55 protein-coding genes, 1 tRNA gene and 1 pseudogene (1 of these 57 only partly in view) are annotated in these 50,416 nt (G+C 68.9%); 24 read left to right on the forward strand and 33 right to left on the reverse strand.

Annotated features, from left to right (window positions below):
- From C0481_RS16755 to C0481_RS16775, 5 genes are all read left to right on the forward strand, one after another.
- Positions 1-33, forward strand: the end of a protein-coding gene (locus tag C0481_RS16755; RefSeq protein WP_293405881.1) for a hypothetical protein. 528 nt of this gene lie to the left of the window's left edge; the window shows 33 of its 561 coding nt (coding positions 529-561); its start codon lies beyond the left edge, outside the window; its stop codon occupies positions 31-33.
- The gene (locus tag C0481_RS16760) at positions 33-665 is read left to right on the forward strand and encodes a GNAT family N-acetyltransferase (protein ID WP_293405882.1); all 633 of its coding nucleotides are present in this window, start codon (positions 33-35) and stop codon (positions 663-665) included. Before C0481_RS16755 ends, C0481_RS16760 begins: the two co-directional genes overlap by 1 nt.
- Positions 662-1,198: an isochorismatase family protein gene (locus C0481_RS16765; RefSeq protein WP_293405883.1), complete on the forward strand. Its 537-nt coding sequence runs from the start codon at positions 662-664 to the stop codon at positions 1,196-1,198. The genes C0481_RS16760 and C0481_RS16765 overlap by 4 nt, the downstream gene beginning before the upstream one ends.
- Positions 1,195-1,452, forward strand: coding sequence for a hypothetical protein (locus tag C0481_RS16770; protein WP_293405884.1), 258 nt, complete (start codon positions 1,195-1,197; stop codon positions 1,450-1,452). The genes C0481_RS16765 and C0481_RS16770 overlap by 4 nt, the downstream gene beginning before the upstream one ends.
- Positions 1,453-1,614: 162 nt before the next feature.
- Positions 1,615-2,028 (forward strand): helix-turn-helix domain-containing protein, encoded by a 414-nt coding sequence (locus tag C0481_RS16775; protein WP_293405885.1) that lies wholly within the window; start codon positions 1,615-1,617, stop codon positions 2,026-2,028.
- On the opposite strand, the gene C0481_RS16780 is transcribed toward C0481_RS16775, so the two are convergent.
- From C0481_RS16780 to C0481_RS16790, 3 genes are all read right to left on the reverse strand, one after another.
- Positions 2,025-2,765 carry an RNA methyltransferase gene (locus C0481_RS16780; RefSeq protein ID WP_293405886.1) on the reverse strand — a complete coding sequence of 247 codons (741 nt, stop codon included), beginning with the start codon at positions 2,763-2,765 and terminating at the stop codon, positions 2,025-2,027. The genes C0481_RS16775 and C0481_RS16780 overlap by 4 nt on opposite strands.
- A 74-nt stretch (positions 2,766-2,839) precedes the next feature.
- Positions 2,840-4,942, reverse strand: a complete 2,103-nt coding sequence (locus C0481_RS16785) for a M13 family metallopeptidase (protein ID WP_293405887.1) — start codon at positions 4,940-4,942, stop codon at positions 2,840-2,842.
- Between the two features lie 116 nt (positions 4,943-5,058).
- Positions 5,059-6,408, reverse strand: a complete 1,350-nt coding sequence (locus C0481_RS16790) for an FAD-dependent oxidoreductase (protein ID WP_293405888.1) — start codon at positions 6,406-6,408, stop codon at positions 5,059-5,061.
- Positions 6,409-6,592: 184 nt separating this feature from the next.
- On the opposite strand from C0481_RS16790, the gene C0481_RS16795 reads away from it, so the two are divergent.
- From C0481_RS16795 to C0481_RS16805, 3 genes are read left to right on the forward strand one after another with little or no spacing between them, the layout of a single operon-like run.
- Positions 6,593-7,849 (forward strand): cytochrome P450, encoded by a 1,257-nt coding sequence (locus tag C0481_RS16795; RefSeq protein ID WP_293405889.1) that lies wholly within the window; start codon positions 6,593-6,595, stop codon positions 7,847-7,849.
- 57 nt (positions 7,850-7,906) lie between these two features.
- Complete coding sequence (locus C0481_RS16800) at positions 7,907-8,356, forward strand: nuclear transport factor 2 family protein (RefSeq protein ID WP_293405891.1); 450 nt, start codon at positions 7,907-7,909, stop codon at positions 8,354-8,356.
- Positions 8,357-8,384: 28 nt separating this feature from the next.
- A complete protein-coding gene (locus C0481_RS16805) occupies positions 8,385-9,200 on the forward strand; it encodes a phytanoyl-CoA dioxygenase family protein (protein WP_293405893.1) in 816 nt (271 codons plus the stop codon).
- Positions 9,201-9,310: 110 nt separating this feature from the next.
- Here the strand turns inward: C0481_RS16805 and C0481_RS16810 are convergent, their stop codons facing one another.
- Genes C0481_RS16810 through C0481_RS16820 form a run of 3 tightly spaced genes read right to left on the reverse strand, consistent with a single transcriptional unit; the run spans position 9,311 to position 11,398 of the window.
- Entirely contained in the window at positions 9,311-10,045 is a 735-nt protein-coding gene (locus C0481_RS16810; protein WP_293405895.1) for a dienelactone hydrolase family protein, read from the reverse strand.
- A complete protein-coding gene (locus C0481_RS16815) occupies positions 10,042-10,617 on the reverse strand; it encodes a hypothetical protein (RefSeq protein ID WP_293405897.1) in 576 nt (191 codons plus the stop codon). The genes C0481_RS16810 and C0481_RS16815 overlap by 4 nt, the downstream gene beginning before the upstream one ends.
- Before the next feature lie 10 nt (positions 10,618-10,627).
- On the reverse strand, positions 10,628-11,398 hold the full coding sequence (locus C0481_RS16820) for an SDR family oxidoreductase (RefSeq protein ID WP_293405899.1): 771 nt from the start codon (positions 11,396-11,398) through the stop codon (positions 10,628-10,630).
- Between the two features lie 95 nt (positions 11,399-11,493).
- Here C0481_RS16820 and C0481_RS16825 point away from each other — a divergent pair, with 95 nt between their 5' ends.
- Entirely contained in the window at positions 11,494-12,063 is a 570-nt protein-coding gene (locus C0481_RS16825; RefSeq protein ID WP_293405901.1) for a TetR/AcrR family transcriptional regulator, read from the forward strand.
- Here the strand turns inward: C0481_RS16825 and C0481_RS16830 are convergent.
- Positions 12,060-13,064 (reverse strand): transporter, encoded by a 1,005-nt coding sequence (locus C0481_RS16830; protein WP_293405903.1) that lies wholly within the window; start codon positions 13,062-13,064, stop codon positions 12,060-12,062. The two genes, C0481_RS16825 and C0481_RS16830, sit on opposite strands and share 4 nt — an antisense overlap.
- A 127-nt stretch (positions 13,065-13,191) precedes the next feature.
- On the reverse strand, positions 13,192-13,716 hold the full coding sequence (locus C0481_RS16835) for a GNAT family N-acetyltransferase (protein WP_293405905.1): 525 nt from the start codon (positions 13,714-13,716) through the stop codon (positions 13,192-13,194).
- A gap of 156 nt (positions 13,717-13,872) precedes the next feature.
- Here C0481_RS16835 and C0481_RS16840 point away from each other — a divergent pair, with 156 nt between their 5' ends.
- Complete coding sequence (locus C0481_RS16840) at positions 13,873-14,862, forward strand: aldo/keto reductase (RefSeq protein WP_293405907.1); 990 nt, start codon at positions 13,873-13,875, stop codon at positions 14,860-14,862.
- Positions 14,863-14,902: 40 nt separating this feature from the next.
- Here C0481_RS16840 and C0481_RS16845 read toward each other — a convergent pair whose 3' ends face one another.
- Positions 14,903-16,156: an MFS transporter gene (locus tag C0481_RS16845; protein ID WP_293405909.1), complete on the reverse strand. Its 1,254-nt coding sequence runs from the start codon at positions 16,154-16,156 to the stop codon at positions 14,903-14,905.
- Positions 16,157-16,248: 92 nt separating this feature from the next.
- On the opposite strand from C0481_RS16845, the gene C0481_RS16850 reads away from it, so the two are divergent.
- Complete coding sequence (locus tag C0481_RS16850; RefSeq protein ID WP_293405911.1) at positions 16,249-17,016, forward strand: helix-turn-helix transcriptional regulator; 768 nt, start codon at positions 16,249-16,251, stop codon at positions 17,014-17,016.
- 137 nt (positions 17,017-17,153) lie between these two features.
- Here the strand turns inward: C0481_RS16850 and C0481_RS16855 are convergent, their stop codons facing one another.
- From C0481_RS16855 to C0481_RS16865, 3 genes are all read right to left on the reverse strand, one after another.
- Entirely contained in the window at positions 17,154-17,987 is an 834-nt protein-coding gene (locus C0481_RS16855; RefSeq protein ID WP_293405913.1) for an alpha/beta hydrolase, read from the reverse strand.
- Between the two features lie 78 nt (positions 17,988-18,065).
- A complete protein-coding gene (locus C0481_RS16860) occupies positions 18,066-19,466 on the reverse strand; it encodes an AMP-binding protein (protein WP_293405915.1) in 1,401 nt (466 codons plus the stop codon).
- A 214-nt stretch (positions 19,467-19,680) separates the two neighbouring features.
- On the reverse strand, positions 19,681-20,145 hold the full coding sequence (locus tag C0481_RS16865; protein ID WP_293405917.1) for an Lrp/AsnC family transcriptional regulator: 465 nt from the start codon (positions 20,143-20,145) through the stop codon (positions 19,681-19,683).
- A gap of 115 nt (positions 20,146-20,260) precedes the next feature.
- Here C0481_RS16865 and C0481_RS16870 point away from each other — a divergent pair, with 115 nt between their 5' ends.
- Together C0481_RS16870 and C0481_RS16875 are read left to right on the forward strand one after the other, a co-directional pair.
- Positions 20,261-20,497: a DUF6356 family protein gene (locus C0481_RS16870; RefSeq protein ID WP_293405919.1), complete on the forward strand. Its 237-nt coding sequence runs from the start codon at positions 20,261-20,263 to the stop codon at positions 20,495-20,497.
- Positions 20,494-21,492 carry a putative sulfate exporter family transporter gene (locus C0481_RS16875; protein ID WP_293405921.1) on the forward strand — a complete coding sequence of 333 codons (999 nt, stop codon included), beginning with the start codon at positions 20,494-20,496 and terminating at the stop codon, positions 21,490-21,492. The genes C0481_RS16870 and C0481_RS16875 overlap by 4 nt, the downstream gene beginning before the upstream one ends.
- Positions 21,493-21,582: 90 nt before the next feature.
- Here the strand turns inward: C0481_RS16875 and C0481_RS16880 are convergent, their stop codons facing one another.
- From C0481_RS16880 to C0481_RS16890, 3 genes are read right to left on the reverse strand one after another with little or no spacing between them, the layout of a single operon-like run.
- Positions 21,583-22,857 (reverse strand): N-succinylarginine dihydrolase, encoded by a 1,275-nt coding sequence (locus C0481_RS16880; RefSeq protein ID WP_293405923.1) that lies wholly within the window; start codon positions 22,855-22,857, stop codon positions 21,583-21,585.
- Complete coding sequence (astD, locus tag C0481_RS16885) at positions 22,854-24,263, reverse strand: succinylglutamate-semialdehyde dehydrogenase (protein WP_293405925.1); 1,410 nt, start codon at positions 24,261-24,263, stop codon at positions 22,854-22,856. Before astD ends, C0481_RS16880 begins: the two co-directional genes overlap by 4 nt.
- The gene (locus C0481_RS16890) at positions 24,250-25,275 is read right to left on the reverse strand and encodes an arginine N-succinyltransferase (protein ID WP_293405927.1); all 1,026 of its coding nucleotides are present in this window, start codon (positions 25,273-25,275) and stop codon (positions 24,250-24,252) included. Before C0481_RS16890 ends, astD begins: the two co-directional genes overlap by 14 nt.
- Positions 25,276-25,389: 114 nt before the next feature.
- Between C0481_RS16890 and C0481_RS16895 the strand changes: the two genes are divergently transcribed.
- The 4 genes from C0481_RS16895 (at position 25,390) to C0481_RS16910 (ending at position 28,138) form a co-directional block, all read left to right on the forward strand.
- Positions 25,390-25,875, forward strand: coding sequence for an Lrp/AsnC family transcriptional regulator (locus tag C0481_RS16895; RefSeq protein WP_293405929.1), 486 nt, complete (start codon positions 25,390-25,392; stop codon positions 25,873-25,875).
- 32 nt (positions 25,876-25,907) lie between these two features.
- On the forward strand, positions 25,908-27,212 hold the full coding sequence (locus tag C0481_RS16900) for a tetratricopeptide repeat protein (protein WP_293405931.1): 1,305 nt from the start codon (positions 25,908-25,910) through the stop codon (positions 27,210-27,212).
- 14 nt (positions 27,213-27,226) lie between these two features.
- Positions 27,227-27,670: a hypothetical protein gene (locus tag C0481_RS16905; RefSeq protein WP_293405933.1), complete on the forward strand. Its 444-nt coding sequence runs from the start codon at positions 27,227-27,229 to the stop codon at positions 27,668-27,670.
- A 63-nt stretch (positions 27,671-27,733) separates the two neighbouring features.
- Positions 27,734-28,138: a GFA family protein gene (locus C0481_RS16910; RefSeq protein ID WP_293405935.1), complete on the forward strand. Its 405-nt coding sequence runs from the start codon at positions 27,734-27,736 to the stop codon at positions 28,136-28,138.
- A 6-nt stretch (positions 28,139-28,144) separates the two neighbouring features.
- Here C0481_RS16910 and C0481_RS16915 read toward each other — a convergent pair whose 3' ends face one another.
- Genes C0481_RS16915 through C0481_RS16925 form a run of 3 tightly spaced genes read right to left on the reverse strand, consistent with a single transcriptional unit; the run spans position 28,145 to position 29,805 of the window.
- Positions 28,145-28,660, reverse strand: coding sequence for a hypothetical protein (locus tag C0481_RS16915; protein WP_293405937.1), 516 nt, complete (start codon positions 28,658-28,660; stop codon positions 28,145-28,147).
- Between the two features lie 23 nt (positions 28,661-28,683).
- Positions 28,684-29,445 carry a GNAT family N-acetyltransferase gene (locus C0481_RS16920; RefSeq protein ID WP_293405940.1) on the reverse strand — a complete coding sequence of 254 codons (762 nt, stop codon included), beginning with the start codon at positions 29,443-29,445 and terminating at the stop codon, positions 28,684-28,686.
- Between the two features lie 18 nt (positions 29,446-29,463).
- Positions 29,464-29,805: a DUF2200 domain-containing protein gene (locus C0481_RS16925; protein ID WP_293405942.1), complete on the reverse strand. Its 342-nt coding sequence runs from the start codon at positions 29,803-29,805 to the stop codon at positions 29,464-29,466.
- A 110-nt stretch (positions 29,806-29,915) separates the two neighbouring features.
- On the opposite strand from C0481_RS16925, the gene C0481_RS16930 reads away from it, so the two are divergent.
- The gene (locus C0481_RS16930; RefSeq protein WP_293405945.1) at positions 29,916-30,803 is read left to right on the forward strand and encodes a DMT family transporter; all 888 of its coding nucleotides are present in this window, start codon (positions 29,916-29,918) and stop codon (positions 30,801-30,803) included.
- On the opposite strand, the gene C0481_RS16935 is transcribed toward C0481_RS16930, so the two are convergent.
- Both C0481_RS16935 and C0481_RS16940 read right to left on the reverse strand, forming a co-directional pair.
- Entirely contained in the window at positions 30,800-31,732 is a 933-nt protein-coding gene (locus C0481_RS16935; RefSeq protein WP_293405947.1) for an aminoglycoside phosphotransferase family protein, read from the reverse strand. The genes C0481_RS16930 and C0481_RS16935 overlap by 4 nt on opposite strands.
- Before the next feature lie 50 nt (positions 31,733-31,782).
- Complete coding sequence (locus C0481_RS16940; protein WP_293405949.1) at positions 31,783-32,577, reverse strand: TSUP family transporter; 795 nt, start codon at positions 32,575-32,577, stop codon at positions 31,783-31,785.
- 136 nt (positions 32,578-32,713) lie between these two features.
- On the opposite strand from C0481_RS16940, the gene C0481_RS16945 reads away from it, so the two are divergent.
- Positions 32,714-33,301 carry a DUF805 domain-containing protein gene (locus tag C0481_RS16945; RefSeq protein ID WP_293405951.1) on the forward strand — a complete coding sequence of 196 codons (588 nt, stop codon included), beginning with the start codon at positions 32,714-32,716 and terminating at the stop codon, positions 33,299-33,301.
- Position 33,302: 1 nt separating this feature from the next.
- On the opposite strand, the gene C0481_RS16950 is transcribed toward C0481_RS16945, so the two are convergent.
- The 3 genes from C0481_RS16950 to C0481_RS16960 form a co-directional block, all read right to left on the reverse strand.
- Positions 33,303-33,677, reverse strand: a complete 375-nt coding sequence (locus C0481_RS16950; RefSeq protein WP_293405953.1) for a VOC family protein — start codon at positions 33,675-33,677, stop codon at positions 33,303-33,305.
- An 83-nt stretch (positions 33,678-33,760) separates the two neighbouring features.
- Complete coding sequence (locus C0481_RS16955) at positions 33,761-34,420, reverse strand: peroxiredoxin (RefSeq protein WP_293405955.1); 660 nt, start codon at positions 34,418-34,420, stop codon at positions 33,761-33,763.
- Positions 34,421-34,567: 147 nt separating this feature from the next.
- Entirely contained in the window at positions 34,568-35,221 is a 654-nt protein-coding gene (locus C0481_RS16960) for a Crp/Fnr family transcriptional regulator (protein ID WP_293405957.1), read from the reverse strand.
- Positions 35,222-35,320: 99 nt separating this feature from the next.
- Here C0481_RS16960 and C0481_RS16965 point away from each other — a divergent pair, with 99 nt between their 5' ends.
- On the forward strand, positions 35,321-36,109 hold the full coding sequence (locus C0481_RS16965; protein ID WP_293405959.1) for a class II aldolase/adducin family protein: 789 nt from the start codon (positions 35,321-35,323) through the stop codon (positions 36,107-36,109).
- A 175-nt stretch (positions 36,110-36,284) separates the two neighbouring features.
- Here C0481_RS16965 and C0481_RS16970 read toward each other — a convergent pair whose 3' ends face one another.
- The gene (locus C0481_RS16970) at positions 36,285-37,607 is read right to left on the reverse strand and encodes an MFS transporter (protein WP_293405961.1); all 1,323 of its coding nucleotides are present in this window, start codon (positions 37,605-37,607) and stop codon (positions 36,285-36,287) included.
- A 168-nt stretch (positions 37,608-37,775) separates the two neighbouring features.
- On the opposite strand from C0481_RS16970, the gene C0481_RS16975 reads away from it, so the two are divergent.
- Positions 37,776-38,777, forward strand: coding sequence for a helix-turn-helix domain-containing protein (locus C0481_RS16975; protein ID WP_293405963.1), 1,002 nt, complete (start codon positions 37,776-37,778; stop codon positions 38,775-38,777).
- 58 nt (positions 38,778-38,835) lie between these two features.
- Positions 38,836-39,474, forward strand: a complete 639-nt coding sequence (locus C0481_RS16980; RefSeq protein ID WP_293405965.1) for a PEPxxWA-CTERM sorting domain-containing protein — start codon at positions 38,836-38,838, stop codon at positions 39,472-39,474.
- On the opposite strand, the gene C0481_RS16985 is transcribed toward C0481_RS16980, so the two are convergent.
- From C0481_RS16985 to C0481_RS17000, 4 genes are all read right to left on the reverse strand, one after another.
- The gene (locus C0481_RS16985) at positions 39,471-39,836 is read right to left on the reverse strand and encodes a hypothetical protein (protein ID WP_293405967.1); all 366 of its coding nucleotides are present in this window, start codon (positions 39,834-39,836) and stop codon (positions 39,471-39,473) included. The two genes, C0481_RS16980 and C0481_RS16985, sit on opposite strands and share 4 nt — an antisense overlap.
- Before the next feature lie 117 nt (positions 39,837-39,953).
- Positions 39,954-42,026, reverse strand: a complete 2,073-nt coding sequence (locus tag C0481_RS16990; RefSeq protein WP_293405969.1) for a response regulator — start codon at positions 42,024-42,026, stop codon at positions 39,954-39,956.
- 174 nt (positions 42,027-42,200) lie between these two features.
- Positions 42,201-42,683, reverse strand: coding sequence for a hypothetical protein (locus C0481_RS16995; protein WP_293405971.1), 483 nt, complete (start codon positions 42,681-42,683; stop codon positions 42,201-42,203).
- 124 nt (positions 42,684-42,807) lie between these two features.
- Positions 42,808-44,049 carry a hydrolase gene (locus C0481_RS17000; protein ID WP_293405973.1) on the reverse strand — a complete coding sequence of 414 codons (1,242 nt, stop codon included), beginning with the start codon at positions 44,047-44,049 and terminating at the stop codon, positions 42,808-42,810.
- 65 nt (positions 44,050-44,114) lie between these two features.
- Between C0481_RS17000 and C0481_RS17005 the strand changes: the two genes are divergently transcribed.
- Entirely contained in the window at positions 44,115-44,999 is an 885-nt protein-coding gene (locus C0481_RS17005; RefSeq protein WP_293405975.1) for a glyoxylate/hydroxypyruvate reductase A, read from the forward strand.
- Positions 45,000-45,153: 154 nt separating this feature from the next.
- On the opposite strand, the gene C0481_RS17010 is transcribed toward C0481_RS17005, so the two are convergent.
- Positions 45,154-45,615 carry an Lrp/AsnC ligand binding domain-containing protein gene (locus tag C0481_RS17010; protein WP_293405988.1) on the reverse strand — a complete coding sequence of 154 codons (462 nt, stop codon included), beginning with the start codon at positions 45,613-45,615 and terminating at the stop codon, positions 45,154-45,156.
- A gap of 122 nt (positions 45,616-45,737) precedes the next feature.
- On the opposite strand from C0481_RS17010, the gene putA reads away from it, so the two are divergent.
- A complete protein-coding gene (gene putA / locus C0481_RS17015; protein ID WP_293405977.1) occupies positions 45,738-48,815 on the forward strand; it encodes a bifunctional proline dehydrogenase/L-glutamate gamma-semialdehyde dehydrogenase PutA in 3,078 nt (1,025 codons plus the stop codon).
- Between the two features lie 67 nt (positions 48,816-48,882).
- Here the strand turns inward: putA and C0481_RS17020 are convergent.
- The 4 genes and pseudogenes from C0481_RS17020 to C0481_RS17035 form a co-directional block, all read right to left on the reverse strand.
- A tRNA-His gene (locus C0481_RS17020) sits at positions 48,883-48,959 on the reverse strand.
- Positions 48,960-49,121: 162 nt separating this feature from the next.
- The gene (locus C0481_RS17025) at positions 49,122-49,826 is read right to left on the reverse strand and encodes an energy transducer TonB (protein ID WP_293405980.1); all 705 of its coding nucleotides are present in this window, start codon (positions 49,824-49,826) and stop codon (positions 49,122-49,124) included.
- Between the two features lie 13 nt (positions 49,827-49,839).
- Positions 49,840-50,271 (reverse strand): biopolymer transporter ExbD, encoded by a 432-nt coding sequence (locus tag C0481_RS17030; RefSeq protein ID WP_293405982.1) that lies wholly within the window; start codon positions 50,269-50,271, stop codon positions 49,840-49,842.
- Positions 50,272-50,276: 5 nt separating this feature from the next.
- A pseudogene (locus C0481_RS17035) lies at positions 50,277-50,416 on the reverse strand (flagellar motor protein MotA); the annotation flags it as partial.

The raw sequence follows: 50,416 nt of genomic DNA on the forward strand, positions 1-50,416 counted from the left end.
GACGCCTGGGCCCGCATCGGGAGGGCCGCCTGATGAACGCCAACGTCCGCATGCCGATGGACGCGCGCGCCGCCGCCGACGTCGACGAGGCCGAGCTCGAGGTCGTCATCTGCCGCACCCTGCCCGAAATCATGCAGGCCATGGCGGTCCGCACGCTGGTCTATATCGGCGAGCAGGCCTGCCCGTATGACGAAGAGTACGACGGCAACGACTTCGCCGGGACCACGCATCTGATCCTGCGTCGAAACGGCGAACCGGTCGGGACGCTGCGCGTGCGGTGGTTCGCCGACTTCGCCAAGGTCGAACGGGTCGCCGTGCGACGCGAGCACCGCGGCGGGCGCGCGACCCTGATGCTGATCCTCGCCGCCAAACGCCTGGCCGAAAAGAAGAACTACCGCCAGATTCTCGGCTACGGCCAGGTCCGCCTGATCCCCTTCTGGGAACAGTACTTCAACGCCCGCGTCCGCCCGGGCCGCGAGGGCTTCGCGTTCTCCGACCACGACTATGTCGAGATGGTCGTCGAGGGCGCGCCGCCGCCCGACGCCCTGACGCTAGAGAGCGATCCCATGGTGCTGCTGCGCCCCGAAGGCGCCTGGGACGAGGCGGGCGTTCTCGACCGCTCCGCCGCCCGGCCCGCCACCAATCTCGGCGCGCACGACCGATGAGCTCTCCGCCACCTGCGGCCCTGGTCTGCCTCGACCTGCAGCGCGCCCGCGTGTCCGGGTCACCGGCCGCCGCCGCGCGCGTGACTGCGGCCTGCCGCCGGGTGCTGGAACAGGCGCGCGCCCGCGCCTGGCCAGTGCTGCATGTTCATCGCCGCGAGGCGACGCCCGAGGGCGCCCGTCCAATCGCGGGGCTGGAGCCGCTGGCCTCCGAGCCGGTCTACCTGCGCCCAGGCCCCTCGGCCTTTTCGCACCCGGCCTTCGCCCGTCGCGCCCAGAGCCTGGGCGGGCCGCTGGCCCTGATCGGATTTTCGATGGCCGATGCGGTGCTCGCGACCGCCTTCGCCGCAGCCGACCTGCGGCTGCCCATCGAGGTGCTGACCGACGCCGTCGCCACCGGCGAGCGCGACGACGCCGATCTGCGCCGGGCGCTGACCACGCCGCTGGCTTCACTGTTCCCCCTATGTCGGCTCATCCAGGCCGATGACCTGTTGCAAGAGGAGGCCGCGGGGTTCACCGCGGCCAATGCGCCATGAGCGAGATCAAGATCACCGCAAGCGACGCTGAGGCCGCCAGCTTCAGGCGCTTCCTCGAAAGCGACCTGCGGATGGATCCCGATACGCTCCAGCTTCTGCAGATGGCGACGCTGCTAGGCCCTCGCGACCGCCAGGCGCTCAGCCACATCATTCGACGCGCCGGCGAGATCTGCGACCAGCAGGGCGAGGATGTCGCCCTCGCCGTCCTCGACCAGATCGAGGCGATCCTGCAGGGCCGCAAGGCCGACGCTTGAAGCTTCACGCGAGCTGACGCCGCTGGCGCGCTCGCCACAGGCGAAGATTAACTTTCTGTTGCAGTGCAGCGTCCGTTTCACGATATAGGTGTGGTGGCGCGCGATACGCCTTTGGCAGATAATCAGCCACGCGCTTTGGTACGTGATTAGGGACGTTTTTCAGTGAACGAGAACTCCGAGGATCAAGGACCGGACCCGATCGACGTTGCGGTGGGACACCGCATTCGTGTGCGTCGCAAGTGGCTCGGCATTTCCCAATCGACGCTGGCCGACCACCTGGGGGTGAGCTTCCAGCAGGTGCAGAAGTATGAGCGCGGCGCCAACCGCGTCTCGGCCTCGATGCTCGTCCGCATCGCCCAGAAGCTCGACACCACCGTCGGCGAGCTGGTTGGCGAGACCCCGACTCCGATGAGCGATGAGAGCCTGTTCGAAAAGCTCGCCGTGCCCGGCGCGGTGCAGCTGCTTGAAGCCTTCGCCAGCGTCCAGCAGCCGTCAATGCGCACGGCGATCCTGAACCTGACCCGCTCTCTGATCGAAGAGTCGGAAGAGCAGGTCAGCGTCCGCCGCGCCCGTTAATCGGGTGCGGGCCTCGCCGCAAAGGCGAGGTGATGCAGAACCACCCCGGCGGTCACCGCCACGTTCAGCGAGTCGAAACCGTCCGCCATCGGAATGCGGACGGTTTTCGCACGCTCCAACAGGGCCTTCGACAGGCCCGGTCCCTCGGAGCCCAGCACCACCGCAGTGCGCGGCGCGCGCTGCGTCTGCGCCAGGGTCGTCTCGCCGGCCGGGCTCAGGGCCAACGGCTGGAAGCCGCGGCGCTCAAGTACATCGAGCAGATCCTCGCCCTCGCCGAGCCAGGCAAACGGCTTAAGCAGCGCGGCCCCGACCGAGACGCGAATGGCCTTGCGATACAGCGGATCGCAGCAGGTCGGGTCCAGGATCACAGCGTCAGCTCCGAACGCCGCGGCGTTGCGGAACAGCCCGCCCATATTGTCGTGGTTGGCGATGCCGCTCAGCACCAGCACCAGCGCCTCGCCCGGCAATCCGGCCAGCAGGGTGTCGACGTCCGGCTCGGCGGCGCGCCGGCCCAGCGCCAGGATGCCTCTGTGGATCGGAAACCCGACCACCGCGTCCATCACCGCTTGGCTGGCGGCGTAGATCGGCACGTCGCCCGGCAGCGCCGCGATCACGTCGGCCATCGCCGCCACGCGCTTTTGCGCCAGCAGCAGCGATTGCGGGCGGACCAGCGGCGAGCGCGCCAACACCCGCACGACGACCTCGCCCTCCGCGACGAACAGGCCCTGACGGCCCACGAGGTCGCGCTCGCGCACATCACGATAGGCCGCGATGCGCGCGTCGTCCGGATCCTCGATCGTGGCGACCTGCGCTACCAGATCTTCACCCGCTGCTCGGGCGCCAGGTACAGGCCCTGCCCCGGCTTCACCTCGAACGCCGGATACCACGGATCGAGGTTGCGAACCGTCTGGGCGCGATACTCGCCAGGAGAATGCACGCCCGACAGCACGTTGCGGCGCAGCGAGGCCTCGCGGAACTTGCTGCGGTAGTTCTGCGCCCAGCCGAAGTAGAACCGCTGGTCGGCCGTGAACCCGTCGATCACCGGCGCGGCCTGTCCCTTCAGCGACAGATGATAGGCGTCATAGGCGCTGGCGAGCCCGGCCAGGTCGGCGATGTTCTCGCCCAGGACCTGATTGCCGTTCAGGTGCAGACCGGGCAGCGGCTCATAGGCGCTGTACTGCGCCGCCAGCGCCTGGCCGCGGGCCTTGAACTGGGCCATGTCGGCTGGGGTCCACCAGTTCTTCAGATCGCCCTTCACGTCGAACAGCGCCCCGGTGTCATCGAAGCCGTGCACGATCTCGTGGCCGATCACCCCGCCGATGGCGCCGTAGTTCACCGCCGCGTCCGCGTTCGGATCGAAGAAGGTCGGCTCCAGGATCGCGGCCGGGAACACGATCATGTTCTGCATCGGCAGGTTCAAGGCGTTGACCGTCTGCGGCGTCATCCACCACTCGTCGTGATCGACCGGCCCCTTCAGCTTGGCCACGTTGCGGCGATAGTCGAACAGGTCGGCCCGCTGCCAATTGCCGTAAGCGTCGCCGCGGACGATCTGTAGACCCGAATAGTCGCGCCACTTGTCGGGATAGCCGACGCCGACGCGGAACACGGCCAGCTTCTCCTTGGCCTTGGCCTTGGTTTCAGCGCTCATCCAGTCCAGCCGCTCGATACGGGCGTTGAAGGCGGCCAGGATGTTCGCCACCATCTCCTGCATCTGCGCCTTGGCCTGCGGGCTGAAGTGGCGCTGGACATAGATCTGGCCCACCGCATCGCCCAGGGCCGCATTGGTGTTGTCCACCCCACGCTTCCAGCGGTCGCGCTGCTGCGGGGTCCCGGCCAGGGCCGTGCCGTTGAAGGCGAAGTGTTCGTCGGCGAACGCCTTGGAGAGGTAGGGCGCGCCGCGCTCGATGGCGTGGAACGCCAGATAGTCCTTCCAGGTCTCGATCGGCTGACCGCCGACCAGCTTGGCGATGCCGGCGATGGCGCTGGGTTGCCAGGCGCCGAAGGTCGGCTGCTCGCTCATTCCAGCGCCCTGCAGCCAGGCGCTCCAGTCGATGCCCGGCGCGTTCTTCTGCAGGTCGGCGCGGGTCCAGACGTTGTTGGCCTTGGCCACATCGCCGGTCTCGTCGACAGTCAGATGCGCCTGCGCGATGGCGGTTTCCAACGCCACGATCTTCGCCGCCCGGGCGTCTGCATTCGCGTAGCCGCCCAAGGTCAGCATGGCGGCGATATGCGCCTGGTACTTGGCTCGTAAGTCCTGCGAGCGCGCGCTGTCGTCGAGGTAATAGGCGCGGTCCGGCAGCCCCAGCCCGCCCTGCATCAGATAGGGCCGGTACTTGGACGTGTCGTTCATGTCCTCGGCGACCCACAGGCCGAACAGCCGGTCGGTCACGTAGTCGGTCATGTTCAGGGCGTCGACGTCGGCCCGCAGGGTCGCGCCTAGCTCGCGCGACAGGTCGGCCCGCGTTTTGATCGCTGCGATCGCCGCCAGTTCAGGCTTCAACGGCGCGGCGCCGGCCGCTTCGATCGCCGCCTCGTCCATGAAGCTGGCGTAGTAGTCGCCGATCTTCCGGGCGTTGGAGCCGTCCGCCCCCGGGGTCTTGGCCGCATCCTCCAAGATCGCGCGGGTCCGCTCCGCCGCTAGGTCGCTCAGCATGCCGAAGGTGGCGTAGCTCCCGCGGTCAGACGGGATCTCGGTCACCTTCATCCAGCCGCCATTGGCGTAGGCGTAGAAGTCGTCGCCCGGCGCGACGGCGGTATCCATGCCGGCCACGTCGAAGCCGAACGTGCCGTACTTCGGCTTGGCCTTGGTCGCCTCGGCGACCGGCGGCGGCGCTGGGGCGGGAGCGGCCGTCGCACAGGGCGCGAGCATCAACGGCGCGCACGCGCCCAGCAGCAAGGTTTTCCAGGTGTTCATCGAGCGCTCCCATGGCCGACGCCGTACCGACGCCGCCAGCTTTGAAGCCTCTAATACACTGGCCGAGCGCGGGCGTAGCGGCCGGCGCATTAAACTTACGTCATCTGTGACGCTTGTTACGCCGCCCGCGCCCGCCGCACGCCGCTCAAGATCGCTTGCGCCGCGCCGGCGGCCTGGCTGCGGATGTCGGGCACCGAGGTGATTTCCCAGAACGCCCCGCGGGTCAGCGGCCCCACCGCGAACAGCCCAGGTTCGGCGCGGCCGCTGGCTCCGATCAGGCGCGAACCGACATCAACCTCAGCCCCGAGGCGGCAAGGGTCGGGACGGATCAGCCCGCGCGCCATCAACTTCTGCAGCAGCGGCTCGCTGGCTTGCTCCAGGTCGCCCAGCAACCCGGCGCAGTTCACCACCGCCGATACGCTCAGCCGCCGCATGACCTGGCCGCCGCGCGGGCGCCAGGCCACCTCGACATTGTCGCGGGTCAGGTTCAGCGACGTCACCTCGCCGGCTCGCACCACCAGTTCGCGGCCGCGCATCAGCAAGCCGATCCGCCGGGCGACGCTCGGCGCCAGCCGGTGGCGATGCACGTCCCACCACGGGCGCAGGTGACGCAGGAACGCCTGGCGCTCGGCCTGGCTCCAGCCCAGCCAGATCGCCTGGACCTGCGGACGCAGGGAATCGATCGCCTCGCGCCAGCGACCGTCGCCTGACGCCTCGCGGATCGCCGCCAACAGCTGGCGCGGCGTGCCGGTCGGCGCGATCTCGGCCCCCTGCTCGCTCGTCGGCGCATGTTGGCGCGGGATCAGGCCGCGACGCGAAATAGCCCAGAACCGCCGGCCCGGCCGCCACAGGCTGACCGCCGCGTCGATCATCGTCAGGCCGGCGCCAAGCAGCAGGACGTCGTCCCATTCCGGATCCAGCTTGGCCTTCGGGTCCCACGGATCGCCGATGTAACGCGGCGAGGCCAGCAGCGCCTCGCCCGCTGCGGCCGGAGCCGCCGGCCGCAGCACCCCCAGCGCCAGCACGACGGCCGAAGCCTCGATCTCGCGTCCCAGGGCCAGGCGCACCCGCCACCCCTCGCCAGAGCGCTGAACGTCGACCGCCTCGTCCTGCTCAAGCAGCAGCCGCCCCGGCGTCGTCGTCTCCAGCGCCTCGCGCAGCAGATCCTGCAGATAGTCGCCGTAGACCCCGCGCGTCACGAATCCGCCGTGCGAGCTCCACCCCTCGTGCCGGGCCAGCCAGCGGGTGAAATGCTCTGGATCGTCCGGGTAGGCGCTCATGTTCGCCACCCGCACGTTCAGCAGGTGATCGGGATTGCCCGTCGAGTAGGCCGCGCCTCGCCCGAACGCCTTGGCGCGCTCGATCAGCCGAACCGTCGGACCGTCAGGATCGGCGGCCAGGTGCAAGGCCGTGAGCAGCCCCGAAAACCCGGCTCCGATCACCGCAACTGTGGGCCGCTGGCTCATGAATCTAAACTCCAAACGAGTAGGTCGGCTAAATTCCTATCACTTTTATGGAGATTAAAACGACAGAAAATCTGCATTCGAACGCAGATCGGATGAGACGGCTGTGGAAACTCGCGCTAAAACTTGACGCCTGCGTCATCTTTGGCTTGAGACCTCGGACGCAATCGGACTTGAGGAGGAACTGATGAGCGACGGCAATATCGATCTGTCCAATGACGCCCGCGCCCGGGCCTATTCGACTCCGCTTGATCAGTTGAATCCCGGCGACCCGACCCTCTTCCGGACCGACGCCCACTGGCCGGTGCTTGAGCGCCTGCGCAAGGAAGACCCGGTCCACTACACCGCCGAGAGCGAATACGGCCCGTACTGGTCGATCACCAAGTACAACGACATCATGGCGGTCGACACGAACCACCAGGTGTTCTCGTCGGAAGGCGGCATCACCATCGCCACCCAGGACGGCGATGAGGGGCCCCTGCCCATGTTCATCGCCATGGACCCGCCCAAGCACGACGTTCAACGCAAGACCGTCAGCCCGGCCGTCGCTCCGGCGAACCTGGCGATCCTCGGCCCGCTGATCCGTGAACGCGCCGCCAAGATCCTCGACGGCCTGCCGATCGGCGAGGAGTTCGACTGGGTCGACAAGGTCTCGATGGAACTGACGGCCATGACCCTGGCCACCCTCTTCGACATGCCGCAGGAAGACCGCCGCAAGCTGACCTACTGGTCGGACGTGGTCACCGCTATTCCAGGCAAGGGCCTGATCGACACCATCGAACAGAAGATGGCGATCTTCGTCGAGTACCACGCCTACTTCACCGAGCTGTGGAACCAGCGCGTCAACGCGCCTCCCGGCGGCGACCTGATCTCGATGCTGGCCCACGGCCCCGAAACCCGGGACATGTCGCCGCGCGAGTACTTCGGCAACATCGTGCTGCTGACCGTCGGCGGCAACGACACCACCCGCAACACCATCACCGGCTCGGTCCTGGCGCTGAACCAGAACCCCGACCAGTACCAGAAGCTGCGCGACAATCCGGACCTGATCCCGTCGATGGTTTCCGAGACCATCCGCTGGCAGACGCCGCTGGCGCACATGCGCCGCATCGCGACCCAGGACTACGAGCTGGGCGGCAAGACCATCAAGAAGGGCGACAAGGTCGTCATGTGGTACGTCTCGGGCAACCGCGACGAGGAAGTCATCGAGCGGCCGAACGACTACATCATCGATCGCGCCCGCCCGCGGAACCACATGTCCTTCGGCTTCGGCATCCACCGCTGCGTGGGCAACCGCCTGGCCGAACTGCAGCTGCAAATCATCTGGGAAGAAATCCTCAAGCGCTTCCCGGAGATCAAGGTCGTGGCCGAACCGGTCCGCACCTACTCCAGCTTCGTGAAGGGCTACGAGTCGATGAAGGTGATCATTCCGAAGCGCGCCTGACCGCTTTCGTCGCTTGACGTTTGGAGAGCCTAGGCCCCGCGCCTAGGCTCTCTTCGTATGAAGACCCTGCCTTTCGACCCGACCGACATCGGCGCCGTCGTCGACGCCATGTACGCCATGATCTCCGGCCCCCAGGGTCCCCGCGACTGGGTGCTGCAGGCCGAGATCTTCCATCCCGACGCCCGCCAGATGCGCACCTGGGTCGCCGAGGACAACCGCCCGCACATCAAGATCATGGACCCGGCCGCCTATCAGGCGGACGTCGAACCGTTCTTCGCGGCCCACGACTTCTACGAGGTCGAGATCGCCCGCCGCATCGACGTGTTCGGCAACATGGCCCAGGTCTGGAGCGCCTACGAGGCGCGTACAGAGCCAGGCGAGGCTCCGCCCGAGCGGCGCGGGATCAACTCCATCCAGCTGTTCTGCGAGGCCGACGGCCGCTGGCGCATCGTCTCGATGATCTGGGACAACGAACGCCCTGGACTTGCCCTTCCGTCATTCGGGTAGACACTCGCCTCCAAAGAGGGAGGCGGCCATGTCCGAGCCGTTCGACATCGAAGCCCACGTCCAGCGGCTGACCGACGACGGCTACACGGTCATCGAGGACTTCGCCGACGCCGGCGCCTTGGCCGCCGCGCGCACCGCGCTCGGCCCTCACCTCGGCTCGCACCATGGTCGCAACGCCTTCGAGGGTTTTTCAACCGAGCGCGTCTACACCCTGGTCGCCCGCGGCCAGGTGTTCGAGCACCTGACCGCCGAGCCTCGCCTCCTGGCCCTGCTCGACCGCTTTCTCCAGCCCGGCTACCTGCTGACCGCCAGCCAGGCGATCTGCATCTATCCGGGCGAAGCAGCGCAGCAGCTCCACTTCGACGACGGCTTCTACCGCCAGCCGCGGCCGCGCCCGGCCATCAGCCTTTCGCTGATCGGCGCCATCGACGCCTTCACCGACACCAACGGCGCGACCGACATCATCCCCGGCAGCCACCGCTGGAGCGACGCCGACATCGCCGCCCTCTCGCCGGAGAAGGCGCTGTCGATGCTGAGGCCCGTGGTCATGCCGGCGGGCGGCGCCATGGTCTTCCAGGGAACGCTCCTGCACCGCGGCGGGGCCAACCGTTCAAACGCACCGCGGCTGGCCTTCACCAACCAATACTGCGAGCCCTGGGGCCGCACGCAGGAGAACTTCTACCTCGGCGTCCCGCGCGAACGCGTGCAGGCGATGTCGCCGCGCCTGCAGGACCTGCTCGGCTACAACATCTGGCCGCCGTTCATGGGTCAGGTCACCGGGTCGCACCCGCTCAAGAGCCTCGAGGATGGCTGGGTCGCGCCGGTGGAGCGCCAGACGCCCTAGAGCGTGACAGCTTCAAGTGGAAGCCGGTTGAAGCGACCGTCACGCTCTAAACATTTGAAGATAGACCCTTTTATCCCGGCTCAAGCGAATTCGCTTGAGCCGGAAAGGGTCTAGCCCAGGTTGCGCCGATAGAGCGCGTTCAGCCGTTCCCAGTGCCGCTCGGCCCCCTGCTTCTGGTAGAGCGCGCGCTGCGGGAAGGTGAAGCCGTGTTCGGCGCCGGGATAGATCTCCACTTCGGCCCGCGCCCCGTCCGCCGCCAGCGCTTCACTCAGCGCCCGCACCGTCTCGAGCGGCGCCCAGCGGTCGGTCTCGGCGCAGGCGAAGTAAAGCTCGGCCTCGCTCTTGCGCGCCGCCAGGTGCGGGCTGTCGTCGGCCTCGGTGACCAGATAGGTGCCGTGGATCGAGGCCGCCGCCTTCACCTGCGGCACGCGCACCGCCGCGTTGATCGCGAACTGGCCGCTCATGCAGTAGCCAACCGTGCCGATGCGGCTGGCGTCGGCGCCGCCCTGGCCGGACGCGAACGCGACCAGCGCCTCGACGTCGTCCATCACCATCGGGATGGTGAGCTCGTTCATCAGCCCCATCATCCGCTCGCGCAGAGCGTCGTCCATCGCCCCGCCCGCCGGAACCAGCTCCAACACGCCGGCGCGATAGTAGAGGTTAGGCAGCATGACGTAGTAGCCGGCGCTCGCCAGCCGCCGGGCCATATCGCGCAGCTCCTCGCGGATGCCCGGTGCGTCCATAAGGAACAGGACCAGCGGATGCGGTCCGTCGCGCTCGGGATGGACGATGAAGGTCGTGCTCGTCCCCTCGCTCAGCGCGACCTCTAGAGTTTGCTCGATCATTTCGCCCCTTCCCTCGGCATCAGTACGCAAGCCCGCGCCAGCGACACCCGCGTCAGCTCTCGGCGCCGCAGGAACACCGCCATCGCGTCGGTGGTCGGATCACGCGACACCTGCCATTCGCCGAGATCCCGATAGCGGGTCATCAGCAGCAGCCGGCGCGCCCCGGCCTCGCGGTCGGCCTCGTCCTCCTCGGCCAGGAATAGACCGAAGATCTTGGTCTCGAACCGCGCCTCGAAGTCAGGCCAGGCCTCGCCCGACAGCCGCACGAACTCCTCGACCGCGCCGCCGTCGATCGTGAACCAGTTGTGGACGTAGATCCCGCCCGCCTCCGGCGGCGCCTCGCCCTCCGGCCGCAAGGTCGGCGTCAAGCGGACCCGGTCGCTGGCCACGATCCCTGGCGTGAACGACACCCGCGTCCCGGCCGCCGCCAAAACCAGCGCTTGATCCGAGGCGAACCCCAGCAGCGGCGCGAACACCGCCCGCACGCCGGCCGAGCCGTAGAGGTGGTCGGCCACCACCCGCTGGGCCGTGCGTTCGCGCCCCAGCGTCAGCTGAAAGTAATCGTATTCCAAAGGCTTAGCCCTAGTAGTTGACGCGCGTCGAGATCGCGCCGTCGACCAGCATGTTGATCCCGGTCGTGAACGCCGAGCGCGGACTGGCCAGGAACACCGTCGCCGCCGCCACTTCCTCGGGCGTGGCCATCCGGCCGGTCGGGTTGCGCTTGATCATCTGGTCGAAGAAGCCCGGCATCCCGGCCTTCACGTTGCCCCAGACGCCGCCCTCGAAGAACACGGTGCCCGGCGAAACGACGTTGGCGCGGATGTGCTTGGCCGCATTCTCGCGCGCCAGGCCTTTGGCGTAGTGGATCAGCGCCGCCTTCATCGCCCCATAGGACGAAGCGTTCGAGGCCTCGGCCGCCGACACCGACGAGGTGATCAGGAACGCCGCATCGCCGTGCGTCTCGCCGGCCTTTTCCAGGAACGGCCGCGCCGCCTCGAAGGTGCGCACCGCGCCCAGGATGTCGATCTCGAACATCGCGCGCCAGTCGTCCTCGCCCGCGCCCTGGACCAGCGCACTGGCGTTGGAGACCATCACATCGATGCCGCCCAGCGTCTCGCCGGCTTGCGCGACAAAGGCGCGGATCGCTGGGCCGTCGGCAATGTCGACCGCCTGGCCCCAGGCGTTGACGCCCTTCGCCTTCAGCGCCTTGACCGCGTCGGCGACCTGTTCGGCGTTCCGCGCGCAGATCGCGACGTCGGCGCCCTCGTCGGCCAGCAAATCGGCGATCGCCCGCCCGATGCCGCGCGATCCACCGGTGACGACCGCCTTCTTGCCCTTCAAACCCAGATCCATGTCCCGCTCCCTTGTTCGTTGGACGATGTTCTAACCCGAAGCTGCGACGCTTGCGCAGACTTGACAGAAGGTCTCGCCCGACAATTTGTGAGCCCATGCTCACGACGCCCACCTCGACCAAGGACAAGCTGGTGCGCGCGGCCCTGGAAATCGGCGCGCAGGACGGCCTGGAATCCGCCACCACCGCGGCCATCGCCGCGCGCGCCGGCGTCGCCGAAGGCACGCTCTACCGGCATTTCCCGTCCAAGGACGACCTGCTCATCGAAGTCTATCGCGGCATCAAGCGGCGCATCTTCGAGGCCATCATCGACGGCGAGGACAGCGACGAAGCCCCCGACGCCCGCCTCAAGCGCGTGTGGCGACGGCTCTACGAGGCCTATCGCGCCGATACCAAGGCCTTCATGTTCGGCCAGCGCTTCGCTGAATCCGCGCTCTCCAAGCGCGAGGGCGGCGCCGCCCACGAGCAGATCTCCACCGCGGTCGGCCGCCTGCGCCGGGACGGGATCGAGCGGGGCCTCTTCAAGGACCTGCCCAGCGATCTCCTGGCCAGCCTGTTCTTTGCTCCGGTCGGCTACATGCTGAAGTCCGAGCTCAACGGCCGCACCTGGACCGACGCCGAGCTCGACGCCGCGGCCGAGGCGGTGCTGGACTCCATTCGGGCCTAAGAGCCTGCACCGGGCGGCATGTTCACCCAAAGCGGCATGCTGAAGTCGAGGAAGATCGCCTCCCCCTCCAGGCGGTTCCTGGCCTCGAACTCCTTCATCGCGTGAAGCCGCAAGGTCGCCGGCGCCTTGCCGAACAGCATGAAGTTGTAGGCCCCGGTGACGCCGAGGGCGGCGACCCGCCCCTTGAAGGATCCAAGCCGAGCACCTGCCCCGGAGTCCCCGCTGACCTGCTCGAAGTAGTAGCCCTGCACGCCAGCCGACCAGGTCTTGTTGAACTTTTTCTCCACCGCCGCCTCGGCGTGGAACTCGGTGCCGGTCTCATAGCTGGTGTAGTCGTTCTCACCGTTGAAGGTGAAGCCGGCCTTGCCCGAGACGTCCCAACCGGCCTCCTCGTCCAGATAGGTCGCGGCCAGCGACACGTCGCCCGCCCACCGATGGAACGCCAGGTTGGCCAACTTATCCTTGCGATACTGGCCGACCGGAATGTTGATCAGGGTGCTGGCCGCGATGTGGGTCTTGCCGCTCTTCCAGCCCCAGATCGCCGTCACCAGCGGATCGCCCATCACGAAGGCGGAGTCGCTTTTGCTGCGCTCGATCTGTCGTCCGCCCGGCCCGGTCAGGGTCCCCGAGACCTCGACATCCGGGCCGCCGATCGGCAGCGCCAATCCCACCGCCAGGGTTCCGCCGGCTAGGTCCGTCGTCGGCACCCACAGAACGGTGGCGAAGTTCGCATTGACCGTGGCCTCCAGCCCCGCAACGACGTTGCCGCCGATCACGAACTCACGCTCGGCGCTGGCTTCGCCGCTATAGTAGTATTGCGTATCGAGCAGGAACACGCCCTCGATCGGCGGCACGATCGCCGCCCCCGGTCCGCCCGACCCCAGCAGATAGACACTCGCGCCGCCCTCCGAGGCCTCGGCATGACCAGCCACGAACGCCAGCGCAGCGCCGCCCGCGGCGGCGGCGATCCACCGCGCCCTCGTCCTCTTGGAATTGCCCATCGCGACTTCCCCTCGTGGCGGCGATCCTGGGCGGTGATCGTGGCGGCGGGGTCCGACGGCGACCATGAGGTGAAACCCGCGGTTGCGCCTTGGCAGACCAATGAAGCGTCGATGATCGCCGCGCGAACTAAAGCGCCTTTTCCAGCACGATGAACTCAAGGTCGTCGCGCGCCGGCCGGCCAAAGCGAGCGTCGGCGTAGGGGAACGGCCGCGTCTCACCGGTGCGGGCATAGCCGCGCCGCTCGTACCAGGCGATCAGGGTGTCGCGGATCTGGATCACCGTCATCCGCACGCGCAGCGCGCCCAGCTCGCGGACGTGGGCTTCGGCCGCCGCCAGCATGGTCCGGCCCAGCTGGCGGTCCTGCAGATCGGGCCGCACCGTCAGCATGCCCAGGTACCAGGCCCCGCCCTCGGTCGGTTCCAGCCAGACGCAGCCCAGCAGCGGCCCGTCGGGCTCGTCGCGCAAGGTCATCACCACCGCCTGCGGGTCGGCCGCGAGGTCCCTGGCCAGGGTCTGCGCGTCGGTGCGCTGGCCGCCCAGGTAGTCGGCCTCGGTGGTCCAGCCCTGGCGCGAGCTCTCGCCCCGATAGGCGGAGTTCACCAACGCGGCGATGACGGGCAATTCAGACGGATCGGCCGGAGAAAAACGCATGGCTCCGGTAATCCATAAGCTACGCGACCCCGCCAGCCCAAAATTCGCCGCTCCCTGGAACGCCTGCCATCGCTTGACGCTTTTGGCGCCAGCGCCTAAATGTCGGCTTGTGAGTGAGCGCTCACATTCCCCACATTCCTTCCTGCGGAGTTCCCCATGATCCGTCGCCAAATCGGCCGCACCGGCCGTGACGTGAATGCTATCGGCCTGGGCTGCATGGGCATGTCGATCGCCTATGGCGAGCCGATGAATGAAGCCGACGCCGTCAAGCTGCTGCACGAGGCGCTGGACCTCGGCGTCGACCACTTCGACACGGCCGAGCTCTACGGCTTCGGCGCCAATGAGACCCTGCTGGGCGCGGCCTTCCACGACCGCCGCGACAAGGCGTTCATCGCCACCAAGTTCGGCCCGACGGTCGATCTCGCCACCCGCACGATCACCGGCGTCGACGGCTCTGAGGCGAATATGCGCCGCGCCATCGAACAATCCCTTGGCTTCCTGAAGACCGACCACGTCGACCTCTACTACCTGCACCGCAAGGACCAGAGCCGGCCGATCGAGGAGACGGTCGAGGCCATGGCCAAGCTGGTCAAGGAAGGGAAAATCGGAGCCATCGGCCTCTCCGAGGTCAGCGCCGAGACCCTGCGCCGCGCCCAGGCGGTGCACCCGATCGCCGCCGTCCAGTCGGAGTACTCGATCTTCAGCCGCGACATCGAACAGGACGTGCTGCCGCTCTGCCAGGAAACCGGCGTCACGCTCGTCGCCTATTCCCCGCTCGGCCGCGGCATGCTGACCGGCGCGTTCACCCGCGATCATCGTCCGCAGGGCGGCGACTACCGCTCGGTCCAGTCGCCGCGCTTCCAAGGCGAGGCCTTCGAGGCCAACCTGGCCCTGGTCGAGGAGATCGAGAAGATCGGCAAGGCCCGCGGCGCAGCCGCCTCGCAGGTCGCCCTGGCCTGGGTGCTGGCCGCCTACCCGAACGTGGTCGCCATTCCCGGCACCACGCGGCTGGCCAACCTGAAGTCCAACCTCGGCGCTGCCGACGTCGGCCTGACCGCGGCCGAGACCGCCAGCCTCGACGCGCTGGCCGCCAAGGTCGCCGGCATGCGCTACGACGAACGGGCCATGACCATGGTCAACGCCTGACCCGGGCTCGCCTCCGCCCTCTCGGGCGGAGGCGTCCTCATCAGAGCGCTTCCGGCTCCAGCCCCGGCGGGGTCGGCGGCAGCGGCGGGTGCTTTTCGATCTTCGGCAGGAACGCCGCCAATAGGCCAATGGCCGGCAGGAAGGCGCACAGCCGGTAGACCGTCTCAATGCCGGTCTTGTCGGCCAGCACGCCGAGGATAGCCGCGCCCAGCCCGCCCATCCCGAACGAGAACCCGAACAGCAGCCCCGACATCATCCCGACCTTGCCGGGCGCCAACTCCTGGGCGAACACCACGATCGCCGGGAACGCCGAGGCCAGGATCAGGCCGATGATCACCACCAGCGGCCCGGTCCAGAACGCGCCTGCAAAGGGCAGCAGCAGGCTGAACGGCAGCACGCCCAGGATCGAGAACCAGATCACGTACTTGCGCCCGAACCGGTCGCCCAGCGGGCCGCCGGCCACCGTCCCGGCCGCCACCGCGCCCAGGAACAGGAACAGGTGCATCTGCGCGCCCTGCACCGAGGAGCCGAACTTCTCCATCATGTAGAAGGTCAGGTAGTTAGTCAGGCTGGCCAGGTAGACGTACTTCGAGAAGATCAGGGCCAGCAGGATCGAGATCCCGGTGACCACTTGGCGGCTCGGCGGCGCGATCGGCTGCGGGCCCTTAGCCGCCGCGCGCATCCGCGCCAGGCCTTGGGTGCGATACCAGCCAGCCACGTTCCACAGGATGCCGCCGGCCAGCAGCGCCAGCAGCGCGAAGAACATCAGGCTCGACTGCCCCCAGCGCACGACGACGACCGCCGCCGCCAGCGGTCCCAGCGCCGAGCCGGCGTTGCCGCCGACCTGGAACAGCGACTGCGCCAGGCCATGCCGCCCGCCCGCCGCCATCCGCGCCACGCGGCTGCTCTCCGGGTGGAAGACCGACGAGCCCATGCCCAGCAGGCAGGCCCCGATCACCACCAGGCCGTAGGTGTGCGCCACCGACAGCACCGCCAACCCGGCCAGCGAGAACAGCGTCCCGAACGGCAGCGCCATCGGCGTCGGCCGCTTGTCGGCATAGAGCCCGATCATCGGCTGCAGGATCGAGGCGGTCACCTGATAGGCCAAGGTTACGATCCCGATCTGTCCGAAGGTGAGCCCCAGCTCGGCCTTGAGGTTCGGATAGATGGCCGGGAGCAGCGCCTGCATCATGTCGTTGAGCAGGTGGCAGAAGCTGATCGCCAGGATCACTCCAAATGCCGTCTCGCTCGTCGCCTGAACCTGCTTGTTCGCCGTGATCGTCCGTCCGCCCATCTGAGCTGCTCCATACTTCGAGGCGCCCGGATAGGCGCTTCGCCGCGCGCCCGCATTCCTGTATGGGTCTTTCAGTTTCGCGAGTGGGACACATGATCGACTGGATCAATCCGGACGACGTCGAGGACACACCTCGCCCGGTCGTGGCCATCGCCAACGACTACCCGCCGCATCACGAATTGAACTGGCACCGCCACCGCCGCGGCCAGCTGCTCTATGCGGCCCGGGGCGTGGTCGTCGTCTCAACGCCCAACGGGGCCTGGGTGGCGCCGCCCGAACGCGCGGTCTGGACCCCGCCCGGCGTCGAGCATGCGGTGAAGATGGTCGGCTCGGTCAGCACCCGCGGCATCCTGATCGAACCCGGCGGCTGCCCGGGCTTTGGCGACGCCAGCCGGGTCATCGAGGTTTCGCCCCTGCTCCGCAGCCTGCTGCTGGCGGCCAGCGAACTACCGCGCGAGTACGACCGGGCGGGCCGCGACGGCCTAGTCATCGACCTGCTGCTGGTCGAGCTCTCCCGTGCGCCGGTGATCCCGCTGGCCGCGCCGTTCCCGCAGAGCCCGGCGCTGGCCGCCAAGTGCCGCGCCTTCCTCGAGGCGCCCAGCCCGCACGACACCATCGACCGCTGGGCAGACGACCTCGGCATGGGCCGGCGCGCCTTCACTCGCGCGTTCCGACGCGAGACGGGGATGAGCTTCGCCGAGTGGCGCCAACAGGCCTGCGTGCTGATCGCCCTGCCCCGTCTGGCGGCCGGCGAACAGGTCACCGCGATCGCCCTCGACCTCGGCTACGAAAGCCCCGCCGCCTTCGCCACCATGTTCAAGCGCCTGCTCGGCGTCGCGCCGAGCCGATATCAGGGGTGAAGCTCAAAGGTGCTCCCCCTCTGGGGGAGCTGTCAGCAAAGCTGACTGAGGAGGACTTTGACTCCCGCCCAAGCAGAGCAGTCCCCCTCCGTCGCGCTACGCGCGCCACCTCCCCCACGGGGGGAGGAACTAGACGCTCAAATCCGCGCCTCGATCCAACTGACGATGTCGCCCAGCACGCCCTCCTTGCCGACGTCGGCCAGCAGGTCGTGATAGTGGCCCTCGTACAGCTTCAGCGTTTTGTCCTTCGACCCGGCGTGGTCGTAGAAGAACTGACTGCCCTTCGGCAGGGTCGCCTTGTCCTCGGTGCCATGCAGGATCAGCACCGGCAGGGTGATGGTCGGGATCTCCTTGGTCAGCCGCTCGTCGGCCCGCTGCAGCGCCGCCACCGTGATGCTCGGCTGGGTCTCGTCGTGGATCAGCGGATCCTCGTTCATCGCCTTGACCACCGCCGGATCGCGCGAGAAGTCGACGTTCTTCAGCTTCAGGATCGGAATGTCAGGCGCCACGTGGCTGACGCCCTTGATCACCTGCAGGGCGATGTCCGGGGCCGGCACCCGGAAGGCGAAACTCTCGCAGACCAGCCCGGCGATGTCGGCCTGATGGTCCAGGGCGTAGGTGCTGGCGATCACGCCGCCGGCGCTGTGGCCCAGCACATAGACCGGCAGGCCCGGATCACGCGCCTTGGCGATGCCGACCACCTGCACCAGGTCGCCGACGTACTCGTTCACGTGCTCAACGTGGAACCGCTCGCCTTCCGAAAGGCCGCGACCGCGATAGTCATGCGCGTAGACGGCGAAGCCCCTGGCCGCCAGCTGCTCGGCGACCCACACGTACTGGCCGCTGTGCGAGTTGAACCCGTGGCTGATGACCACGATCGCCTTGGGCGCGCCGGCCGGCCGCCACGAGCGCATGAAGATCTTGAGGCCGCCGGCCCCTTCGAAAGTTTCTTCCTTCGGAACCTGGCCCATTGCGCCCTCGCTGAGTTGAGGGGCGCAACCTAACCTCGAAACAGCGAACGCCGCTATCCGAAAGAACCTGGAGTTCGGCTATGCGCCGAACGTGCCTGCATAGCGTTCACGCAACAGGTTCTTCTGCACCTTGCCCATCGCATTGCGCGGCAGTTCGTCGACGAAGAACACCTTCTTGGGCGTCTTGAACGCGGCCAGTTGCTCGCGCAGCGCGGCGATCATCGCGCCCTCGTCGCCGCTGCCGATCACCACCGCCGCCACCGCCTCGCCGAAGTCAGGATGCGGCAGGCCGATCACCGCGCTCTCGGTGACCCCGTCCATCTCGTCGAGGATCAGCTCGATCTCCTTGGGATAGACGTTGAAGCCGCCGGAAATAATCAGGTCCTTGGCCCGGCCGCTGATCCACACCCGCCCGTCCGCGTCCTGGCGCCCCACGTCGCCGGTGATGAAGAAGCCGTCGTCCGTGAACTCCTGGGCGGTCTTCTCCGGCATCTGCCAGTAACCGCCGAATACGCTGGGCCCCTTGATCTCGATGGTCCCGGTCGCCTCGCCGCCGCCGATGCGCAGCTCCACGCCGGGCAACGGATAGCCGACGCTGCCGGCGATCCGCTCGCCTTCCAACGGGTTGGAGGTGATGATCACCGCCTCGCTCATCCCATAGCGCTCCAGGATCCGCTGGCCGGTCCGCGCCTCGAACTCGACGAAGGTCGATTCCAGCAGCGGCGCCGAGCCGCTGATAAACACCCGCATGTGCGCCGCCGCCTCTCGCGTGAAGCCCGGATTGGCCAGCAGCCGGGTGTAGAAGGTCGGCACCCCCATCATCACGGTCGACTTCGGCAGCCCGGCCAGCACCTGAGCGTCGTCGTACTTGGCCAGCCACACCATCGGCGCGCCCGACAGGAACGCGCAGTGCAGCGCCACGAACAGGCCATGCACATGGAAGATCGGCAGCGCATGCAGCAGCACGTCGCTTTCCGAGAATCCCCAGGCCGCGTGCAGCGCCTGGGCATTAGCCGCCAGGTTCCCGTGGCTCAGCATCGCGCCCTTCGAGCGCCCAGTCGTGCCCGAGGTGTAGATGATCGAGGCGAGGTCATCCTCGCTCCGCGCCAGCGTTTCGAGCAGCGGCTCGCGGCTGCGCGCATCGGCGACCAGCTCGACCGCGTCCTCGACGAACAGCACCGGCTGAGCGTCGTCCATGAAGTAGTCGATCTCGGCCTCGGTATAGGCGGTGTTCAACGGCAAGAAGACCGCCCCCACCTTCAAGGTCGCCAGGTAGACGACCACCGCCTCGACGCTCTTCTCCGACTGCAGCGCCACCCGGTCGCCGGGCTCGACCTCATACTCGACCAGCAGCGCCGCCGTCCGCGCCACGTCGTCCTCCAGCGCCCCGTACGAAATCGCGCGCCCATCCGGCAGCAGGAACGCCGGCTTGGACCGATCAGCAGGGAAACGCGAAGCAAGCAGCTCGTAGAGGTTCATACGTCCTGCCTAACCGATCCTCGCCAGCCCCGGAACTCCTCTCCCGCAAAGTCAGCAGAACGCCGCTTCGCGCCGTCTCCCCTCACCCTACCTCTCCCCTCAAGCGGGGAGAGGAGAAGGGAGGCCGACGCATTCCCTCTCCCCCGCGGGGGAGAGGGTTAGGGTGAGGGGCTACACGCCATGCGCCATCGCAGCGTCGGCAGAAGAGCGTCCCCTACAGCGGCAGCGCCGTCGTGAACTTGATCTGCTCCATCGCGAAGGCCGAGCTCACGTCGTTCAGCGGCGCCGCGGCGATCAGGCGCTTGTAGAACCGGTCATAGGCGGCGATGTCCGAGACCACGACCTTCAGCAGGTAGTCCGTCTCCCCCGCCAGCCGGTAGATCTCCACCACCTCGGGCAGGGCCGAAGCGCCCTTGGCGAACTGGGCCAGCCAGGCCTCATCGTGGCGGTTGGTCTTCAGCGAGACGAACACCACCAGCCCCAGGTCCAGCTTCTCGCGGTTCAGCAGCGCCACCTTGCGGTCGATCACCCCCTCGTCGGTCAACCGCTTGACCCGCTTCCAGCAGGGCGTCTGCGACAGCCCCACGCGCTCGGCCAGCTCAGCCACCGGGATCGTAGCGTCCGCCTGCAGCTCACGCAGGATTCGCCGATCCGTCGGGTCCAGGAGAACACCACCCACGACTTTCACCCCCTCGAAAGAACAATTTTCTCCACTTTGAACGAATGGCGACAATTTCGACAACGCCTTTCTCGCCGCCTGGAGCCAACCTTGGGCCTTGGCGCAGGAGAGTTTCATGTTGGACGCGTTCAACCGGCATCCGAGTTCTGTCGGCGAGAGCTACGGCCAGCACCTGGCCCAGGCCTCGGGCTTCGGCATGACCATGATCACTGCCGGCGTCGCCTGCCTGGTGCATGCGGTCTTCCCGTTCCTGTTCGAAAAGACCGCCAGCCTCTGCGTCCAGCGGCTGCACGCCCAGATGGCCGCCCGCGGTCGCCAAGAGGCTCCCGCCCACAAGGCGCTGCGGGCGTGACCCATCTCCCGCTCGCCGCGGGACATGCGCGCCACCCGCTGGTCGGCGGCCTCGCGCTGGGACTGATCGCGCTCTGCGCCCTGATGCTGGGCCGCGCCAGCGGCTTCCCGGCTCCGGTCATCGCCGCCGTGGCCGGCATGGGCCTCGGGCTCGCTGGCTGGTCGACCGCCCTCGGGCCCGCGCTCTGCTGGTGGGCTAAGCCCGGCCTGAAGACCGGCGTCGCCCTGCTGGGCGCCCAGATCGCCTTCGCCGAGCTCGCCGCCCTCGGCCTGCCCGTCGCGCTGGCCAGCGGCGGCGTGGTGATGGCCAGCCTCGGGGCCGGGACCGGCATCGGCCTGCTCGCCGGCCTGCCGCTGGTCGAGGCGCTGATCGCCGCCAGCGCCGTCTCGATCTGCGGCGCTTCGGCCGCCATGGCCGCCTCCAGCGCCCTGCCCGACAGCGACGCCAGCCGTCGCACCACCGCCCTCGTCGTCGTCGGCGTGAACCTGCTCTCGACCATCGCCATGGTCGCCTACCCGCTGATCGCCCGCCACTTCGGGTTCAGCGAGCGCCAGACCGGCGTCTTCCTCGGCCTCTCGATCCACGACGTCGCCCAGGTGGTCGCCGCCGGCCAGTCGGTCTCGCCGGGCGCCGAGGCCTCGGCCGCCCTCTCCAAGCTCTCGCGCATCCTGTGGCTGGGACCAGTGATCGTGGCCGTCGGCCTGTCTATGGGCATGCAGGCGCGTTCCCGCCGTTTCCCGGTCCCGCCGCTGTTCGTCTGGGCCTTCGCCGCCCTGATGGCCGCGCGCAGTTTCGGATTGATCCCAACCGCCCTGCTGCCTGCGCTGGCGCTCGCCTCGCAACTGCTGCTGCTCGGCGGCGTCGCCGCCATCAGCGCCCAGGTCGCCCCGCGCGACTTGCTGCGTATCGAGCACAAGTTGGCCTGGACGCTGGTCGCCGCCACTGGCGTCATCGCCCTGCTCGCCGCCGCAACCAGTCTGACGTTGGTGGGGTAGCCTCTCCCGCCGGCGTTCCCGGACGGGCGCTCCCCCGCGTCCGTCCGGGGCTCCACCTACGACCTGATGTCCCCCCAACAGGGGAGGATCTCAAGCGATCGCCGCCTCCAGCGCGGCGTGCGCCTGTCGCGCCTGGGCCCACAGCTCGGGCTTCACCAGGTCCTCGGGGACGATCTTCTCGGGCCAGTGGGCGACGACCGCCTTGGCCAGGCTGGTCCAGCGCGCCTCGTCCAGGATGAAGCGCGGGTCGATGCCGGCCAGCCCGGGCCCGTCGACCGGAACCCGCAGCCGCAGGCACGCCGGTCCGCCGCCGTTGCGCATGCTCTCGCGCACGTCGACCACCACCGCCCGCGTGATGGGATTGTCCCCCGCCAGCACCGCCTCGACCGCCTTCCAGGCCGCAGCGTTGTCCTTGGCGTCCGATGGCAGGATCAGCGCCATGCCGCCCTCCGGCAGGCTGACCAGCTGCGAATTGAAGAGGTACGACGACACCGCGTCCGCCAGACTAACCCCGAAGGTCTCGACCACGTGCAGGTTCGGCAGCCGCTCGCGCAATTCGCGATACAGCCGCGCCGGATCGGCGAAGGCCTGCGGATGGGCCAGCAGCACGTTGGCGTTGGCGACCGCCACCACGTCGTTGTGGAAGGCACCCGCCTGCACCGCGCCCTCGTTCTGTAGGGCGTAGAAGGTTCGCTCACCCGCCAGCCCGCCCAGCCGCGCGACCGCCTGGCTGGCGCGCTGGCTCTGGCGCTCGGGATACGCCCCGCCGCGGTTCGGCTCGCCGTGCACAAAGACGTTGAGGCCCGGCGCGCCGTGGCTGGCCGCCAGCCGCATGTGGTTGGCCGCACCCTCGTCGCCGAAGTGCCGCGCGCTGGGCAGCGGGCCGTGCACCGCAAAGCGGTCCTCGCTGGCGAACACCCGCTTCAGTAGCGCGAAGGTCTCGTCGCCCTCGAAACTCCGGTGCAGCATCCCGGCCAGGTTGGCGGTCACCAGGTGCACGCGCCCGTCGGCCGTGTCGGGGGCGGCCAGCACGGTCGCCGCATTGGCCCGCCACATGCTGGAGGCCGAGCATGCGGCCCGGAACAGCGCCAGATCCTGCTCGGCCGCTGCGGCCAGCACCTCGTCGTCCGAACCCGCGAACCCAAAGCCGCGCAGCGCCTGCGCCGCCGGCCGCAGCGGCGGCGGCAGGAAGCCCTGGGTCAGGCCGAGCTCCATCATCGTCCGCATCTTGGCCAGCCCCTGCAGGGCCGCAGCGCGCGGATACGAGACCTCGCCGAAGTTCCTTTGGCTGGCGACGTTGCCGACCGAGAGGCCCGCATAGTTGTGCGTCGGCCCGGGCAGTCCGTCGAAGTTGACCTCGATCACGCGGCCAACCCCGTGCCGATGCGGAAGTCCACCTTACCCGCCTCCATGCTCGCGACCGGATAGGCGCAGTAGTCGGCGGCGTAATAGGCGCTGGGGCGATGATTTCCCGATAGGCCTGGCCCGCCGAACGGCGCGGTGGCCGCCGCCCCGGTGGTCGGCCGGTTCCAGTTGACGATCCCAGCCCGCGCCCGGCTCCAGAAGTCGCGATAGCGCGCCTCGTCGTCGCTGAGCAGTCCGGCCGCCAGACCGAACCGCGTGGCGTTGGCCGCCGCGATCGCGCCATCCCAATCGGCCGCCCGGATCACCTGCAGCAGCGGCCCGAAGTTCTCGACGTCAGGCGCCGCCACCCCGGTCACGTCGACCAGGCCTGGCGTCAGGAACGGCTTGCCGTCCTCGATGCGCCGCAGCTCGCGCACCACCTTCCCGCCCAGCCGCGCCTGCGCGGCCAGCAGGTGCTCGGCGCTGGCCATGTCGATCACCGGCCCCATGAACGGTTGCGGCTCGTCGAACGGCGCGCCGACCACGATGCGGTCGATCAGGGCGCTCAGCGCCTCGACCACCCGCTCGCCCGCCGCACCCTGCGGCACGATCAGCCGCCGCGCGCATGAGCAGCGCTGCCCCGCCGACACATAGGCCGACTGCACGATCAGATGCGCGGCGCTCTGCGCATCGGCCACGTCCCAGACCACCAGCGGATTATTGCCGCCCAGTTCCAGGGCGACGATCTTCTGCGGCTGGTCGGCCAGCGCCATATGGATCGCCCGCCCGGCCGCGACGCCGCCGGTGAACAGCACTCCGTCGATCCCGTCATGGGCGACCAGCGCCTTGGCGGTCTCGGCAGCCCCGATCACCACCTGCAGCACCTCGTCAGGCACGCCGGCCTCACGCCACAGATGGGCCAGCAGCAGGCCGCTGGCGGGCGTCTTCTCACTCGGCTTGAACACCACCGCGTTGCCGGCGATCAGCGCCGGGGCGATATGGCCGTTGGGCAGGTGCATCGGAAAATTGAACGGCCCGATCACCGCCAGCACGCCATGCGGCCGGTGCGCCAGCCGCGCGGTCCCGCCGGCGATGTCGCTGCTCCGCTCGCCAGCCCGCTCGGCCTGCGCCTTGATCGAGACCTCGACCTTGCCGGCGACGGTGTCGGCCTCGGTCAGGGTCTCCCAGAACGGCTTGCCGGTCTCCCGGCTCAACAGTCGGGCGATCTCCTCGCGCCGCACCTTGGCCAGTTCGGCGAACCTGCGGGCCACCGCATGTCGCTCTTCCAGCGGGCGGCTCGACCAGGCCTCAAACCCGCGCCGAGCCCGAACCAGCAGAGCGTCCAGCTCGCCGGGCTGCGCCGCCGCGCCGCGCCACACCACCTCGCCGGTGCAGGGGTCGGTGGAGACGATCTCAGAACTCGACATGACGGATGACGTCTCCTGCTTGCACCTTCAGAACGGCCGCCAGCTCGGGACTGATCCGCAGCCCCTCGCCCGACGCCGCAATCCGCCCGCGCGAGGCCCGGAAGCCCTCGACCGCACCGGCGCAGGCCAGCACCTCGACCCCGTCGTCGCACGGCGCGATCTCGCGGATCGTCCCGACCCGGCTGTCGCGGACCGCCTTGAGGCTGTCGATGTCGGCGACCATGGTCGGACCGGCGTCGAAGATGTCGATGCAACCTTCGAACCTGAACCCTTCCTCGGTCAGCAGCGCATGGGCTCGCGCCCCGTCCGGGTGGAACTGCCCGACCGACAGCGCCGCGTCGGTCGGCAGCAGGTTCAGGTACAGCGGATACTTCGGCCCCAGGTCGGCGATGACCTGCTTGCCGGCGCCGACGCTGATCCGGTCGGCCTCCTTGAACTCCAGGCCGTAGAACTTGCGGCCCACCGCTTCCCAGAACGGCGAGCGGCCGTCCGCGTCTTGATAGCCTCGCAGCTCGGACACCACCCGGTCGCCGAACCAGTCGCGATGCTCAGCCATGAACAGGTAGCGCGAGCGCGCCATCAGCCGGCCGCCGGCCAGTCCGCGCAGCCCTGGCCGCACGAACAACCCGCCGACCTCAGCCGACCCGTCATAGTCGTTCACCGGGGTCAGGATGGTGTTCTCCACCACCTTGCCCAGCGCCTGCGAGGTCTGCCGCAGACGTCCGATGCGATAGGAGTAGAACGGCCAGTCGCCGCCTACGCTCGGGAAAATACAGCCCGTGCCCACCACCTCGCCGCCCGCTTCCCCGCCAGCTTCCATGACCAGCAGGATCTGGCTGCCGGCCTTGCGGTTTCCAGCCAGCGCATCGGCGCTGGCGTTGAGCAAGCCCAGCAGGCGTTCGCGACAAGGCGGCAAATTGGTCATGCCCAGCCCGGCGCTCAGCGCCAGGGCATGCAGGGACTCAAGGTCGGTGAGGGCGGCCGGGCGGATAACGACGCCGGTGCTAATCATGGCATCCTCCGCAGAAATGATCGAAGCCTTAGACGCTTATTGTGCTAGGGATTCCTCGAAATGGGCGGCGGAAGACCAGGTCTTGCTCCGCAGATACTGCGGCGGGAACAGGCCTTGGACGGATATCCTTCGCTCGACCGGATCGACCTCAAGATCCTGGCGAATCTGCAGGCCGACGGCCGCATCACCAACCAGGCCCTGGCCGACAAGGTCGCCCTCTCGCCCAGCGCCTGCCTGGCCCGCGTGCGCCGCCTGGAGGCCGAGAAGCTGATCCTCGGCTACCACGCCCGCCTCGACATCGAACGCATCCGCCCGACCGTCACGATCTATGGCGAGGTGACGCTCAAGAGCCACCGCCCCGCCGACCTGCTGCACTTCGAAGCCGTGCTCTCCGAGATTCCCGAGGTGGTCGAGGCAGCCCAGGTCTCGGGCCCCTTCGACTACCTGATCAAGGTCGTCTGTCCCGACGTTCGCGCCTGGGGCGAACTGGCCGACCGCCTGCTGCAGGAAGGCCTCGGCGTCGACAAGATCGCCTCCCACATCCTGATGAAGGACGCCAAGCCCTTCACCGGCGCCCCGGTCAGCGCGGGTAAGCGCTGACCCCTACGCGCCAAGCCTGTAGTCTCCCGCCCATGCCCTTCGACACCCACGACCTGCCGCTCTCAACCCATTCCGCCGAAGCGGCGGAGCGCTATCGCAACGGCGTGCGGTTGATCCTGGCCGCCTGGCCCGGCGCCGACGTCGAGCTCGACCTGGCGATCGCCGCCGATCCGGACTTCGCGCTCGCCCACGCCGCCCGCGCCCGCGTCCACGCGCTGAGCGCCCAGCCGCGCCAGGCGCACGAGCGGGTCGCCGCGGCCCGCAGTCTCGCCGCGCGAAACGGGTCCGAGCGCGAGCAGAGCCACATCGAGGTCCTGCACCTCGCCTTCTCCGGTCGCTCGGCGGAAGCCTTGGACGCAGCCCTGGCCCACGCCGACCGCTGGCCGCGCGATGTCCTTGTGCTCGCCATGCCGCTCGGCGCCTTCGGCCTCTTCGCCTTCTCAGGGATGACCGATCACGACCAGGCCCGCGTCGACCTCTGCGCGCGCCACGCCGGTCACTTCGCCGCAGACGATTGGTGGTTTCAGACCAGCCACGGCTGGGCGTTGGCCGAGAACGGCGAGGTCGCCCGCGGCCGCGCCATGATCGAACGCGCCTTCGACCTGCACCGCGCCAACGCCAACACCGTCCACGCCCTGGCCCACGCCATGTTCGAGGGCGGCGCCGGCGGGGACGCCGAGGCCCTGATCACCGAGTGGCTGCCCACCTACGACCGCGCCGGCGTCCTGCACGGCCACCTCGCCTGGCACGCGGCCCTGGTCGCCCTGGAGCGCGGCGACGCCCCCACCGCGCTCGGCATCTATGAGAGCCAAGTCCGCCCCGGCGTCTCCCAGGGCCTGCCGATCAACATCGTCAGCGACGCGGCCTCATTCCTCTGGCGGCTCGACCTCTACGGCCACGGCGCGCCGCAGGCCGGCTGGGACCAGATCGCCCGCTACGCGCGCGAGGCCTATCCCCGCCCTGGCCACGCCTTCGTCGACACGCACCTCGCGCTCATCGAGGCGGCGACCGACGGCGGCAAGGCGCTGGATCGCCGCATCGCCAGCCTGGAGGCCGGTCAAGGCGGCGTCGCCCTGGCCGAAGTGGTCCCGGCCATCGGCCGCGCCGCCCGCGCCTTCGCTCAGGCCGACTACGACGCTTGCGTCCGCACGCTCGAACCCATGGCCGACGCCGTCGTGCGCATCGGCGGCAGCGGCGCACAGCGCGAAGTGATCGAGGACACCTTGCTGGTGGCGCTGATGCGGGCCGGCGCGACGGACAAGGCCCAGGCCCTGCTGGAACGCCGGCTGCACCGCCGTCCCTCCCCGCGCGACGCCGCCTGGCTGACCGCGCTCTAGGCGTCGACCATCGCATGGATGTTGTTCAGCACTGGCGCAAGTACGCCCTCGTCGCGCTTGGCCTCGCGCCCCTGGGCTGCGCAACCACGAGCCAACTTGTTCCGCTCGGCTACACCTTCCACGATGAGCCCGCGCAGAAGCGGATCGAAATTCGCTACCGCAACACCACGCCACGGGGCCTATGCCTACTGCCGGAGCATTGGCCCAATAAAGGCGGCAAGATCGACCAAGACGGAGATGCCGCCTTCCTGATCGTCGAGGGGCGCAGGTTTCCCCTCCAAGCGTTCAACACCGGCTACTGCCCTCAAGGCTGTGCGACGTACGTGGCCCCTGGACAGGAGATTGGGGGCTTTCTCTCATATCGCGATTTTGGCCTGCCGGCGGAGTTGGAAGGCGCCCAGAAAACGCTCGAGTTCACCGCCCGCGGCTTCTACTGCCCTCCTCGGAATGGCCGCTGAGCCCGATTGACCCGTCGCCGCCCCCCGCTCCACTGTGATCAGAGACTTGTTCGGAGGCGACCTGTGCTGACTGGATCATGCCTATGCGGCCGGCTGGCCTACGAGGCCGACGCTGAAATCGACGGCGTCATCCACTGCCATTGCGAGACCTGCCGCAAGGCCCATGGCGCGGCCTTCTCCAGCCTGGCTGCGGTTCCGCGCGAGCGGTTCCGATGGATCAGCGGCGAGGAAGTCCGCAAGTCCTTCGAGTCCTCGCCCGGCAAGCTGCGGCACTTCTGCTCGGAGTGCGGGTCCCAGCTTGTGGCCGAACGCACGGGCGCGCCGAACATCATGCTCCGGCTGGGCGGCCTCGACACTCCGATCCAGGCCAAGCGCCAGTGGCACATTTGGCGCTCGGACGGCGCCAGCTGGTATGATCCCAGCGTCGTGCTCCCAGAGCTCCCGGAAGGCTTTGTCGCGGCAAAATAGCGCCCGCTAGTCAGCCTCAAGCCGCCGCCGCAAATCCTCCGCCGTGGTCGACGCAAGCGCTCCACCCCTGAAAAACGGGTCCGCGGTGACTTCGCGCGCGACCCAGTCCGGGAGGCCGATCCTTTCGGCGTCGTCGAGGGTCTCGGCTTCCACTTCGCTCAGGATCAGTCCCGACAACGCGCCGTCGAACACGTCGACGCTGAAGGTCCAGGCCGCCCACGGCACGCTGTAGCGGCGCTTGCGCACCACAGCGCCCGGAAGAGCCGCCAGCACGGCGTGTTCCTGCGCCGTGAGATAGAGGTTGGTGATCGGCCCGCCCCACGCCTGCTCGGACGGGTACTTCTTGCACAGCTTGAACTCGGGACTGCGGCCGTCCGCATGCGTGATCGCCCGCAGGCGCATTCGCGTGCCTGACAGATAGATGTCCTCGATCACTCGCATCCGCGCGGCCGAAAGGTCGGGAGGGTCGAAGACCAGGAACCTCCGCTCGATCTCCATGGCCGCATACTTTGGAATCTGCATCGCCGACGCCCCCGTTCGATCAGCTATTGCTCAGCCGCCAGCAGCCAGACTGGCAGCTCGGCGACCGTCTCGAACCCTAGGCTCTCATAGAGCGGCAGTCCCGCCTCGGTGGCCCCGAGATGGAAGCGCCTCATTCCACGCCGCCGATAGTCGTCGATGACCTGGCTCAGCAGGGCCCGGCCCAGGCCCTTGCGCTGGTGCTGCGGCGGCGTGGCCATCAGCGAAATCGCCCCCGTGTCGCCCGTCGGCGTCACCGAGACCGTGCCCACGGCCCCATCTTCGCCATACCCGACATAGGTCTCGACGCCCGAGGTGGCGGTCATGCCCACATCGATGTACCTGGCGATGATGTCGCGCGGCTCGTCGAACGCGGCGGCGATCAGATCGCCGGCGACAGCGACCACCTGCGGGTCAAGCGCACGGACGACCTGAACCGGGCGACTTGGTTGGACGCGAACGTCCGGGCCAAACACCATGAGCGGCGACGACCCGACCTCCGCAAAGCCCAGCCGCGCCGCCACCGGCGCCAACGCCTGCGCCGCCCGAGGGCTCATCGTCGCGACCAGCGGCCTGGCCCGTTCCCTGGCGCGCGCCACCGCGCGAACCAAAAAGCCCCCGGCGTCGGGATCGGCGCCCAGGATCAATCTGTTGAAATCGGCCAGCGGCTCGTCGGTCAGCCCCTGGACGCAGTTGCGCGTCACGTGCAGTTCGATCCCCGGCGCCGCGATCATCTGGGCGACGAGCGCGCGCACGCAAAGCTCGATCAGTTCTTCGGTCTCGTCCATGCTTCCCCCCGGATCGTCCTACTTGCGCAGGATCTTCTCCATCGCCTTGCCCTTGGCGAGCTCGTCGATGAGCTTATCCAGATAGCGGATCTCGCGCATGGTCGGCTCCTCGATATTCTCCACCCGCACGCCGCAGATCACCCCGGTGATCAGCGCGCGCGCAGGGTTCATCGCCGGAGCCTGGGCGAAGAAGTTCTCGAAACTGGCCTTCATCGGCTCCTCCAGCGAGCCGGCGTCATACCCGGTCAGCCAAGCGATGATCTCGTCGACCTCGGCCTGCGTGCGCCCCTTCCTCTGCGCCTTGGCGACATAGTGCGGGTAAACGCTGGCCACGCTCATGGCGTAGATCCGATGGTTCATGCCGGCCTCCCGAGGAATTCCCACGGTAGCCTAGCGGGTCTCGGACCCGGTTGTCGCGCCCTGGGCAAGACCTCTCGCCTTCGCCCCGCGAATAGGGCACGAAGCGCCGCATGAAGCGCCTCGCCTTTATTGCTCTTTTCGCCGCGGGCGCTTTCTGGGGGTTGGGTTTCCCTCTCGGCAAGCTCGCCCTGCGCGAGACCGACGCCGCCCATATGGTGCTGCTGCGCTTCGCAGTCGCGGCCCTGGCCGCCGCCCCGTTCGCATTTCGCGACGCCCAGACCCGGGCGCTGTTCCGTTCGCCGCCGGTGCTCGCGGCCGGCGCGCTCTATGGCGTCGCCTTCATGGTCCAGTTCGAGGGCCTGGCCCATGTCAGCGTCACCCTGGCGGCGCTGCTGGTCGGGGCCATGCCGGCCCTGATCGCGGTCTCGGCCCGACTGCTGGGCGAAAAGGTCAGCCGCGCCTCCTGGGCCGGGGTCGCGGCCGCCACGCTCGGCGCGGCGCTGATCGCCGGCAAGCCGGACGCCGGCTCCTCGCCGTTCGGCGTCGCCCTGTCGCTGATCGCCCTGCTGATCTTCCTGGCCTGGCTGCTGGTCCTGCGCCGTGCGCCCAAGACCGCCAGTCCTATGGCGATCCCGGCCGTCACCGTGGTGATCGCCGCCCTGACCATCCTGCCGATCGCGCTCATCATGCACGGCCCGCCCAAGCTCGACCTCAGCGGCCCGGCCTCGGCCGGCATCGTCGGCCAGGGCGTGCTCTCGACCCTGCTCGCCACCGCCGCCTGGCAGTTCGGCTCGGCCCGGGTCGGCGCGGCCAGCGCCGGGGTGTTCATCAACATCGAACCGCTGATGGGCGCCGGCATCGGCGTGGCCCTGTTCGGCGATCAGGTGACCTCCGCCCTCGCTGCCGGCGGCCTGCTGATCATCGCCGGCAGCCTGGCCGTCGTGCTGGGCGAGCGCTCGACGCCGGCCATCGACACCCCGGCCCCGACGCCAGCCTAGTCGGCCAACCCGCCCGCGCCCCAGGCGTCGGCCACCGCCAGCATCTCGCGCCCCTCGGCCATGCCGAGCTTCAGCGCCATCAGGCCGGTCGACGTCCGCTCCATGAAGCCCCATTGCCAGATCGGCTCGGGCTCCACCCCGGTCAGCGCCGCCAGTCGCGCGCAGCGTCGCGCCCCCAACCCAACCGGGTCGCCGGCCAACAGGTCCTGCGCCCACTCGCGCATGGCGATCCCCAGGTCGTAGGCCGGCTCGATGAACAGGCCGTCCGGATCGACGAACTTGAAACCCTCGCCGCCCGGCGCCTGCAGCGCGTTCCAGGCGTGGGCGTCGCCATGCGCCAGCACCGCCCGCGCCGGATCGAACGCCGCCTCGCGCAGGCGCGCATAGCTGATCGCCGTCTCGATGGTTCGCTCCGCGCAGGGCCGCCCCATCTCCTCCCAGGTCTGCGCGATGAACGCCGACAGCGCCCGCGCCTTCTCGGCTCCGGTCTGAAAACCCGCGCCCGCGGGAGGCGCCATCCAGGCCGCCATCAGCGTCTCGCACAGCGCCGCGATCTGGCGGTCAACGCTCCAGCCCATCTGAGCAAGCTGCGGCCCCAGCCGCTCCAGCAACAGCGCCCCGCGCCGCTCGTCGTGCGCGTAAACCTGCGCATAGCCGCGGCCGCCCGCCGCCAGCAGCACCGCCAGTTCCTGCTCGGTCGGATCGCGCCCGGGCGGGACCAGCTTCAGAACCGCCGCCCGTCCGTCCGCCATCCGCGCCTCACGCACCGACGCCTCGCTGCCGCCGCCGAGCGAGCCCCCCAGCGTCAGCTCCCACTCGCGCGCCAGGTCCGCGGCCAATCCTGGCAGCGCCGAGAGCCAGGCCCGTCCCTGCGCCCCGCCCGCATGCGCCCGCGCCAGCGCCGCCGCCGAAAGGTCATGCTCGTCCATGGCGCATACCCCGCCACTTCGTGAGCCGGCGCGCAACAGCGACGAGCAGCCTAGCCCAGCAGCCCGGCGATCATCGTGCGCAGCGGATTGGCCGGGTCGGCCAGCAGCTTGGCGGTCATGGCCAGCGAGATCACCACCAGCAGCGGCCGGATCAGCCGCGGTCCCCAGCGCATCGCCGCGCGCGAGCCCAGCCGCCCGCCGATGAACTGGCCGACCGCCATCGCCCCGCCGAGCGCCCACAGCACGTGACCGCCCAGGCCCAGCACCACCACCGAAACCAGGTTGCTGGTCAGGTTCAGCACCTTCGTATGCGCCGTCGCCCGCACCAGCCCCATGCCGAGCAGGGTCACCAGGCTGAGCGTGTAGAACGATCCAGCTCCGGGACCGAAGAAGCCGTCGTAGAAACCGATGCCGCCCGCGACCAGGCCATAGCCCAAGGCGCTCAAACGCGCGTGCTGGTCCTGCTCGCCGATCTTCGGTCCCAGCAGGAAGTAGAGCGCGATGGCCACCAGCATCACCGGCAGCAGCAGCATCAGCCAGCGGGTGTCGACCACCATCACCGCCAGCGCGCCCGCCACCGCGCCGGCCAGAACCATGACCAGCGCGATCTTGATGGCCTGGAGGTCGATGCGGCCGGCGCGCCAGAACGTCCAGGTCGCCGAAGCGGTCCCGACGCTGCCCTGCACCTTGTTGGTGGCGATGGCCGAGACCGGATCGACCCCGGCGGCCAGCAGCGCCGGCACGGTGATCAGCCCGCCGCCGCCGGCGATCGCATCGACGAACCCCGCCGCCAGCGCCGCCACGCACAACAGCGCCACGGCCTGCGGCCCCAACTCAGCAAACAATCCGGCCCCTCCGAGAGGCCGCTGCTATAGGCCCGCCTCGTCGCGCGGACCAGTGTCCCTGACCGCGCAGGCCCACACCAATCGATTGCCAACCACGATCTTAGGTAGCAACCATTACGATGAGATGGGGGAAGACATGAGCAATCCGATCGCTGCAGGCCTCACCCGCCTGGCGCAATTCGAGGGCCGCGACGCCTCGGCCCGCTTCTGGCCCTACGCCTCGCTGATCCTCGCCCTGGCCTTCGTCGTCATGTGCGCGCCGTTCGTCATCGAAATGAGCAAGACGTTCGAGGCCATCAACAGCTTCGCGGCCGAACATCCCGAACTGACCACCGTCCATCGCGGGCCGGGTCAAGTCTCGATCCAGATCGAAGGCTCTCACCCCGAACTGACCCCGGACTTCGGTTATCTGCTGACCACGACCGGCCTCGTGGCCGCTGGCGCTGTCGCCTTGCTGGCCGCGGCCGTCGCCCGGCGGCTGCACGACACCGACCGCTCGGGCCTATGGGGTCTCATCCCCCTGCCCTTCCTGGCGTTCGGCATATTCGGGTTCCGAGCGTTGATCGACAGCTTCATGACCGACGCGCCTATCATGCCGCTGTTCGCCGGCCTGATGCTCAACAACATGGTCTATCTGCTCAGCCTGGCCGGGCTGGTCTGGATGCTGGGTTCGGCCGGAACGCCGGGCTCAAATCGCTTTGGCCCGGCGCCGGCCGAGGCCTAGCCTACATCCGGTGCATGGCGCAGAGCTTGTTGCCGTCCGGATCGCGCAGATAGGCCAGGTACAGCTTGCCCGTCGAACCGACGCGCGGCCCCGGCGGCTCCTCGATGCTGGTCCCGCCGGCGGCCACGCCCGCGGCGTGCCAGGCGTCGGCCTGTTCGGAGCTGGCGCACTTGAAGCCGACGGTGCTGCCGTTGCCGATGGTGGCCTCTTCGCCGTCGATCGGCAGCGACACGGCGAACACCCCGGTCGGGGTCATGTAGAACACCCGGTGGCCGTCGACGAAGCCGGGCGACACGCCCAGCGCGCCCAACAGCGAGTCATAGAAACCCTTGGCGCGGGTCAGGTCGTTGGTGCCGACCATCACGTGCGAAAACATCTGGCGTTCTCCCCTTTTCGATTCCGGCTCACCGGCGGCCGGCGGACGCTATCACCACCGCCGGCAAAAGGAGAAGGCGCCTGCTACTGCGGCTGCGGGACGATCCGCAGATACGGGCGCGGGGCGTCCCAGCCGTTCGGATAGATGGTCTTGGCCTCGTCGTCCGACACCGAGCCGGCGATGATCACCTTCTCGCCCTGCTTCCAGTTCACCGGCGTCGCCACCCGGTGCTTGGCCGTCAGCTGCATCGAGTCCAGCACCCGCAGGATCTCGTCGAAGTTCCGGCCCGTGGTCATCGGATAGGCCAGCATCAGTTTGATCTTCTTGTCGGGGCCGATGATGAATACCGTGCGCACCGTGGCGTTGTCGGCGGCCGTACGCCCGTCGGATCCGCCGGCCGTCTCCTCGGGCAGCATGTTGTAGAGCTTGGAGACCGCCAGGTCGGTGTCGCCGATCATCGGATAGTTCGGCGCCGTGCCTTGAGTTTCGGCGATGTCCTGCGCCCAGCGGGCGTGGTTGTCGACCGGGTCGACCGACAGGCCGATGACCTTGGTGTTGCGCTTGTCGAACTCGGGCTTCAGCTTGGCCATGTAGCCCAGCTCGGTCGTGCAGACCGGCGTGAAGTCCTTGGGGTGCGAGAACAGGATCGCCCAGCTGTCGCCGATCCAGTCATGGAAGTTGATCTTCCCTTCGGTGGTCTCGGCCGTGAAATTCGGCGCCTCGCCGTTGATACGAAGTGACATCGCCCGTTCCTTTCGTTGAGCCCGAGGCTGCTCGCGGCTCCTGCGACGCGACATGCCCTGCCAATGCCGCCCGCGAGTCAAGACCGGCGGCGGGCGTTCAGCTAAGGACCCGCCGCAAGCGCGACTATGCAATTCCGGCATGAACGCTCAGGCCTCGCCCACGGTGCGCAACCGCTGGGCGTCGCGCACCACGATCCGCCCATAGGCCAGCTGCACCATCCCGGCCCGCTCCAGCGCCTTCAGCTCCTTGTTGATGGTCTGGCGCGAGACCCCGATCATCGCCGCCAGGTCCTCCTGGCGCACGTGCAGCTCCGCGCCGCCCGAGCTGCGCGCCGCGCCGGCCAGGGTGCGCGCCAGCCGCACGCCGATCGGCTGGGCGATGCTGTGGGCCATGAAGTTCAGCGCCGAGCGCTGGCGCGAGCAGATCAGCACGCCGAGATCGCGATAGAGCAGCGGGTGCGCCTGGGCGACCTGTTCGACCGCCGCCAGCCCCACGTGCAGCAGCCGCGCCGGCTTGACCACCACCGCGTCGTGCGGCCGCGGCCCGCCGTCGATCACCGACAGCTCCCCGAACCAGGCGCCGGGGCCCAGGATCATCGCCACCGACTCCATGCCGACAGCCGGATACGACACCAGCCGCACCTCGCCCCCGGCCACCGCCCACAGCCCGTCCGGCGGATCGCCCAGGCCATAGACCCGCGCCCCGGCCGCCGCCGTGCTGGCCCGCGCCCGCGCCAGCAGCGCCTCGCGGCGCGTCGCCGGCAGCGTCGAGAACCAGGGATCGGGCGGCAGGTCGGTCATGGCGAAAACATCGCCGCCCGCCGCCAATTGTCAATTCGGCGACAATCTGCGCCTCGCGCCCGTGCGACGACTGACGCCAACAGAAGGAGGAGACTGGCCATGATGACCATGACCGAGACGCACGCCGAAGGCCCGTCGATCCGCGACCAGGTGTCCGAGGAAGAATGGGCGCTGCGCGTCGACCTCGCCGCCGCCTACCGCCTGGTGGCCTATTATGGCTGGGACGACCTGATCTTCACCCACCTGTCGGCGCGGGTGCCAGGGCCGGAACACCACTTCCTGATCAACCCCTACACCCACATGTTCGACGAGATCACCGCCTCGTCGCTGGTCAAGATCGACGTCGACGGCAATCGGGTGATGGAAGCGCGCCAGCCGGTGAACAAGGCCGGCTTCGTGATCCACTCGGCGATCCACATGGGCCGCGACGACGCCCACGCCGTCCTGCACCTGCACACCCCGCACGGCCAGGCGGTCTCGGCCATGGCCGAGGGCCTGCTGCCGCACACCCAGACGGCGATGATCGCCCGTCACGACGTCGCCTATCATGACTTCGAGGGCATCGCGACGGATCTGGACGAGCGCGAGCGCCTGGTCGCCGACCTCGGGACCAAGAACGCCATGATCCTGCGCAACCACGGCACCCTGACCGTCGGCGAGAGCGTCGCCCACGCCTTCCTGCGCATGTACTACCTGGAGCGCGCCTGCGAGGCCCAGGTGCTGATGCTCAGCGCCGGCCGCGACGGCCTCTACAACCCGCCGCAGGGCGTCGAGGAGAAGGTCGAGCACCAGACCGCGCCGGCCGGTATGAAGCGACTGGCCGAGGGCCTGGCCTGGCCAGCCCTGCTGCGCAAGCTGGACCGCATCGACCCCAGCTACCGCAACTGACGTCCGGTTCCGATGCGCCGCCCCGCGCGGCGCATCGGGCTCAATACTACTCAACTCCGGTCATCCCGGCGAAGGCCGGGACCCAGGTCGTAGAGCTGTGCCTTCGAACTCAAGCTCATGGCTCGGCGGCTGAATCTGGGTCCCGGCCTTCGCCGGGATGACCGGGTGACGGGATCTACGCCGCGCCGAGCTCCGGTGCCGCCTCGCCGTTGGCGTAGGCCCGCGCCAGCTGACGGTAGTAGCTGGAGTTGAACGCGATCAGCGTCACGATCACGCCCGCCACCCCGGCCAGCGTGAAGACCAGCGCGATCCCCCGATCCTCGCCGCGCCCGAACCAGTCGCCGATCGCGTCGGCGCCGGCCCCGGTGGTCATCAGCGGGATGAAGATGAACTGGGTCAGCGGCCCGATCAGGAACGCCGTCAGCGGCGAGGCCGCCTGCTCCACCGACTGGGCGAAGCCGAACACCCGCCCCTGCCGCTCGAACGGCACCACCTTCTGCAAGGTCGTCTGCTCTGCGGCCTCGGCGTAAGGCCCCAGGAACATCCAGACGAAACAGCCGGCGATCAGCAAAGTGATCGAGGGCTGCAAGGTGAACACGCAGCACACCGCCCAGCTGATCAGGTTGACCAGCAGCAGCGTGCGCAGCGGGCTGCGTCCCAGTCCGGTCCGCGCGATCAGCAGGCCGCTGAGGATGAACGCGGTCGACAGCAGGCCCCACAGCAGCCCCCAGGTCTGCACCTTCACCAGCGACAGGCCATAGGCGTCCATCAGCGCCATGAAGATCCCGCCGAGGAAGTTGTTGAAGGTGGCGAAGAAGATCAGCGCGAACAGGCCCGGCACCGCCCCGATCACCCGGATGGTGCCGGCGAGATCCACCTTGCGATGCTCGTGCGGCGTGGCCGGCGCCGCCGCGTCCTCATCCAGCCGCACGAACAGCAGGTGCAGGAACGCCGCCGCCGTGAACACCAGCGCAAACACCAGCGTCGAGACCATGCCGCCCCAGGCGACGAGAAAGCCGCTGATCACCGACGTGGTCAGGAAGCCGACGCCCGACACCATGCCGACTAGGCCGTTGGCCTTGTCGCGCCGCTCCTCCGGGATCATCAGCGTCACCAGCGTCGGCAGCGCGATGCTGCGGATGTTGCCGGCGATGACGCCCAGCATGACCAGCGACACCAGGATCCACACCGGCGCGCCGTAGGGATCGGCCAGGCTGCCCTCCGGGGCCAGACCGTAAGCCGCGAACGCCAGGGCGTAGAGCGCGAACGAAGCCGCGCTGGAGCCCAGCATCACCAGCCGCTTGCGGTGATGATCGACCAGGCTGCCGAACCAGATGCCGGTGGCCGCCGTCAGCACCAGATAGATCCCCGCCACCATCCCGGTGGCGAAGACCGATTTGGTCTCCAGATAGATCCAGAAGGTCAGCGCGAACCACACCGTGAAATTGGTGATGTTCGCGACCAGGTTATTGGCCAGGAGCTGATAGAACCGGTTCACCGCACGCTCCCTGCCGACCCCCGCGAACTCCGCCGCGGCGAGCCCGAGACTTAGGCGCCCCCACGTCCCGGCTCAAGCCCGCCCCGCAACCAGCAGACGAGCCAAATTGCCAAGCCCCCGGCCTGGTCGTACTGACCGTGGGCAGCACCTCCCTCCCCGGGGCTCCCCATGACGCCTGACCGGCGGCCCTCGCCGTTCCCGACCTATTACGGCGAGTTCGCCGACACGGCCTCGATGGCGCTGGCGCTGCTGGGCGAGGACGTGCGCGAGGGTCCGCGTCCGGCGGTCGACCCCGCCCAGCGCAGCATGCTTGCCCGCGGCGCGCTCGGAGACCTCAACGTCGCCGTTGGACGGTTCGGACAGGGCATCGCCCAGTCGCACGTCACCAGGGACATGCACACCTTCGTCTTTCCGACCGATGCCACGGCCGTACGCCAGGTGTCGGGCCGCAGCCTGGGTCACGGACAGATCTTCCACTTCCAGCCCAACGCCCCGACCCATTCGGCTTCGTTGGGCGACATGCCCTGGGCGTTCGGCCTGATCACCGTACCGCTGGGCGCCCTGGCCGCAGGCGGTCCCCATGCGACCGGGCTCGATCCCGGCGTGCCGCTCGACGCGGACCGGATGTTCCAGCCGCCGCCGCACGCCCTGGACCGCCTGCTCGGGCTCATGAACGACGTCGTCCGGGTCGTCCGCGACACGCCCTGGATCACCGCCCGCCCCGAGCCGTCCGCCGCCCTCGCGGGCACGCTCATCGAGGCTCTGCTCGCCTGCCTGACGGAAGGCCTGGCCCTGCCCGACCGCGCCGCCCTGCGCCGCCACCGCCAGATCGTCACCCGGTTCGAAGATCTGCTTCGCGAACGGCCGGAGGAAATGCTGTCGCTCTCGGCCATCTGCGCCGCCCTGGGCGTCGCCGAGCGCACCCTCAGCCTGGCCTGCCAGGAATTCCTCGGCCAAGGCCCCATGCAGTACGCGCGCGCGCGCCGGCTCGATCTCGTGCGCCTGCGGCTGCTGGCCGCCGATCCCGCCGAAACCCAGGTCACCGACGTCGCCATGCACTACGGCTTCTGGGAGCTGGGCCGCTTCGCCCATGCCTACCGCCTGCGCTTCGGCGAGCGTCCGTCCCAGACCTTGCGGCGCGACGGACCCGTTCATGCCGAAATTGCATAGTTAGCGGCGGCCGCAACCTCTAGCAGCGCTTCCACAACTCATTCGCAAGGGGGCGACCATGCGCAAACTGAACCTCGCCGCGGCCGCCGCCGCGTTCGTCCTGGCGGCCCAGCCCGCCGCCGCGGCCACGCCGCTGCTGTCGATCAACCTCTTCCACCAGGACTCGAACGGCAACTGCGCCGACACCCGTCCCGGCTCGGGCTGCTCGCCGATCGGCGTCACCGCGTTCGGCGCGTTGGACAATCCGTTCCTGAACAACACAGCCAACAAGTCGATCAGCCTGGCGCCGGGCTCCTACTACCTGTTCGCCAACCCCTATGCCGGCACCAACTTCATGACCCAGGGCGCGGCCATCAGCGCCATGCTGACCGTCGACAACGGAGCCGGCGGCGCCTTCCTGATGCTCGGCAACGCCACGGTTCCCGACCTGTCGGTCGCCGGCGTCACCCTCTTCAACTTCGCCAACTACGGCGTGAAGATCACCACGACGGGCGTCACCAGCGCCGACCGCATGTCGTTCGGCTACCCGCCGGGCGCGTTCAAGCCGGACGGGAACACCGACTTCGTGCTGCGCCTCGACTACCTAGTCCCGAGCTCGGCGGTTCCCGAGCCGGCGACCTGGGCCATGATGATCGCCGGCTTCGGCCTGGCCGGCGCTACGCTGCGTCGACAGCGCGCGGTGTTCGGCGCCGCCTAGCGACCCTGCCGATAGACGATGTCCGAGGTCGCCGAGCTGAAGCTGGCGACCTTCTCCGACTTGGCCGCCGCGCTCAGACTGCGGTCGTCGCGGATCACCGGGCAGAAGATCGCGGTCAGGTAGTTCACCGTATCGGCGTTGGAAAAGCCGTGCTCGCGAAACAGGCCCACGGCGCGCGTCAGTCCGTCGACGTCATTCAGCGCTCGCGGGTCCGGGACCAGGTCGGCCGCCAGTTTCCCGCTGGCGGCTGGACCGAGCTTGGCCAGAACCGGGCATTCCAGCGGTTCGGCGGCAGGTACGGCGTGCGGCGCCGTCAGGACGACGATCCCAGCTAGAGCCGCGATCAGATGATGCTGCTGCATGTCTAGGCCTCGAGGCAGGCCGCGAGTTATGCGCCCGCGGCCGACAACGCCTCAAGTCACACGCCCGCGAGTACGCCCAAGCTTCAGACTTCCCGCTTGGGCGCGGCTCGTCGCGCCTCAGTGCGGCAGCCAGCGGTGCACCGCCTCGGACAGCTGACTTTGCGCGATGGGCTTGGCGACGTGATCGACCATGCCCGCCTCGCGGCAGCGGCTCACCTGCTCGGGCAGCGCCTCGGCCGTCACCGCGATGATCGGGGTCTGCGCCCGCGGTCCGCCCAGCGCGCGGATCGCCCGCGTCGCCGCCAGGCCGTCCATCTTCGGCATGCGCACGTCCATCAGGATGACGTCGAAATCGTGCTCAGTCGCCATCTGGACGGCTTCTTCGCCGTCTTCGGCCATGGCCACCTGGTGGCCCTCCAGCTCCAGCAGCAGCTTGCAGAGCTCGCGGTTCATCGGGTGATCGTCGACCACCAGCACGCGGGCGCCCGCCGATCGGGTGGCGTCCGGCGCAGCCAGCTCCGGCGACGCGGCCTGCAGCGGCCCCAATGGCAGGGTCACCCAGAACCGCGCCCCTTCGCCCGGCGCGCTTTCGACCCCGATCTCGCCGCCCATCAGGTCCAGCAACGACCGCGAAATCGCCAGGCCGAGCCCGGTCCCGCCGAACCGGCGGCCGATCGAACCGTCGGCCTGAGAGAACCGTTCGAAGATCCGCTCCATCTCGGCTGCGCTCATCCCGATCCCGCTGTCGCGGACGTCCAGCCGGAAAGCGTGGCCGCCCGCCGCTTCGGTGATCTCGGCCGTGACCTGCACCGCGCCCTTGCTGGTGAACTTCACCGCGTTGTTCAGCAGGTTCAGCACCACTTGGCGCAAGCGGTTGGGATCGAGAAGGAATTTGGCGCGCTCGTCTCCCGCCAGGGCGAGGGTCAGCTCAAGCCCTTTCCGCTCGGCGTCGGCGGCGACGATTCCCGCGGTCTCCCGAACCAGCGTCAGCGGGTTCACCGGTTGCGGCGCCAGCTCGAACCGCCCGGCCTCGAGCCTGGCGAACGCCAGCAGGTCGTCGACCAGCGTTACCAGCGAGCGGCCTGAGGCGGCGATCAGGGCTACCCTGCGCCGCCCCTCAGCCGACAGCTGTTCGGTCTCGCCGATCACGTTGGCGAACCCCAGGACGCTGTTCAGCGGCGTCCGCAGTTCGTGGCTCATCGTCGCCAGGAATTCGCTCTTGGCCTTGTTCGCCGCCTGGGCGCGCTCGCGAGCCGCGGCGAGGTGACGGTTACGCCGCGCCATCAGCTCCTTGAGCCGGTCTTCCCGGTAGATGGACAGCGCCGAGGTCAGGGTCGTCAGGAACATCAGCGTGATGAACACCTGCCCCAGGCGGATCTGGTCGATCGCCGTCCACCCGGAAGCGCCGCCGGTCGTGCTCTCCCCGAGAGCGAACAGCGGCATCGCCAGCGCCGCGACGATGACCACGCTCCACGCCGCGCCCTTCGGCCCGAGCCGGAACGCCGCCAGCATTGCGGCCGGAAACACCAGGAACGCCATCCAGCCCGCCACCCGGGCGAAGGCCGCCAGCGTGGCGGCCGCGACCAGCCCATAGACGACGGCCTTGACCCAGGGGCCGGCCTGGCGACTGCGGGCCCACTTGTAGTCATCCAGCAGCACCAAGGTGGCCGGCAGGGCGATCGCCATCCCCAGCACGTTGCAGAACAGCCAGCCGACGAAGACCGTGCCAAAGTCGCGCCCCAACGCGAAGGTGGTCAGCACCGCGCCGATCGACGCCATCATCGCGCTCACCGGCGCCGCCGTCGCGATCAGCAGCAACGCCTCACGGACGCCGCGAATGCGCGCGCGGCCCCGGGTGGCCCGCGCGGCGATCAGCGCCAGCAGCACGCTCTCCGTCGTGTCGAGCAAGGTATAGATCGCCACCAGGCCCCACGGGTCCCCGGCCAGCGCATGCCCGACCACCTGGGTCGCCACGCACACCGCGAGTAACCACAAGCGCCGGATCGGCGTGAGATGGAGCAGGCCCGCCGCCCCGATCGCGTTCACCGGCCAAAGCGCGGGCATGCCTTGCGCATCGCGCGTCAGTGCGTCGCAAAACGCGAACACGACCACGTAGGATATCCCCAATGCCGCCAGGAGCAGGTTCTGTCGCCCTGCTGTCCTGGCGGCGTTCTGGGATCCCGCCCCCATCTTCGCCCCCACATCACCCCGTGGCGACAGAATCCGAGCCGGAACTACCTGTCAAACGATTGCGCGCAATCGCGCTCGCCGTCGCGGGGATCTGCGTTCGCCAGGCGCAGGCCGCGCCCCCGCGCGGAAACCTGCGGGCGCCTCGCGACGGCGAGGCTCGCCCGGTTCCGCGCCTCAGAACACCTCGATCCAGCGCTCGTTGTCGGCGTCGGGGTTCGACTTGCCCCGGCACACCAGCCCGTCCCGCGCCCGGGTCTCCTTGCCGCGCGTCAGCTCCCAGCGCAGTTGCTTGCAGGCGAACGGCCCGACAGCATCGGCGCTGACCGCGGTGATCTTCCCGACCGAACCGCGGCCGCGCCAGTTCAGCGACTGGCCGACTTCCAGCCCGCCCAGGGCGCTGTCGAACGCCCACATGTCCCGCAGATTGAGGAACTTGTTGGCGGCGGTGTCGAAGCTCTTCCCGCCCTCGCAGTCGTTGCACGACACCTCGCCGAATTTCCGGAAGGCGTCCTTCTGCGCCTCCAGCCCCGGATCGAACTTCAGCTGCCCCGGCCGCTTCAGCTTCGGATCGCCCAGATTGATCGGCTGCGGCGCAGCGGCCTGCGCCGCGGAGGCGGCGACGAGGACGGCGCAGGCCGCCAAGACTAGATGCTTCACGAGTTCCTCCTTGGATTGCTCCGTTGGAGGTTGCGGCAGACGCCCGCCCGCCGCCCGCACCTGTCGACGGACGCCACGAATGATCGACGGAGCGACGAAAGCAGCCGGCGAGACGCTGAACGCCCTAACCCATCGCCGCCTTGATCTGCGCCGCCGGGATCTCGCCGGTGGCCAGCTTGGCCAGGATCAGCGCCGACAGCTGGGCGCGTTCCACGAAGCTCTCGGGCCAGGCGTATTCGTCATGCGAATGGATGTCGCCGCCTCTCACCCCCAGGGTGTCGACGTTCGGCAAGCCGGCGGCGAACAGGTTGTTGCCCTCGCACACCCCGCCGGAGGGGGCCCAGGTGATCTGTTGGCCGATCAGCGCGCCCGCGTCCTTCACCGCCCCGAACAGCTGCTGCTGGGCCGGCGTGAACGGCTTGGCCGGGCGGGTGAAGCCGCCATGCAGCTCCGCCTCGATCCCCTCGGCGGTCGTCGCAGAGACTTGGCCCTTCACATAGTCCAGCGCCCACTCGCCCGCCGCCGCATCCGGCAGGCGGATGTTGAATCGCACCACGGCGACGTCCGGCACCATGTTCAGCGGCCCGCCGCCATCGATGCGCGCCACGTTCAAGGTCACCCCCTCGCGCTGGCCGTTGGCGGCGGCCAGCCGCACCGCGAGGTCCGCCGCCGCGGCGATGGCGTTGCGGCCCTTGTCGAAGTCGCGGCCGGCGTGGGCCGCCCGTCCCCGCACCACCACATGGAAGTTGCCCGAGCCCTTGCGCTGGGCCGCCAGCGCGCCGCCGGCCATCGCCGGCTCATAGGTCAGGCCGACATGCCCGCCCGCCGCCAGCCGCGCCAGCACCGGTCCCGAGGCCAGAGAACCGATCTCCTCGTCCGGCGAAAGCAGTACCCGGTACCCCAGATCATGCGAACTCGGGTGAGCTTCGAACGCGCGCAGCGCCGCCAGCATGACGCTGATCCCGCCCTTCATGTCGGCCAGGCCCGGCCCGTTCAGCGCCCCGTCCGCCCGCTTGGTCACCGCAGTGAACGGCGTCCCGGCCGGATAGACGGTGTCGTAGTGCCCGGTCAGCACCACCTGCACCGGCGCCTGCGGGCGCACGGTCAGCATCAGCGCGTCGGGATGGCTCTGCGCGGTCAGGCTCCCGTCGGCGGCGACCTCATGGCTGTCGGCCAGCGGCACGTTCTCGACCTCGCCCGGCAACTGGGCCATCACGGCTTCCAGAACGGCGCGCTGGGCCTCCAGTCCCGGCAGGTTGCGACTGCCTGACGATAAGGCGCACCATTCCACGGCGCGGCCCAGAATGTCGTCTTCTTCGCCGGCCAGACGGCCAAGCATGGATGAATCTTGCGCGGTGAGTTTCATACGCGTGAGCCTCGCCCCCAAAACCGGGCTCGCGCAAGGCCCCTTCGGGAGGTTACTGGAAGCCCATGGCCATAACCTTCCTGAATCGCCTCGCCCCCGACGCCGAAACCCGCTGGCTGGAGGCCCTGCACGCCGCCCTGCCGGATGAGACGATCACCTCTGGCGCAAACCCGCAGGCCGAGATCGCTATCGTCGCCAATCCGCCGCGCGGCGTGCTGGCCAGCCTGCCGAACCTGGCCTTCGTGCAGTCGGCCTGGGCCGGGGTCGACAGCCTGCTGGACGATCCGGACCTGCCGCGCGTGCCGATCGCGCGCCTGGTCGATCCCGGACTCGCCGCCCAGATGGCTCAAGCCACGGCCGCCCACGTCCTCTACCTGCACCGTCAGGTCCCGGCCTACGCCGCCCAGCAGCGCCGCGGCCTCTGGCGCCAGCTGCCTCAGCCGCCGGCCGCCGAGCGCCGGGTCGGCTTCCTCGGCTTTGGAGAACTGGCCGGCGCCGCCGCCAACCTGCTGGAATCCATCGGCTTTCAGACCTACGGCTGGAGCCGCCGGCTCGGCGACCTCGACACCCTGCTGGCCACCATCGACATCGTGGTCAACCTGCTGCCGCTGACCGACCGCACCCGCGGCATCCTCAGCGCCCCGGCCTTCGAGCGGATGAAGCGCGGTGCGGCGATCATCAATCTGGCCCGCGGCGCCCATCTGGTGGAAGACGACCTGATCGCCGCGCTGGACGCCGGCCAGCTGTCGCATGCGGTGCTCGACGTCTTCGAGGCCGAACCCCTCGTCCGCAACCACCCGTTCTGGTCCCACCCCCAGATCACCGTCACACCGCACGTCGCGGCGATCACCGATCCCGTCAGCGCCAGCGCCGTCATCGCCGCCAACATCGCCCGCTTCCGCGCCGGCCAGCCGCTCGAGGGCCTGGTCAACCGCAAGGCCGGATATTGAACGCTTCAAGATGCTCCCCCACGAGGGGAGCTGTCGGCCCCATGGCCGACTGAGGGGGACCTTTGACTCGGGGCCGTTTGAGAGCAGTCCCCCTCCGTCTCGGCGCCACGCGCCGATCCACCTCCCCCAAGAGGGGAGGATCTGGAAGTGCGCGCTACACCGGCAGCTCAGTCACCGACTTCACCTCTTCCAGCACCGCATAGGTCCGCGTCTCGCGGACCCCGGGCATGGCGACCAGCACCTCTCCGAGGAAGCGTCGATAGGCCTCCATGTCGCTGACCCGCGCCTTGATCAGATAGTCGAAGCCGCCCGCCACCATGTGGCATTCGAGGATTTCCGGCGTGCGCTGCGCGGCCTGGGCGAACTCGCTGAAGGTGTCGCCCGTTGTACGGTCGAGCTGAACCTCCACGAAGATCAGGAGCGCGCGGTCGATGGCCTTCGGATCGAGGATCGCCGCAAAGCCGGTGATCACCCCGCGTTCGCGCAGCCGCCGCACTCGGTCCGAACAGGCCGACGGCGACAGATGGCATTGCTGGGCCAGGTCCAGGTTGCTGATCCGCCCGTCACGCTGCAGCACCCGCAACAGCCGCCGGTCGGTATCGTCAAGCTGCACGATCTCCGCCACTTCGTACCCTCTTGAGAAACTTGTTCGGCCAACTCGCCAGATGTCCGTCGGACATTCGGCATCATAAACGATACGCCGGACGACAGGAACCAACACTACGAAGGCCGCACCTGATGACCTCCTGGACCGCCCTGGACGATCCCGACGCCAAGTACCGCGATGAGACGCAGGCCGTGACCGCCCTGCTCGCCTCCCGGCCCTTAAGCGCCGACCAGCAGATCGCCGTCCGCGCCCAGGCCGAACATCTGGTCCGCACCGCCCGCAAGTCCGCCAATCGCCAGGGCGTCGTCGAGAGCTTCCTGCAGGAGTTCAGCCTCGGCACCCGCGAGGGCCTGGCCCTGATGTGCCTGGCCGAGGCGCTGCTGCGCACGCCCGACGCCGAGACCCGCGACCGGTTGATCGCCGAGAAGATCGGCGGCGCCGACTGGGCCAGCCATCTCGGCCAATCCGACAGCCTGTTCGTCAACGCCTCGACCTGGGGGCTGATGCTGACCGGCAAGATCGTCGAGGTCGACGAGGAGGCCCGCCGCGACCCGCCCGGCTTCCTCCGCCGCCTGGTCGAGCGGATCGGCGAACCGGTCGTCCGCCGCGCCGTGGCCCAGGCCATCGGCATCATGGGCGAGCAATTCGTGCTCGGCCGCACCATCGAGACCGCCCTCAAGCGCGCGGCCAAGGAAGGTCAGGTCTGCTCCTTCGACATGCTGGGCGAAGGCGCCCGCACCGCCGCCGACGCCGCACGCTACGAACAAGCCTATGCCGACGCGCTGGAGGCCGTGGGCAAGCACGGGAAAGGCGCGGGGCCCGAAGCCGGCCACGGCGTCTCGGTCAAGCTCTCCGCGCTGTCGCCGCGCTATGAGGCCACCCACGAGGACCGGGTCTGGAGCGAACTCTATCCGCGGCTCAAGCGCCTGGCGCTGATCGCCGCGCGCCACGACCTCAACTTCACCATCGACGCCGAGGAGGCCGACCGCCTGGTGATCTCGCTGAAGCTGCTCGAGCGGCTGGCCGGCGAGCGCGAACTGGGCGACTGGCGCGGCCTTGGCCTGGCGGTCCAGGCCTACCAGAAGCGTGGCGTCCTCGCCGTCGCCCGCGTCGCCGAGATCGCCCGCGCCAGCGGCCGGCGGCTGATGGTCCGGCTGGTCAAGGGCGCCTATTGGGACTCCGAGATCAAGCGCGCCCAGGTGAACGGCCGCCCCGACTATCCGGTCTACACGACCAAGGCCGCCACCGACCTCTCCTACCTGGTCTGCGCCCGCGCCCTGATCGACGCCAGCCCGCACGTCTTCGCGCAGTTCGCCACCCACAACGCTCACACCCTGGCGGCGGTCCACGCCATGGCCCAGGCGGCCGGCGTGAAGATCGAGTTCCAGCGGCTGCACGGCATGGGCGAGGCGCTTTATCGCGCCGCCGACACCCTGCACGACGGCGCCGTGGTCCGCACCTACGCGCCCGTGGGCGGCCATGAGGACCTGTTGCCCTACCTGGTCCGCCGGCTGCTGGAGAACGGCGCCAACACCTCGTTCGTCCACGCCCTGCTCGACGAAGGCGTGCTGGCCGAAGATGTGGTCGTCGACCCGATCGTCGCGGTCGAGAAGGCCGGCGTCGGCCCGCACCCGAAGATCCCGCGCCCGGCCGACATCTATGGCGCCGAGCGCAGCAACTCCGCCGGCTTCGACCTCTCGATCCCCGATGAGGCCGCGCGCCTGCATCACGCCGCCCGCACCCTGCCCCCGCTCAACGCCGGCCCGGCCGGCGGAACCGCGCAGACGGTGTTCAGCCCTGCCGACGCCGGCGTCGCCGTCGGCCAGGTCCGCGAGGCCTCGGTCGCCGAAATCGACGCCGCCTTCGCCACGGCGCGGGCCGCCCAACCGGCCTGGGACGCCCTTGGCGGGTTCCGCCGCGCCGAGGTGCTGCGGGCCATGGCCGACGCCCTGGAGGCGAACGCCGAACGCCTGATCGCCATCTGCGCCCGCGAGGCCGGCAAGACCCTGGCCGACGGCGTCGCCGAGGTCCGTGAGGCGGTCGACTTCTGCCGCTACTACGCCCACCTGGCCCAGACCAAGTTCGCCGGACCCGAGACGCTGAAGGGCCCGGTCGGCGAGACCAACAGCCTGGAACTGCACGGCCGCGGGGTCTTCGTCTGCATCAGCCCTTGGAACTTCCCGCTGGCGATCTTCACCGGCCAGGTCGCCGCCGCCCTGGCCGCCGGCAACGCCGTCCTGGCCAAGCCGGCCGAGCAGACCCCGCTGATCGCCGCGCAGGCCGTCGAGCTGTTTCACGGGGCCGGCCTGCCGCCCGCCCTGCTCACCCTGCTGCCCGGCCGCGGCGAGAGCGTCGGCGCGGCCCTCACCGCCCACCCGCACTGCGACGGCGTGGCCTTCACCGGCGGGACCGACACTGCCCGGCGCATCAACCAGACCCTGGCCGCCCGCCCCGGCCCGATCATTCCATTCATCGCTGAGACTGGCGGCCTCAACGGCATGTTCGTCGACACCACGGCGCTGAAGGAACAGGTCGTCGACGACGTGGTGCTGTCGGCCTTCGGCTCCGCCGGCCAGCGCTGTTCGGCCCTGCGCATCCTGTTCCTGCCCAACGACACCGCCGACCTGATCATCGAGACCATCAAGGGCGCGATGGACGCCCTGGTCATCGGCGACCCGGCCGATCCGGCCGTCGACGTCGGCCCGGTGATCGACGAGGAAGCCCGCGCGGCGCTGACCGCGCACCTGCAGCGGCTGGAGCGCGAGGCCAAGGTCCTGCACCGCCTGGACGCCCCTGAGCGCGGAACCTTCTTCGGTCCGGTGCTGGCCCAGATCCCCTCGGCCAAATTCCTGGAGCGCGAGGTGTTCGGGCCGATCCTGCACGTCGTCCGCTATGAGCCCTCGGAGCTGGCCAAGGTCGCCGGCGAACTGGCGGGCCAGGGCTATGGCCTGACCCTCGGCGTCCACTCGCGCATCGACGCCTTCGCCCGCGAGGTGCGCGGCCTGGTCCCGGCCGGCAACGTCTACGTCAATCGCTCGATCATCGGGGCGGTGGTCGGGGTGCAGCCGTTCGGCGGCGAGGGCCTGTCGGGGACGGGCCCCAAGGCCGGCGGACCCAACTCGCTGTCGCGCTATGCGATCGAACGGGCGATCAGCGTCAACATCACCGCCCAGGGCGGCGACCCCGCCCTATTGAACCTCAGCCTCTAGCGGACAGGCGGTCGTCTGAAACGAAGAAGCCCGAGGCTCGCGCCCCGGGCTTTTTCATATCCGGCGATGGTACCACCTCTCGGATTCGAACCGAGGACCTCTAGAGCCACAATCTAGCGCTCTAACCAACTGAGCTAAGGCGGCGCATCGCGGAGCGGCCGTTCTAGTCGCACCGCGCTCCGCGATCAAGGGGCCGGAACTGCGGCCAAGCGTTCTCCCCAAAGTTTTTCGCAAGTCCGTGTCCAGGCAAAGAAAAAGCCCCGGAGCCGAAGCTCCGGGGCCTGATCGTTGGCGATCCGAGGGGCCTTAGCCCTTCGGCAGCGTAAAGCGGATCGGGATCCGCACGTTGCCGCCTTCGACGGGCGCGCCGTCTTGGGTCTTCGGACGCATCCGGAAGAGCTTGCTCATCCGGAGGGCCGCTTCACCGAAGCCCATGTCGGCAGGCTCTTCAGACTGCACGTCACAGGACTCGAGCGTCCCCTTAGCCGTAACCGAGCAACTGATCGTCGCACGGCCTTCAACGTTCATCCGCATCGCACGGTCCGGGAAGTAGCGCGCCATGTCCTCAGCCGAGGGACGACGGGCCCAATCCGGGTTCGTGATGACCGACGGACGCGGCGGGGCCGGCGGGGCGGCCTTCGGCGGTTCCGGGGTCTCGATCCGCTTCTCAACCGGCGGAACCGGCAGAGGGGGGATCTGCGGAATATCAGCCGGCACGTTCACCGGAGGCCGCGGTTGCAGCTTCGGCGGAGGCGGCGGCGGAGTGTTCGGCGGCGGCGGCGGGGGCGGCGGCGGCGGCGGCGGAGCGGGCTTGATAAGGGCCACGTCCGTGACGTCGTCGGTATACTCCCGATACTTCGGCTCGAACTTGTTCTTGTACAGATAGTAGCCGAGGACAGCGTGGACGATGATCGAGCCAACGATGGCCGCGGTCACTGCCGGGTTACGCTTCTTCTTCGGCGCGTCGAAGACACTGCGATGTTCGTGGGTAGTGTCGGTGGTTTCAGCCATTCGTCACCCCCTTCTAGTTCTTATCTTCGCCGATCAGGGCCACGCTGTAGAAACCGTTGTCCTGAAGCATGTTCATCACGCCCATGAAGTCCCCGTAGAGGACGTCCTTGTCGGCGCGGATGAAGATGCGTTCCTTCTCCGGATTACGTTGCCCGATCGTGCTGCGCAGAGTGTCTCCGATATCCGCCAGCTCCACGTTGGTGTCACCGATGTAGATGGTGCCGCCAGCCTGGATGCTGATGTAGACGGGTTTCGGAGGGTTCGTCGAAGGTTTGGCGACCGCGGGCGGAAGATTAACTTTCACAGTCACGGCGGCCATAGGCGCCGCGACCATGAAGATGATCAGGAGCACCAACATAACGTCCACAAAGGGCGTCACGTTGATTTCGCTGTTCGCCTCGACCGCGTACTTGCCACCCCCAGAACCTGAGAGTTTGGCTCCCATGTGGGTTACGCCCCTTTGTCGAGCTGCCGGGAAATGGCGTTCATCAGTTCAGCAACGAAGCCTTCCGTACGCGCGCCGAAAGCGGAGATGCGGGTCTGGAAGTAGTTGTAGAAGATAACGGCCGGGATAGCGGCGAACAGACCAA

It is taken from the genome of Phenylobacterium sp. (genome assembly GCF_013822795.1).
In the GTDB taxonomy this organism is placed as follows: domain Bacteria; phylum Pseudomonadota; class Alphaproteobacteria; order Caulobacterales; family Caulobacteraceae; genus Phenylobacterium.

Bases quoted from the DNA above. Each gene is read 5' to 3' on its own strand.
- C0481_RS16760 (WP_293405882.1), top strand. From the start codon at position 33: ATGAACGCCAACGTCCGCATGCCGATGGACGCGCGCGCCGCCGCCGAC.
- C0481_RS16765 (WP_293405883.1), top strand. From the start codon at position 662: ATGAGCTCTCCGCCACCTGCGGCCCTGGTCTGCCTCGACCTGCAGCGC.
- C0481_RS16770 (WP_293405884.1), top strand. From the start codon at position 1,195: ATGAGCGAGATCAAGATCACCGCAAGCGACGCTGAGGCCGCCAGCTTC.
- C0481_RS16785 (WP_293405887.1), bottom strand. From the start codon at position 4,942: ATGAACACCTGGAAAACCTTGCTGCTGGGCGCGTGCGCGCCGTTGATG.
- C0481_RS16790 (WP_293405888.1), bottom strand. From the start codon at position 6,408: ATGAGCCAGCGGCCCACAGTTGCGGTGATCGGAGCCGGGTTTTCGGGG.
- C0481_RS16795 (WP_293405889.1), top strand. From the start codon at position 6,593: ATGAGCGACGGCAATATCGATCTGTCCAATGACGCCCGCGCCCGGGCC.
- C0481_RS16800 (WP_293405891.1), top strand. From the start codon at position 7,907: ATGAAGACCCTGCCTTTCGACCCGACCGACATCGGCGCCGTCGTCGAC.
- C0481_RS16805 (WP_293405893.1), top strand. From the start codon at position 8,385: ATGTCCGAGCCGTTCGACATCGAAGCCCACGTCCAGCGGCTGACCGAC.
- C0481_RS16810 (WP_293405895.1), bottom strand. From the start codon at position 10,045: ATGATCGAGCAAACTCTAGAGGTCGCGCTGAGCGAGGGGACGAGCACG.
- C0481_RS16820 (WP_293405899.1), bottom strand. From the start codon at position 11,398: ATGGATCTGGGTTTGAAGGGCAAGAAGGCGGTCGTCACCGGTGGATCG.
- C0481_RS16825 (WP_293405901.1), top strand. From the start codon at position 11,494: ATGCTCACGACGCCCACCTCGACCAAGGACAAGCTGGTGCGCGCGGCC.
- C0481_RS16830 (WP_293405903.1), bottom strand. From the start codon at position 13,064: ATGGGCAATTCCAAGAGGACGAGGGCGCGGTGGATCGCCGCCGCCGCG.
- C0481_RS16835 (WP_293405905.1), bottom strand. From the start codon at position 13,716: ATGCGTTTTTCTCCGGCCGATCCGTCTGAATTGCCCGTCATCGCCGCG.
- C0481_RS16840 (WP_293405907.1), top strand. From the start codon at position 13,873: ATGATCCGTCGCCAAATCGGCCGCACCGGCCGTGACGTGAATGCTATC.
- C0481_RS16845 (WP_293405909.1), bottom strand. From the start codon at position 16,156: ATGGGCGGACGGACGATCACGGCGAACAAGCAGGTTCAGGCGACGAGC.
- C0481_RS16850 (WP_293405911.1), top strand. From the start codon at position 16,249: ATGATCGACTGGATCAATCCGGACGACGTCGAGGACACACCTCGCCCG.
- C0481_RS16855 (WP_293405913.1), bottom strand. From the start codon at position 17,987: ATGGGCCAGGTTCCGAAGGAAGAAACTTTCGAAGGGGCCGGCGGCCTC.
- C0481_RS16860 (WP_293405915.1), bottom strand. From the start codon at position 19,466: ATGAACCTCTACGAGCTGCTTGCTTCGCGTTTCCCTGCTGATCGGTCC.
- C0481_RS16870 (WP_293405919.1), top strand. From the start codon at position 20,261: ATGTTGGACGCGTTCAACCGGCATCCGAGTTCTGTCGGCGAGAGCTAC.
- astD (WP_293405925.1), bottom strand. From the start codon at position 24,263: ATGTCGAGTTCTGAGATCGTCTCCACCGACCCCTGCACCGGCGAGGTG.
- C0481_RS16890 (WP_293405927.1), bottom strand. From the start codon at position 25,275: ATGATTAGCACCGGCGTCGTTATCCGCCCGGCCGCCCTCACCGACCTT.
- C0481_RS16900 (WP_293405931.1), top strand. From the start codon at position 25,908: ATGCCCTTCGACACCCACGACCTGCCGCTCTCAACCCATTCCGCCGAA.
- C0481_RS16905 (WP_293405933.1), top strand. From the start codon at position 27,227: ATGGATGTTGTTCAGCACTGGCGCAAGTACGCCCTCGTCGCGCTTGGC.
- C0481_RS16915 (WP_293405937.1), bottom strand. From the start codon at position 28,660: ATGCAGATTCCAAAGTATGCGGCCATGGAGATCGAGCGGAGGTTCCTG.
- C0481_RS16920 (WP_293405940.1), bottom strand. From the start codon at position 29,445: ATGGACGAGACCGAAGAACTGATCGAGCTTTGCGTGCGCGCGCTCGTC.
- C0481_RS16925 (WP_293405942.1), bottom strand. From the start codon at position 29,805: ATGAACCATCGGATCTACGCCATGAGCGTGGCCAGCGTTTACCCGCAC.
- C0481_RS16930 (WP_293405945.1), top strand. From the start codon at position 29,916: ATGAAGCGCCTCGCCTTTATTGCTCTTTTCGCCGCGGGCGCTTTCTGG.
- C0481_RS16935 (WP_293405947.1), bottom strand. From the start codon at position 31,732: ATGGACGAGCATGACCTTTCGGCGGCGGCGCTGGCGCGGGCGCATGCG.
- C0481_RS16945 (WP_293405951.1), top strand. From the start codon at position 32,714: ATGAGCAATCCGATCGCTGCAGGCCTCACCCGCCTGGCGCAATTCGAG.
- C0481_RS16950 (WP_293405953.1), bottom strand. From the start codon at position 33,677: ATGTTTTCGCACGTGATGGTCGGCACCAACGACCTGACCCGCGCCAAG.
- C0481_RS16955 (WP_293405955.1), bottom strand. From the start codon at position 34,420: ATGTCACTTCGTATCAACGGCGAGGCGCCGAATTTCACGGCCGAGACC.
- C0481_RS16960 (WP_293405957.1), bottom strand. From the start codon at position 35,221: ATGACCGACCTGCCGCCCGATCCCTGGTTCTCGACGCTGCCGGCGACG.
- C0481_RS16965 (WP_293405959.1), top strand. From the start codon at position 35,321: ATGATGACCATGACCGAGACGCACGCCGAAGGCCCGTCGATCCGCGAC.
- C0481_RS16975 (WP_293405963.1), top strand. From the start codon at position 37,776: ATGACGCCTGACCGGCGGCCCTCGCCGTTCCCGACCTATTACGGCGAG.
- C0481_RS16980 (WP_293405965.1), top strand. From the start codon at position 38,836: ATGCGCAAACTGAACCTCGCCGCGGCCGCCGCCGCGTTCGTCCTGGCG.
- C0481_RS16985 (WP_293405967.1), bottom strand. From the start codon at position 39,836: ATGCAGCAGCATCATCTGATCGCGGCTCTAGCTGGGATCGTCGTCCTG.
- C0481_RS16990 (WP_293405969.1), bottom strand. From the start codon at position 42,026: ATGGGGGCGGGATCCCAGAACGCCGCCAGGACAGCAGGGCGACAGAAC.
- C0481_RS17000 (WP_293405973.1), bottom strand. From the start codon at position 44,049: ATGAAACTCACCGCGCAAGATTCATCCATGCTTGGCCGTCTGGCCGGC.
- C0481_RS17005 (WP_293405975.1), top strand. From the start codon at position 44,115: ATGGCCATAACCTTCCTGAATCGCCTCGCCCCCGACGCCGAAACCCGC.
- putA (WP_293405977.1), top strand. From the start codon at position 45,738: ATGACCTCCTGGACCGCCCTGGACGATCCCGACGCCAAGTACCGCGAT.
- C0481_RS17025 (WP_293405980.1), bottom strand. From the start codon at position 49,826: ATGGCTGAAACCACCGACACTACCCACGAACATCGCAGTGTCTTCGAC.
- C0481_RS17030 (WP_293405982.1), bottom strand. From the start codon at position 50,271: ATGGGAGCCAAACTCTCAGGTTCTGGGGGTGGCAAGTACGCGGTCGAG.